This window comes from Clostridium aminobutyricum, assembly GCF_017255415.1.
Classification (GTDB): domain Bacteria; phylum Bacillota; class Clostridia; order Peptostreptococcales; family Anaerovoracaceae; genus Aminipila; species Aminipila aminobutyrica.
Window position 1 is genome coordinate 1 of the sequence record NZ_JAFJZZ010000001.1, and the last position, 57671, is coordinate 57671.

Sequence of the window (57671 nt, forward strand, 5' to 3'; positions counted from 1 at the left end):
AGGCGGAATCATTCGCCGTCACCAGTTCCGTCACAGCATATAAAGAAACCCAGTGTATGTAACTGTTTCCCTGCAACCCAACGCAGTTTAAAGTAAACTACGGTTTAAGAAAATAGTTCCATTGTTATTATTCCCGATTATGGCATGAGTTATTCATTATCTTTTACAGTTTTTGAAAGGAGAACATAAAATGCCGATAACTCTTTGTAAGGGATCAGATGTAAAGACTATTATCCGATCTCTTCCGACAGAACAAATTGAACATATGATTCATGTAGGGGCATTTGTAAGTGTAATGACTCAGAAAATCTGTGATTACAGCATTTATTCAGAAATCTCAGAGGCGAAAGGATGTCAACAATTTGGTAATGCAGCTTTTTACCATGACATCGGTAAAGCGTATATACCGCAGGAAATTCTTTTAAAATCCAATAGGCTTACCCCTGAAGAATTTCGCATGGTTCAGAAACATCCGGTTTTTGCAAAAGAACTCTTCCTGCTAATCAATCGAGGTGAAGTTTCAGGGATGCCTGCACATCTCCTTCCGTTGGCACATGATTCGGCAGTTTATCATCATGAATGGTGGAATGGAAACGGCTATCCGTATGGTATATGCCGTAAGGATATTCCTCTCATTGCACGGATTACGGCCATATGTGACGCGTATGATGCAATCACAAACGACAGAGTATATAGAAGAGCGCATACTCATTGCTACGCTTGCCGTGAATTGGAAATAAACGCAGGAACTCAATTTGACCCTACCCTGATCAAGGTGTTTCTGGATAATGAATCAGCTTTTTTGGCTCTTGCAAAAAATGATGACCGTTTCAATTATTTTCAGTGCCTCGCTTAATCCTAATACAAGATAATTAGCAAATAAAGTTAGCTTATGCTAATTTATCGGTATCCGCCGGCTTTGACTAGCTAAGACGGAGTCCTTTGAGACACTCAATATTTTTTGAGGCATCTTTATGGACAAGGATGTACATTCTATTTAAACGTTGAAAAGAAATTGGCAAATAGATGATCTTGCTCCGGCTTATGGGTCACATAACCGATCGCTACTTTGTTGTGAGTCAATTCGATCATCTTCTGGGCTCTTTCTTCTCCGAATGCTCCGCACAATTCAATTGCACCTACACCTTCTTTTTCCAGGAAAGAAACTTTCGCATAGGCTTCTTCAAAGCTTTTAACGGTAAAAATATAGGTGATTTGATTTGCTGTTTCAAAACAAGCCTGATGTTCCTCCGGATTATAGTGGCTTCCCATTAGTAAAAATGCAAATTTCTTTTTCATAAAATACCTCCTATTATAGAATGAAAAGAGTTCCTCTTTTGATAAGGATAAAAAGTATAGTAGCCTTATCGTACCATAAATAGGTGTAAATGTGAATCGATGGAGTATATGAAGAATGAAAAGCTGGTTTCCTGGCTTAGTGAACCAGCTTTTAAGAGTCCATTTGACGTATAAAATTAGACTACCACTCTGTTTCTACTTTTCTTTTTTGCCTGATACAACTTCTTGTCCAATAATCCAATTACTTGATTTACCGTATGGATGCTGCTGGTGTTGTAAAGGGTTTGGACACCAAAACTGCAGGTGACTTTTATAAAATGGTCATTAATATAAAAACTTTTACTTTCCACAGCGTGACGAATTTTATAGGCGATTTGAACCGAAGACTTCCGATTCATCTCAGGAAGACAAATTAAGAATTCATCACCACCGTATCGGGCCGCCCATCCATTTGTTTTCTGAATGAGGCGCAGAAAAACATTTGCTGTCTCTTTTAAAATACAATCACCGGCTATGTGCCCGTATTCGTCATTTATTTTTTTGAAATAATCGATGTCCGCATAGATAAACGACACGGGATAATTTTCTTCAAAAGCATTTGCCAAATCAATTGGCAGCTGATCATCAATATATCTGCGGTTATATAAATTCGTCAAAGGATCTGTGATAAGAAGTTTCTGCATGTGCTGAAGAGAGTCTTCTTCACTGTGCTGGATAAGCTCCAAGCAGTAAGGATGACCGTCAATGGTTACAGGTATATTGATTTCAAGTACGTTGCCATCTTCTCGAAGAGAAAGCGTTGCTTTACTAAAATTGGTGATAGAAACGGGAGCTTCTCCCGAGATATTGGCATTTTCGCTCTCATAAATGATTCGCTTATGAGTGGCATCCCAAATACGAATCATGTGATAAAATTTGCGAAGTTTCTTTATGGAGGCGACCGTTTGATTTAAACTATTAAAATTCATACCTTTATTTCCTTTTCAGATACTGATGAAAAGTAGCTTCTCAGTTAAATCGAAACTATAACCTAAATGACAACATCAATTAAGCAATCAGCATTTTACTTCTATTCCTTTATCTGGAATGTATAACGCTGTCGTTTTTTAGGTATTCTATAAGAATACATTTTAATATACTTTGGGTTAATTTTCAAGTGTAGTTGTATTCTTTAAGATTACTATAAAGGAGGCTGAGAGTATATCATGCTGAACAGAAAGGAATTTGGCTCTGCGATACGAAATGCCCGATTAGAAAATAAGCTTACACAGGAAAGACTTGCAGAGATGGTTGGAGTTACACCTGTACACGTCAAACAACTGGAGGCAGGAACACGAATGCCCTCGGTGGAGGTTCTTCACGATATTGCTATTGTATTAAATCTCTCTGTGGATAGGGTTTTTTTTCCGACAGAAACAAAAGACTCTGAATTATTGGATAAAATTGAAAGGGTATTACGTCTATGTACACCCCATGATTTACGGGTGGTTTATGCTACAGCCAGCGCGCTTAAGGATAAAGATCCGGAAGACAGATAGGTCTAGTGACCACTCTTAGACAGAAAATACGGGGCTATATTCCTCCATAATGAGGAATATAGCCCCGGTTTCTGTTAGGACTTTATAAATTTGTATCGTCTGTATTTTGAATTTCTAATACTATCTCTTCTTGTTCTGTGATCAGCGGCGCTTTTCGTTCCGAGATAAACAGTCCTCCCAGTGTGAGAAGCGCTCCTCCATATGCGATCGGAGTAAGCTCTTCATGCAGTATGATCGCAGCAGATACAATGGTTATCACAGGCACTGCGTAAATATAAAAGCTTGTTTTAACTACTCCTAAAACGCCTACTGCCCAATTCCAGCTTACGAAGCATAAGGCAGAGGCTCCCAATCCTAAAAATAGGATATTCAGCAAGTTTCCGATATCATGGAATCGGGTAAAATCGAGTTGGAATTTAAAGAAAAATAAAGTTGGTACCATAAAAATCAGTCCGTAAAAGAACGCTCTTCGGGTACAGGCTATGGTATTGTAGTTCAGCACACTTATTTTCCTCATTAAAACACAATACACGGCCCAGATCACTGCGGCGAGAGTTGCCAACAAGTCCCCTAAAGGATTCAGCTTTAAAATGAAGCTGCCGTTAAACCCGATCAGAATAATGCCTGTTATCGCAATGGTAAAACCGATAAAAAAACGAGGCTGGAGCCGTTCACCATGTAATAGAAAATGGGCCAAAACAGCGGTTAAAAGCGGAGCGATAGAAATAATAATTCCGACGTTCGAAGCTAGCGTATAGGTTAATGCAATATTTTCAAACAGAAAGTAAAGTGTAACGCCGCAAAGTCCGGCGCACATAAACAACAATTCCTCTTTGAAATTTTTTGTTTTCAGTTGATGTGGATAGATGAGCAACAAGGCTATGTAACCGATCAGGAAACGGGAAAAAAGAATTTCAATGGGGGTAAAACTCCCTAAAAGCACTTTAGTGGAAACATAGGTCGTACCCCAGATAAAGATGGTACCGATTGCGGCCAAATGGCCTGCGGTTTGGTGTTTGTCAGTAATCAATTTGTCATGTCCTCCGATAGCATTTTCGTATCTTGCGTGAAAATTTTCATATATTGTCTGGGCGTCAGCCCGATTAACGTTGAAGTTAATATCAGTATACCATAAACTTTAGCCCTGTTCTTGTATGATATTACTTTTTACGCAGAACGCTATGCTATTTTTTATGCTGCATTCAGTGGGAATTATTTCAAGATGGATAGAAAAACGGTACGGAAAAAAGTATGATAAGGATACAGAAAAGATATATTTGTGTGTTACTCTAGCAATGGGGGTGGAAAAATGGCGTACCAATTTCTATTAGTAGAAGACGATGCGGAAATAAGAGAAATCATCATAGATTATTTCCATGAAAAAAGCGGAGGGGAATTCAATATAGATGCGGTTGAATCGGGCAGTGAAGGCTGGCAGAAATGTATGGGGAACGAGTATGACCTGGTGCTGTTAGATATTATGCTGCCGGAAGTGGATGGCTTTACCCTATGCCGAGAGCTCAGAAAGAAAAGTGATGTGCCTATTGTTTTCATCACTGCGAGACACGGCGTGGATGATCGGCTGCATGGGTACCGTCTCGGATGTGACGATTATATCTTGAAGCCTTTTTTGCTGGCGGAGCTTTATGCAAAGGCGATAGCTTTGGTCAAACGCGCAAAGGGAATGGTACGAAATGAAATGATGATCGTGGGTAAAATCCGCTTAGATCCGTATCGTTGTACAGCTTATACCGAACAGGTAGAGGTGTCTCTTGCTCCGATAGAATTTGCCCTATTAAAAATATTGATGGAAAACAGCGGAAGGACGGTAAGTCGGGAAAGTCTGTTAATCCGGGTTTGGGGCTATGATTACGAAGGGAATGAACGAGTGGTAGACAACCATATGAAAAAACTTCGAAAAGCTTTGGGGGAGGCGTCAAGCCAGATTAAAACGGTGTTCAAAAGGGGTTATAAATTGGAGGGGTAAATGTTAAAAAATAAAAGCATAAAAAGGGCTATCTATCGGCGTACATTTTTAGTCTTATTTGCCATCTATTTCTTTTTGATGGGGGGATTTAGTATATTCATGCTAAGGCAGGAAAGCAAAATACAAGAACTACAGCTCAGAACCTTCTCCTCTCAAGTGAACACTAGAGTGGGAGAGGTATTGCAGGAGCATATGAATTCGGATAATCGAATTGATATGGCAGGATTAAAAAAAGAATTTGCCAAAGAATCCCCTTTGTTTTCCAGCGAAGACACAGAAGTTGCCGTCTACACAGGCGATCATGACCTCATTTTTAATACAAACGACGATTGGCTGTGCAGTTATTCCTATCAGCTGTCAGCAAACAGAAGCCTCGCTGCATATGGATTTTTGAACCCTGAAGATTGGTTTGATGAAAAGGAAATAAAGGAGCTGGAGCAGTATCTCTATGCTCAGCCAAAGGCCAAAGAGGTAGGGGATCTGACGGATTATTCGATTGACTTAGATGGATTTTGGGTAGATGAGGATATCATCATTCCCGATAAGATCACGGTTACTTCCATGTTTGCCGACACTTTCGACGAATATGGAACGGTAATTAAAAGCACCGGATATCCAGACGATGCCATGGTGTATGCTTCCGGCTATGAAGATAAGAAGGGGCTGTCCTATGTGGAATCCGGCAATATCCGGCCACCTATAAACGGAGATACGGAGGACGAAACAAGGCGTGAGCTGCGCGAACTGGTGACCGATCAAGAAAAGCTGCAAGGATCGGTTCTGCAGGCAGGCATCATTTCGCATGAATGGGTCAATCCGGTCACGTATCGATACTATGTGGTGATGCCGTATAAGAATTATATACAAGTGAAGTCAGATGATCCGTTAATATATTACAGCGAAGCTTGGACAGTTGTTGCCCGTCAGGTGAATTTCTTGCAGCAGCGCGCAGCTCCCTTGACGTTTATGTGGATAAGCTGCTTTATCACCTTTCTTGCAGCGGCTTTCATCCTATCAGTACAGACCTATAAAACTTATAGGCAGCGGGAAGAATTGGAAAGCAGGCGGAAAGAAACCACAAGAGCCTTGGCTCATGATTTAAAAACCCCGTTAACGATCATTTCAGGATATGCGCAAAATCTCATTGAAAATGTTCATACGGAGAAAAGAATGTATTATGCGGAGAATATTAAAACCAATGTCAGTCGCATGGATAAGATATTGCAAGAAATGCTGGAGTTATCTAAATTAGAATCGGAATCTTTTTCGATGAAATGGGAAGAGGTCTCTTTGGGCGATGTATGCCGGGGATTGATCAGCCGATACGGCTTAATTTGTGAAGAGAAATCCATATCGGTCAGCCTAGAAGGGGATGAAAAGATAAAAGCCGACTTCTCTTTGATGGAACGGGTGATTGACAATTTCTTTATCAATGCGCTGGCCTATACCCCGGATGGCGGATTGATAAAGATGATGATTTCCGACGGCACGTTTGAGTTTTATAACAGCGGCAGCCATATTCCGGAAGATAAAATAAAGGAAATATGGAAGCCCTATAGAATGGCGGATGAATCACGCAGCAATACAAACGGATCAGGGCTTGGCCTTGCCATTTCAAGCACCATCCTTGACTTATATCAGTTTTCGTATGGTACGGAAAACAAATCCGGCGGCGTGGTATTCTGGTTTAAGTTTATATAGTCGGTTGACTGCAAACCTCGGCTCAGCTGTATGCTGAACCGGGGTTTTTATGACGTAGGAAATATCGTTTACGATATTGAACCAAAAGATACTTTTCTATTTGAATCTTTGCAAAATTACCGATAAAACAAGTTCTTCGATACAGCTTGACAAAGCCAGTATTTAAGCCTAATATCGTACTAAACATATATAACTACTTTAAATTAAATGTTGTTTTTAAATCTGAGAAAAGTAAACTGTATTTGAAGCAGATTCATAGCAGCTGCCCATAACAGAGAACGATCTCAGGAGTTAGGAGCGAAAAAATGGCTTATCGATTTCAGAAAAATACAGAATCCGTTGACTGGAACATCGTTTCAGAATTGTTATACCATTTTAGGTTAAACAATTTGGATGCGGACACTCAAAAAAAGGTGTTTGAAAACAGCTATGCTGTTATATTTGTCTTTGATGATGATAAATTGATTGGATTCGGAAGAGCGCTCTCCGACGGTATCTGTCAAGCGGCAATCTATAATATTGCGTTGAATGAGGCCTATCATGGTAAGGGACTTGGAAAAGCCATTATCAACGAACTGGTAGAGCAGGTGAAAGGGTGCAACATCATTCTTTATACTCACCCCAATTCGATCGGTCTTTACGAGCATCTGGGGTTTCGACGAATGAAAACGGGGATGGCATTATATCAGCCTAGACACCTTTTGAAGCTAGAGGAAATGGGATTTATATAATTATTATTTCTAAAAGTGCTTGACAGGCAATCGGAATAGCATTATTATAATGAGTATAAAGTCAATGAGTTAGGAGTCAATAAAATGGCAAGAACGCAACGCCAAATACAAAAGGATCAAACCAGAAAACATATCATCGAAGTTGCATTGGAGCAGTTTGCTCAAAATGGTATAACAGCAACCAGAACCGCAGATATTGCCAAAGCTGCAAAGGTATCTCATGGGACTGTTTTCTCCCATTTCTTAACACAGGAAGAGTTGCTCAACACCGTTATCGAAGAATTTGGCATAAAAGTTTCTAAACGGCTTCACGAGCTGGCTGCTTCTCACACAGGACTGAGGCAAGTTCTGGAAGCACACCTCAACGGTTTAACAGAATTTGAAGCCTTTTATACCAGGTTAGTTATCGAAGGCCGATTGCTTCCTCAGAGTGCCAGAAATACGTTAACCATCATTCAATCTTCGATTTCATTTCACATCAGTCAAGCGGCTGAAGAGGCAATGAAAGAAGGATATGTAGACCGGTACCCGATTCATCTGCTTTTTAATACTTGGATTGGATTGATCCATTATTATTTAGCAAACAACGATCTGTTTGCACCTGGAGAATCCGTATTGAAGCGCTATGGACAGGAAATACTGGACCACTATATGCGGTTAATCTCTTCTAAAGCATAGTTTATGCCGTCTGTGAAGAAAATGCATGCCTGTTCTATTGGTGAACACAAAACTCTTGACTCTTAGAATTATACCAACGTTACATTAGGAGGTAATAAGAATGAAAGTATGTATTGCATGTGGAATGCCAATGAAGGAAACAAGTGATTTTGCTATGGGAGATGCAGAGAAGGATTATTGTGTGTATTGTGCACGTCCGGACGGAACGATGCAATCCTATGAAGAAAAACTGGATTCCATGACGAATTTCATTATCAGAACGCAGGGATTGGATGAAAAGGCAGCAAATGCTACGGCTCGCGATATGCTGTCCCGTTTACCTGCATGGAAGGCAATCGATTAAGCAGGAGAACGAGTATCCTATAATCTCATGTCAAAAAGACCACATTCTAAGAGTTCATTTGAATGTGGTCTTTACGAATGGCCATATATATTCTATATTTTTGAATAATAATAATATATAGTAGTAATGTAATATCGTTTATGCCGCAAGTAAAGCGGCGGGGAAGGGGAAAGAAAATGAAAGTATTACTTATGAATGGAAGCCCCAGAGCGAAAGGGTGTACCTATACAGCATTAACTGAAATCGCTCAAGAGCTGGAAAAGGAAAATATCGAAACGGAGATTTTTCAGATTGGGAACAAGCCTATTTCCGGGTGCATTGCCTGTAGCGGATGTATGGAAACGGATGAGGAATGTGTATTAAAAGGGGACAGGGTAAACGAAGCTTTAAAAAAAGCGAAAGAAGTGGATGGATTTATCTTCGGATCACCGGTACATTATGCCGGTGCTTCCGGTGCCATCACCTCTTTTTTAGACCGATTCTTTTACGCAGGAAAAAGTTTTCAGTATAAACCCGGAGCAGCGATTATAAGTTGTCGCCGCGGCGGTTCCACGGCTGCGTTTGATCAGCTTAATAAATATTTTACTATTTCAAATATGCCGATCGTATCGTCTCAATATTGGAATATGGTTCATGGCAATACGCCGGAAGAAGTGAGACAAGATTTAGAAGGAATGCAGACGATGAGAACCTTGGGCAAAAACATGGCTTGGCTCTTAAAATCTATTCAAGCAGGAAAAGAAGCGGAGATTCAACTTCCGAAGCAAGAACCAAGAGAGTTTACTAACTTCATACGCTAGGATATTAAAACAGCCAACCCCGGCAGTAAGTGCTAAAACGAAACATGCAAGGGTTGGCTGTCTTATATAAATTCTTTTGGGCTCTATCAATAACCTAATTCTTCATTCACAATGATGACTTTGATTCTGTCTTTTGAAAACTGTCCGGTGATTAAAACAAAGTCATTACAGATACGCGCTTCATGATTGCAGTCGATGCATCGGTTCAGTGTTACGCAAGGAGTCGCTTTCCCCAGCCGTACAGCATCTAAAGGAGCGGCTATTTGCCTGGTTCGGTGAATTGCTTCTTCCACATTGTCGGTCAGTTTATTGATTCCCACCACGACAATGACTTGATTGGGGCCGTAAAGCATAGGAGCGACACGGCTTCCGTTACCGTCAATATTAAAAAGTTTCCCGTCTAGAGTAACGGCATTTGTTCCGGTTATAAAGGTGTCTACAGTAAAATTCTTCAGGTATATCTGTCGTTTGTCTTCCCGAGTTAATGTGGGTTCGAATTTATCTAAGAAGGTATAATCTCCTTGTCTTAAAAAATTAAAAACGCCCGTTTCTTCTAAGGTGACAGAATCGCCGCAGCCAACCGTAGACCCTTCGGCAATGAGGCTTTTCAGCAACTTGAGAAGCTCGGTTCTGCTGTTCACAAAATACCCTGCCATATGGTTTTTATTTAAATTTTCTATTAGTTTCTCTATCCTTGAATTCATCACTGCACCTGCGCCATTTATTGTTTTATTGCATTAGTATAGCATGGATACTTTGGAAAGTGAATGACAAAAACAGAGGCAGGGCCTCAAATGAGTATATAAAAGTCTTACATGAAATGGCTGAAATTTTTAGATTTGTTTATGAGAAAAAATAAAACCTAATTGACTTTTAAAATTCATAGTTATATCATAATGATATATTATAAAGATATATTATTTTGGGAGGGCACGATGAAGGAGAACACTGGTAAAACCAAGTATGTATTGCTGGGCTTGATGGCGAAGGAACCTCAAACCGGATATACCATAAAAAAATCAATTGAGTATGAATATAGTCATTTTTGGCAGGAAAGTTATGGGCAAATTTATCCAACCCTGAAAGCTCTTGTAAAAGAAGGCCTGGCAGAAAGCGTGGAATCTCAAGAACTGAAAAATGGAAGAGGGCAAATACTATACAAAATCACAGAAGCAGGCAAGAAAGAACTGAAAAATTGGCTGTCGGAAGAACCGACTATTGAAAAACTTCGGTACGAAATTTTACTCAAAGTCTCATTTGGCGCGAGCACTGAACCCGAGATCATTCTTGGACATTTGGATGAATTTATTAAAAGAAATGATAGATCCATTAAAGAAATGGATGGATTCCTTGATTTTTTTAAAGGTATGAGCAATAAATCGGATAGACATCTGGATAGTGAATTGACGGCAATCTGTGGAAAATACTTTTACACGGCCATGAAAGAATGGGCTATGGAGGCTGAGCAAATTATAAAAGATAGGATGGGTGAGAAAGGATGAGACAAAAAATTCGTAAGGGGATACTGACATTGTCTGCACTGCTTTTTCCGCTTTTTTTCTTGTTCTTTTCACCCTTTATCATTGTTGTCGCTGCATCACGGGGAATTGTAAGTGCAAGTGCAATCACGTTTACCGTATTGCTCTTATGTTCCATGGTGGGGAGCCGTCTTTTCTGCGGATGGCTATGTCCGGCAGGCTCCATACAGGATCAGGTTTCAAACTCAAATAGCAAGTTGTGGAACAGCAAAGCAAAAAATATTTCGAAATATGTATTTTGGGCGGTATGGCTTTCCTTTATCCTCTTTTTATGGATGCGGCATTTACCCCTCGAAATAAATCTTCTTTACTTGTGCGGAATCAATTTACATATCTTAACGGTATACTTTATAGTAGCAACCTCCATTTATTTGTTTGCACTGCTTACAGGGAAAAGAGGTATGTGCCACAGTTTGTGCTGGATGGCCCCGTTTATGGTCATTGGTGAGAAAGTAGCCGATTTTCTGCATCTGCCCAGATTTCGGTTAGAAGCGGATAGTGCAGCCTGTATTTCTTGTGGACAGTGTAACAAGAAGTGCCCGATGAGTTTAGACGTTTCTAAGATGATAAAAAATAATTGTGTGGATTCCGCAGAGTGCATTTATTGTCTTGAATGTGCAGACGTATGTCCTAAAAGCGCCATTCAATGCGGAATAAAAGGGAAAAGCAAAAGACACACAAGTATAAGATAAAAAGCCTAAAATAGCAGAAACTGTGTATTATGATTGCAAGTAATACACAGTTTCTCGCTTGGTTGAAAGGTTTATTCTATAATGAATGTATGTAGTAATTCATTGGTTTTACCATGAACTGGTTGTCAGGCAGATTGTTGGTTGTCACATAACCCGGACGGGCATCTATTAACTGAGGGACCCGTTGGATGAGCGTCGCACAAGTGAGTTCCACCGTAGCAGGGTTATTTACAACGACAGTAGTCTCTGGCTCTCCTTCCAAAGTCCACACGTTTGAATCGAATTCTTCAGGAGCATATACTTTGCCGATGCATTCGGTTTCAATCGTAATGCCTTCCTTTGTTTCCGTCGTAACGATAGCACTCATTCCAGTGGCATCACCGGACTTAATGGTCATCCCTAAGGTACTTGAATGCAAATCTTCATGATGGGTACAAGGAACACATTTTTGTACTTGAGAAACCATGGTTAAGCCCAATTTCTCGCATAACCAGCCATTTTGGTTCCACATGTAGGAAGGAATATATTCTCCTTTTTCTACTAATTCTTTGATTTCATCCGAAGACAGGCTGTTATAGTTGCCTATTTCTTTTTCAAACTTTTCAATCGTATAGCCTGCACCGTGTCCAATGGCTAGGGCAATGCCGTAGTCTTCCACATTATAGCTGGAAGATCCTTTGATTGTAGTGATTTTAGCTGAAGAACCTGCTAAATTGGTTACCAGCGTACCCCAGAACAAATCGGGATAGCCGCTGCCGCATAGCGTGCAGTTATGCGCTTTGGCAAGTGCATCTAATTTTTTCGTGATATCCGGAGACGAATTCCAAGGGAATAACGCCTCTTCACACGTGGAAATGGCATTGATACCGTTTTGTGCGCATACTGTAAAAGCAGGCTCCAAGTCTTTCATGGTTGAACGGGTTGCAATAACACAGGCATCCGGTTTTGTCGCTTGAAGAACCGCATCCGCATCTTTTGCATCGGAAATCGATACACCCAGAGGCTCACAGCCTATAATCTCTCCAATGTCTTTTCCTATTGCTGCAGGGTCTATATCAAAGGCAGCAACGATTTCGGCACCTTTTTCGATGGCATAACGCATAAGCCATGAACTCATCTTACCGCATCCATATTGTGCGATTTTTACCTTTCGTTCCATAATAAACCTCCTGTTTGATATGACAGCAAAATTTAAAATTACCTCTTTTGTATCTATAGCATAAAGGTTATCGCTGCTATAATGTCAAGAAGTTATTCTATTGAAATGGGTAGAAAAATTTTCAAAAAAATTTAATGGGAATTTGAAGCCGGAGGTGCATGCCGCGTTCGGTATGATTGATGACCGGAATATCTGCTATACTTTCACAAAGATAGTCCCCGCATATTTGATATCCTTTTCGGTTTATTTCATCCATTAATCGGCCGATATATTCCTTTTCCTTATAAAAGTCATTGCAAAAAATGCACAGATAGTAGTTGGCGGGGACGGTTAGAATGTGTTTTTCAAGGGTAACTTCACTATCAACAAAAACAAAAGCTTCTGTAGAATAAAAGTTGCTTTTCATCAATTCTTTTTGCCTTAAAATCATTCCGGCGTTAAAAAAGTAAATTTGCGGAAGTTCATCGGCCATCAGACTGTAACGAAGGTCGCGCAATATTTTTTCGTAGGTTTCCAGATCGTAATCGTAGACATTGATACCGGAATCAATGTAGTACATATGACGTTTTTCAATGTATTCCAATAGGATGGTTCCGTCCGGCGGTGAGGTGCGGTAACGCTCCAGGCTATCAATGGTACGCTCAATTCCTCTCCTTTGAAATTTCAATGTCTGAATCTCATCTTGTATCTGAGCATGGCGTTGCCACAAGAATTTTTCGATAAGATCAATGTTCTTATGGTCGAGTTGATATTTAATATCTTTCAGCTGCATCCCCATGGCTTTCATATATTGAATGATATCAAGAACGGCGCATTGCTTTACATCATAATACCGATAGTTATTATAATCATCGCGATGACAAGGTGAAAGCAGGCCAATCTTATCATACAATCTGAGCGTTTGTTCAGAAATACAGTTTAGTTTTGCCATTTGTCCCACAGTAAGATATTCCATAAAAAACCTCCATTCCTGCTGTCCGTTTTGCCTAGCCAAACAGGCTCGGGGCAAAACGGCAACGCTGGATTCAATTCATTGCGTTCATTATATCAGGTATAAGGTTTTGGAGCAATGGATTCACACAAGACTCCCTTTTGCGTGAGGATGCCGGCCGTGAAGACCGTAATACAGCAGAATGGACAGCGTAACAATGACCGCTTCGATCAAGAACATAAAAGCGTATCCTTTCCATGTAACAAAAAGACCCATAAGCAGAGGGCCTAATCCCATCCCCGCATCGGAAAATATGAAGTAGGTGGAAGTAGCTGTGCTAATTTTGTGTGAATCCACGGATTTTACTGCAATGGTTTGTCCCATGTTTAAAATATTTCCATAGCCCAGTGCCATTAAAATAGCGGCGAGTAAAAATAAAGTCTTCGTTTGTGCAAAAGTAAGCGTGAATAAACTTGCAGCATAAAACGCAATCGTCGGCAGCATGACGATATTATCCCCCTTTTTATCAAGTAATTTGCCTGCAAGCGGTCTAAATAATAAGATCGCGACTCCATACACAAGGAAAAATATCGATGCCATATACGTCAAATTCAATTCTGCTGCAAAGGAATTAAGGAATGCGGTAACACCGGCATAGCACAGGCTCATGAAAAAGATGACGAATGCAAGGGGGAGTGCGCTTCGTTCAAAGACCGCCTTAAATGTAAATTTCTCTTTCAGATGTGCCGTCTGTTCTTCTGTAAACACAGGCGTTTCTATTTTTACAAAGAGAGCGGACAGTAAACATAAGAACGCTGAAAAGGCGCAGAACGTGAACAGAATGGTATAAGAATAAGCGTGTACGATAAACATACCGATAAACGGCCCGAATGCAGTAGCAACGGTAAAGTTAAGTGAAAAATATCCGATTCCTTCGCCTCGTCTGTTTGGCGGGATAAAGCCAAGCACGACAGTAGATAGTGCATTATGTATGCTTCCGAAGGTAAAACCGTGCAGGAACCGAATGATCAAAAGAGAGACGATTCCAAGCGGAAGCAGATAGGCGACACTAGCAAGGAAAAACAGGAAACAGCCGGATAGAATAAATTTTCTTCTTCCAATGCGTTCCATATATTGACCGCTGAAGAGTCGACCAAACACCCCACCGAGTACAAAGATGCTTGCTATCAATCCCGCAATACTCGCGCTTGCACGAAAGGATACGATAGCATACATCGCTAGTGTGGTCATGGTAATATAAAACACCATCGCTGCGAAAAGCCCCGAAAGTGCCGCCAGAATAAAATTTTTAGTCCATAATTTTTGAGTGTCCATAGTTGTCCTCCCTATAATATGTTGTATTTAATCGCATAAAAAAACAACGTGCGGTGTTTTCAACTGGACTTAAGTGAAAACACCGCACGTTGCATGATTAGTATAGCATTTCTTGATTTTTTTCGTAAGCATTTTTTTCAGATTTCAAAAGTTCATTAAAATCACCGGTTTTCCCAACTCGGAAAGAGTATGCTCTTGATAAAATGAAAATTGTTGGTAAAATAATAGCATCATTGATTCACGAAGCAAGAATCATTGTAAGAATAATAATCAGATTAAAAGCAGACAATAAAATAATTTAATTGGGAGGTTTAACATGAGTACATTTCAGCCAATGAGGGCGGATTCCTTTGATTTCAGCCCGTTTCGTATGATAGGAAAAGAGTGGATGCTGATTACGGCAGAAAAAGACGGAAAAGTGAACAGCATGACGGCATCTTGGGGCGGATTGGGCGTTATATGGGGGAAAAATGTTGCCTATATTGTAGTTCGTAAAAGTCGGTATACCAAGGAGTTGATTGATAGCTCTGATACGTTTTCACTTTCTTTTTTAGAGCACAAGAAATACGGCGAAGCCCTTAATTATATGGGCACCGTATCCGGCAGAGACGAAGATAAAATAAAGGGGGCAGGCGTCACAGTGGATCATCGGGAGGGGGTTCCTTATATTGCGGAAGCTTCAACGGTTATGTTGTGCAAAAAAATGTGCTGCCAGCCGATTACTCCGGATAACTTTATTGCAAATGATATCGATAAACAGTGGTATCCGGATAAAGATTATCACGATCTTTATATAGGAGAAATAGTAGAAATTCTGACGCGTTAATCGGCAAAGGCGTTTTTATTATTTTAAAGGCAGTTCATACTTATGTAGTATTTTACGAGTTGAAAAACAAAGGAGAAAAATAGTATGCCAGTAATAACAATAGAAGGATCAAAACTTAGTAAGGAACAAAAAAGCAAGTTAGCAAAAGAGATGACGATATCTGCAGCAAGTATTATGAATATACCGGAACAGGCATTTATCGTTTTGATTAAGGAAAATGAACTGGACAATATCGGTGTTGGCGGTCAACTTTTATCTGACAGAAAAGCATAGAAATTGCAGTAAACAATAGGCAAACCGACCTTCCGGAATCAGGAATTTTTGCTCACGGAGTTAATGGATGGATTGAAAGAAGATAGGATATTCTTATAAACAGGATGCTTTAGACTACAAAGTTAGTTCTAAGGCATCTTTTTTGTTTAAAGAGAATATTAAAAAAGAAAAATTTTTAATATTGGAAAAAAAGGGTATTTAATAAGCAATCAGTGACGATGAATTCTATATAGAGTTTCCATCGCAAAAAGCAACGACGGTATAACTTCTTCAAACAAAAACACTATATAGAATTAAGCATAAATAATTAAACACTTTTAAATACACATTAAATAAGGGGGAGATAACATGGAAGGACAAGCAAAACGGATGCCGATTTTATTTATAGGACATGGTTCACCTATGAATGCGATTGAGACAAACGAGTTTACAAAAAATTGGACAGAAATTGCAAAAAGAATCCCGAGACCTGAGGCAATCCTAGCTATCTCTGCTCATTGGTTCACCGACGGAACAAGGATTCAGGATGATGAATATCCTAAAGTGATTTACGATATGTATGGCTTTCCGGACGAATTATATAGAATGGAGTATAAGCCGTCAGGGGCACCTGCTTTGGCTCATCTGACAAAAGATTTGATTCATGAGGAAGTACAAATAGACAACAGTTGGGGGATTGACCACGGAGCATGGTCCGTGCTTTGCCATATGTATCCGGAGGCAAATATTCCGTTGTATCAGTTAAGTGTGGATCAAAGTGCAGAGGCGCAGACCCATTTTGAATTAGGCAAGCAAATTCGCTCGCTGCGTGAACAGGGGGTGTTAATAATAGCCAGTGGAAATGTGGTACATAACCTATCGAAAATAAACTGGAACATGCAAGGCGGATACGCTTGGGCAGAGGAGTTCGATGAATACATCAAGCAAAAAATCATCAAACGGCAATATGAAGATGTCATTCATTATAAAATGGCAGGAAAGTGTTCTGAATTGGCATTTTATACGCCGGAGCATTTTTATCCGCTGCTCTATATTTTAGGTGCTTCCGACGAGAAAGACAAGCTTTCCATCTATAACGATGACTGTATAATGGGGTCTTTATCCATGACTTGTTATTTGTTCGAGCAATAGGACATTCCCATATAAAATGTACGAAAGGTGAGTGATTAATATGAAGGATATAAGAGAGGTCAAAAAAGTAATGATAGGTCAAAACGCTGTAGATGGTGCAGGTGTAAGGCTGGTTCGAGTATTTGGTTATCATGATACAAAAGACTTAGATCCGTTTTTAATGCTGGATGCTTTTGACTCGAGCAATGCCGAAGACTATGTGAAGGGATTTCCGTGGCACCCGCATAGAGGGATAGAAACCATTACCTATTTGGTAGAAGGGGACATTGAGCATCAGGACAGCCTAGGACATAAAGGGAGTATCTTAAATGGAGAATGCCAGTGGATGACGGCAGGTTCCGGTATCATTCATCAAGAAATGCCAACACCGAGTGAAAGAATGCTTGGCGTTCAGCTTTGGCTAAATTTGCCGGCTAAGTATAAAATGAATCCTCCTCAATACCGGGCACTTTCAAAATCAGATATTCCTGTGATTGAAGAAGGTGGCAGTAAAGTGCATATTATTTCAGGAACTTATAAAGGCGCGTACGGCAGCGTCGACGGTGATTTCGTGAAGGCTCTTTACTTAGATGTAGAATTAGAACCGGAAGCGGAATGGGAAGCGGAGCTTCCAATCGATGATACTGTATTTGTCTATATCCTTGAAGGGGAAGCTGCTTTTGGCCCAAAGAATAGGATTGTACCGGAAAAGCGTGCCATATTGTTTGAACAGGGAAGTCACTTTCAGGCAAATGCGTTGCATAACGGAGTACGATTCTTGTTGCTCTCCGCCAAACCGTTGAAAGAACCCATTGCTTGGGGCGGCCCAATTGTGATGAACACGCAGAAGGAATTAGAATTGGCTTTCCAAGAGCTTGATGAAGGCACTTTTATAAAGGATGCAGATTTGTAGATTATAAAACGCGATTTAAAAACACCAAGAGCTAAAAACTCTTGGTGTTTTCTAGTGAATAGAATAAAAATAGTTAGAAAATTATATCAGTTTGTTCAAGAAGTTTTAAAACTTATAAGTAAAATTATGGTATAATGAACGCAGTGGATTGAATCCAGCGTTGCCTTTTTGCTCAAGCTTGCTTGGCTAGGCAAGACGTAAATCAGATTTCACTAGAGGATAAAATAAAAAGGTATCCTCTAATTTTAAACGATATAAGAAAATAATTGTTGGAGGTATGACAATGTACTACAGTAACGGAAATTATGAAGCGTTTGCACGGCCTCAAAAACCTGATGATGTGGACAAGAAATCAGCGTATTTGGTCGGTGCCGGTTTGGCTTCATTGGCAGCTGCTTGCTTTTTAGTGCGTGATGGACAAATGAAAGGGGAACGCATTCATATTTTGGAGGATTTAAATCTGCCGGGAGGTGCTTGCGACGGTATCAACGACTTACAAAAAGGATTTGTCGTAAGAGGCGGACGTGAAATGGAAAATCATTTTGAATGCCTGTGGGACTTGTTCCGATCTATTCCTTCCATTGAAACAGAAGGGGTCTCCGTGTTAGATGAGTATTATTGGCTCAATAAGAAAGATCCGAATTATTCGTTGATCAGAGCAACGGTAAACAGAGGAGAGGATGCTCATACCGACGGCAAATTTGGACTGAGTGAGAAAGCCTCCAGAGAGATTATGAAGTTGTTTTTCACGGTGGACGAAAAGTTATACGATAAAAAGGTGACAGACGTCTTTACGGAAGAGTTCTTTTCTTCGAATTTTTGGCTCTATTGGCGAACTATGTTTGCTTTTGAGGATTGGCACAGTGCGTTGGAAATGAAGCTTTATTTGCAGCGTTTTATTCATCATATCGGGGGCCTTCCTGATTTTTCAGCATTGAAATTTACCAAGTACAATCAGTATGAATCGTTGATTCTTCCGATGGTAGAGTATCTCAAATCGCATAACGTCGATTTTCAATACGGAACGACGGTAAGCAATGTTATTTTTGATATTGCAAAGGATAAAAAGATTGCAAAACAGCTTCTCTTTGAGCGTGAAGGCAAAGAAGACGCGATTGAATTGACCGAGGATGATTTGGTGTTCATTACGAATGGAAGCTGTACACAAAACTCTTCTCTTGGCGATCACTACCATGCCGCTGAATTGAACAGTTCCAAAGACGGCTGCTGGAGGCTTTGGGAAAATATTGCGAAGCAAGACCCTGCATTCGGGCATCCGGAAAAATTCTGCTCAGACATAAAAGCGACTAATTGGGAATCAGCTACCATTACAACCCTTGATGATAAAATCCCGCCGTACATTGAAAAAATATGCAAGCGTGATCCATTTAGCGGAAAAGTGGTAACAGGTGGTATCATCACCGTTAAGGATTCCAAATGGCTCATGAGCTATACCTTAAACCGTCAGCCGCATTTTAAAGAACAGCCGAAGGATCAATTAATCGTTTGGGTATACGGCTTATTCAGCGATGTGCCCGGTGACTATGTGAAAAAGCCGATGCGGGATTGTACAGGGGAAGAAATTACACAGGAATGGCTTTATCATATCGGTGTACCTGAGGATCAGATCACAGAGCTTGCCGCAAATTCAGCACGCTGTATTCCTTGCATGATGCCTTATGTTACCGCTTTCTTTATGCCTAGAACAAAGGGGGACAGACCGAAAGTGGTTCCGGAAGGAAGTGCAAACTTTGCGTTCATCGGACAGTTTTCCGATACGGTAAGAGATACGGTATTCACAACCGAATATTCTGTGAGAACCGGCATGGAAGCCGTTTATACCTTGCTTGATGTAGACCGCGGTGTACCGGAGGTATTCAATTCTTGTTATGATATTCGTGTTTTACTGGATTCTTCCGTAAAAATGTTGGACGGCAGAAAACCAATAGATATGAAGCTTCCGTTCATTGCAAATATTGTGAAGAACAAAGTTCTACATAAGATTTCGGGAACCGTTATCGAAGACCTCTTGAAACGTTACAATGTTATATAATAACGAAATTCGGGTAGGCTAACCGGTAGATGGATATAATTGAATGAGGAGGACTGGAATAAGTGGATGAAGTAGAAAAATATATAGCGCAGTATCCGGAAGAACTACAGATGAAACTTCAAGAAATACGTCAGGTAATAAAAGAAGCTGCACCTCAGGCAAGTGAAAAAATAAGTTGGAGGATGCCTACCTTTTATTTAAACGGAAATCTGGTTCATTTTGCGATGCATAAATCTCATATTGGGTTTTATCCCGGCGCAAGCGGTGTAGAAAATTTCAAAGATCAACTGGGAGAATATAAATATGCGAAAGGCTCCATCCAGTTTCCGTTGAGCAAACCTTTACCGGAGAAACTGATCACGGATATTGTGAAATTTAGAGTACAGGAAAACAAATAAAAATAAACATAAAAGGCATTGAGATAAAAATCTCAATGCCTTTTTTACCTTTTAATGAAAGCCTATATTAAAGAAGAGAAACAAGGTACTTTCATTTACTTTTATTATATAATGTTAATGAAACATTTGGAACAAATTTCACATTTACTCGTCAAATAAGATAGGAATGCTTAAAAGGGGGAAGAAAGATGAAAAAACATATTTTGATGTCAGTGATGCTCTTGGTGGCTTCATTGTGTTATGTAGATGCATATGCGGCTGAGAAACCCGTAAATGAGGTTGCAATTGTATTAAATGGCACTTCAATTGGTTCCAATGCGTACATAAATAATGATACTGTTTATTTGCCGATTCGTGCGGCATGTGAGGCCTTGGGATATCAAGTCGGCTGGAAACTGGAGAATGGATCGACCTTGATTCCGGTTACGAAAGCCAACGATGAAATTATATTAAATCTGACAGACGAGAAAATTAATGATAACGGCCATTCCTATTATGCATATCGCAATAATGAAGTGGCTAATTTCTTAGTCTATGAGGGGAAAGCGTATATGGAGTCCGGCCTTTTTTCGGAAGTTTTTGCTGTGAACGTCGATTATAATACTGGAGCAAAACAGGTGATTTTAACTTCGATTGACGAAAATAACATAACCATCAGCACCGTGAAAAAAGACGTAGAAAGGGAGGATGTCAGCATTAATTTGCAGTATCCTCAAATTAGCGGTTTGAGTAATGCTGCTATAGAAGCAAAGATCAATACAGTTTTTAAAGATGCTGCACTGGATGCCGAAAAAGAAGGACTGAGAAACGCGGCTGAACTGAATGCTTCAGGGTATATAGGCGGAGCGAAAGTCGGAACAGACTTTAACTATAGGGTAAAGTACAATCAGAACGAATTGTTAAGTGTGATCACCTATAATTATCAGTATGCCGGCGGTGCGCATGGCATGACTGTTGAAAACTCTTATACCTTTGACTTAGATACCGGAGAAGCATTGAAACTGAGTAATTTATTCAATCAAGATACGAAATATACCGAATTTATAAATGCCTTTATACGAAGTGAAATTGATAAGAGAATTGCAACAGGCGCAGTGGTGGAGTTGGCACCATTTAAAACGGTTGGAGACAATCCGGGATTTTACCTATCCAATGATTCGATCGTATTCTACTTCCAGCAATATGAATACTTCCCATATGCAGCAGGGATACAGGAATTTGCCATTAAATTTTCTGATATGAAAGATAAATTTTCAAAGAAATATGATTTTCTATATGAAAAACCCATTGTATTACATGCCGGTACTGAAAATATTCTGTCGGTTGGAAATATAGGCAGAGTTGTTCTGAAAGGGAATCCTTCAACAGGCTATGAATGGCATTACACAATTGCGGACAGCAGTATCGTGAATTTGAGTTCACAGAACTATATACCGGACTCAACGGCTTCTGGTGTAGTGGGTTCAGGCGGAACCTACTATTGGGATTTTAAGGCTCTCCAATCAGGGCAAACGACGATTACTTTCCAGTATTACAGAGAGTGGGAGAGCAAATCTCCTGCAGGACAGGGCAATACTGCAGTTTATACAGTGCGCGTGAATTAGTGGCATGTAAATAAATATCGGATTTTAATGAAGGGGGTTGTCTCAGATGAAGATGTAATCTTTTTTGAGACAGCCTCATTATTTTAGCCTACAATACAGGTACAAGTCTTAGAAAATTCTATTTACAGATGAAGATACATGTTATAATAAAAAATAAAAACCTAAGGGGATAACTAACCGGTTATCGTTTGGATGGATAGGATACCTTGTATTCGAATACCTATAAAAACTTAGCATGGTTAATTGTAAAATAAGTGAAATAGCGATAGGAGAATTTGTTTATGGATAAGGAAAGAATAGAGAAAGCCGTAAGAGAAATACTTTTAGCGATAGGAGAGGATCCAGACAGAGAAGGTCTGCAAGATACACCAAAGAGATTAGCCAAAATGTATGAAGAAATATTTTCAGGTCTGCATGAAGACCCGGCAAAGGATCTTGAAATCTATTTTCAAGAAGAAAAGTATGAGGAACTTGTTTTAGTAAAGGACATCCCTTTTTATTCCATGTGTGAACATCATTTAGTACCGTTTTTTGGGAAAGCACATGTAGCATATCTTCCCAAAGACGGTAAGCTCACCGGTTTAAGCAAGCTTGCAAGGGTTGTAGAAACGATTGCGAAAAGACCTCAGCTGCAAGAAAGAATTACCGCTACTGTTGCAGATACCATCATGAAGAAGTTAGAACCTTATGGTGTGATTGTTGTTATTGAAGCGGAACACATGTGTATGACCATGAGAGGAGTTAAGAAGCCAGGTTCAAAGACGATAACCTCTGCTGTTCGGGGCGTATTTAAAACCGATTCAAAAGCGAGGGCAGAAGTTATGTCTATGATAAACAAATAGAAGCAGGAGAATTTATGTATAATACAGGTATCCAGTTTATTGCATCTAAAAAGAAAATGAGCTTTCTCAGTCATGAACTTGAATTTGGAGAAAGAACGCTCGTTATGGGAATATTAAACCTTACGCCGGATTCTTTTTCGGATGGCGGAGACTTCGTTTCTGTTGATCGGGCCGTTGAGCATGCTGTGAAAATGTTAAGCGAAGGGGCGGATATGATTGACATCGGCGGTGAATCTTCAAGACCGGGACACGTAAGGATAAATGCAGAGGAAGAACTTAGAAGAGTGATTCCTGTTATTAAAAGGCTTAAGGAAGAAACGGATGCAATCTTATCAATAGATACAATACGAGCTGAAGTGGCAGAAGAAGCAGTAAAAAATGGAGTCCACATCATTAATGATATTTGGGGGTTTCAAGAAGACAAGGGACTTGCGTTAGTAGCAGCAAAATACGGTACCCCAGTAGTTCTAATGCACAATAAACAAGATAGCCAATATGAAGGAGATATGATCGAGGAGATCAAAGAGTTCCTTATGGAATCTGTTAGAATTGCAAAGGAAGCAGGCGTAAAAGAAGAATTGATTATTTTAGATCCTGGTCTGGGATTTGGAAAAACAGCGGAGCAGAACTTAGTGGTTATGAGTCGATTAAAGGAGATAAAAGATCTGGGATATCCGGTGCTACTTGGTGCATCCAGAAAGTCCATGATTGGGAAAATACTTGATGTTCCTCCTAAAGATCGGGATGAGGGAACAATAGCTACCTCTGTTTTAGGAATCGTACAAGGTGTAGATATTGTGAGAGTGCACAATGTATTAGCGAATGCACGTGCAGTGAAGGTGACAGATGCTATTGTGAGGGGGCGTGAATAATGGATAAGATTATGATGGAAAACATGGCTTTCTATGGATATCATGGTGTTTTAGCAGAAGAACAAAAACTTGGCCAAAAATTTTTTATAGATGCAGCCCTTTATTTACCTCTAAAAAAAGCAGGAGAGACGGATGACTTACACTTTTCGGTAAGCTATGCGCAGGTTTATGATACGATAAAAGGTATCGTTGAACATAATAAATTTAACTTATTAGAAGCTTTAGCCGAAACTATATGCACAGAGATATTTTCCTCTTATCCATTGATTGAGAAGGTAAAAATTAAAGTTAAAAAGCCGGAAGCTCCTGTTGCAGGAATCTTTGATTATTTCGGGGTTGAAATAGAGAGAGAGAGGCAGGAATGAGTAAAATTTATTTAGGCCTTGGAACGAACCTTGGAGACAAAGAAGATAACTTAAAGCAGGCGATTGAGCTGCTCTCTGAAAAAGTGGAGAACCTTCATATTTCATCGCTATATGAAACAGAGCCCGTTGGATTTAAGGAACAACCATGGTTTTTAAATCTTGTTTTGGAAGGGGATACCGACTTACCGCCCCAAGAACTGCTTCATTTTACCCAGAGCATTGAAAAGAAAATGAAGAGGATAAAGACCATCCTAAATGGTCCCCGTATCATAGATATTGACATTCTCTTATATGAGCAGGAGCAAATCGAAATAGGCGATCTTATTATACCTCACCCAAGGCTGCTGGAAAGAGCTTTTGTAATGGTTCCGCTTTATGAAATAGCCCCTGACCTTATCATTTTTGGTAAACGTATAAAGGATATCATGCGTGACTTTAATGGAGAGAGAATAATAAAAAAGGATTAAGAGATGAAACGAATTAATGGTATTCTAAATGACCCTGATTTTTTGAATTTTTTACATAAAAATCAAGAGGCGGAAGTGGATCGGATATACTGTCATCATGATTTAGCCCATTTTCTTGATGTTTCAAGAATTGCTTATATCCTTTCTCTTGAAGAGAAGCTCCATATAGATAAAGAGATTATATATGGAATGGGGATACTTCACGATGTTGGAAGATGGGTGGAATATGAAGACGGTACGGACCATGCTATTGTAAGTAAATCGCTTGCTGAAGGAATTCTCAGGAGATATGCCTTTTCTGAATTAGAGATAAAGGAAATACTTTCGGCTATTGGCCAACATAGGGAAAAGGGCGCGGCTACAGTATTGGCGGATATTCTTTATCGGGCCGATAAATTCTCGAGAAATTGCACCTTATGTCATGCCAGAGAAACCTGCAAGAATTTTCAACATGGTGAAGTACCTAATTTGCAGTATTAAGCTACCATTCGTATTGTACAACTTCATATTTGTGATTATCATAAAAATCTTTATTATTAAAATAATTATAACCGGAGTTGCCAAAGGTGGTGTCCACATTAAGCCATTCTTTTTCCTCAGAATCGTAAACTTGATTCCAAGCATGATCACCCCAAGCATAGCCCGTATAGCCTAAGCCTGTTACAAACCGGACTTTTAATCCTACTGAACGGCACATGGAAACATACAGGCATGAATAATCAAAGCAGATTCCTTTTCTTTCCGCATAAGTGACAACGGAGCCGGAGCTTACATGGGTAGGATTCTTAACGATTATTTCAGCTTTGCTATTGTCATATTGGATATTTTTGCTAATCCATTGATAGAGCAAATAAGCCTTCTCTTTATCGCTTTTCCCGGAGCCTGCGATTTGCTTGGCTGCTTGGTCTATATCAGGGGTTGATTTAACCGCCTCATCTAATGTGACTCCATTAAAATATTTTATAATTGGGACTTTCCAGTAATTTGTGTTTTCCCCATCACCATTATTCGAAGGTGTAAAATCGTTCGCAGCTTTATTAAAGGAATCATTGATGAGTACCGGTAGTTTTTTTGCAATATCTGTACTCAGCATAGGATGGAGAACCGTTTTGTTGACCATTTGGTAAGCCGTGGAATGATTGATGTAATCTACTGTAGACGGATTATTGATAAAATTAGCGTAAAAGTTCAGCAACAATGAAAAAATCAATACCATGCACACGGATTTTGGCAGGCTCCATACGGCACTTAGAATTCGTTTCAACCCGTTGTTCATTGTTCCAAACATAGAGGAAAGCCTGTCTGTTAAGGGGATAATCATAAACTTATGAACCGGAATGGTTAAAAGTTCGAAGATCCAAAGAATAACGGATAAGAAAACAAACAGTGCGATAATGTAGGCGACAATATCATGCTGATAACGGGCAATGAATTCTTCCATAGAAGGGGTGAACTGATAAATAGGCGCTAAAAAACCGTCCTGCTTGCCGGAAAAAAGAATTCTAGCCAGCTGGACTGAAAGAATAAGCCCTATAATGAACTTTATACTATTTAACATGGATAACAAGGAATGCTGTACTCTGCTGCTTGAAATAGGGTAAAACAGACCTGTCAGCAAAGGCATCACTAAGACACCTATTATAATTAAAGTGATTATATTGACATTGGTAAATAAATTCATAACCGCTCCGATTTCTAATGCATCTTATAAACTAAATGGAAACATCGAAGAGAGATACCCCCTTCGAAATTCATATCAATTATAGCATAATGGATAAAATATCAACCACCCTGCAGAATATGCCAAAAGCGTAAAGCAGTCAATCCCTTACGCTTAAGGAGTAGGTTTAATTGTATGCGTACGTCATATGCCCGATCTGTACGGAAATCGGTTTAGATAAGATCCAAGTATTGGTAGCTTTATCATCATAATAGAACTGAGCTCCGCTCGTAGGATCGACTCCGCTTAAAGCAGCCTGCGCCGCTTTGATAGATTCGGATTCCGCTGGTTTATTGATCCATCCATTTGCTACCGGAGTGAATTGATAATATCCGTTGATATTCTGGTATATAACATCCTTTATGGTAGCAGCCCATAAACCGCTTTCTACTCTATTCATAACGACGGCACCTACTGCAACTTTTGCGTCATAAGGTTCGCCTTGTGCTTCTGCGGTGATTAACCTTGCAAGCACGTCCAAGTCCTTCTCATATTGAGAGTCCGCTTTTTCAGGAATACTTTGGGTGTTTTGAATTTCCGTATTGGATGAATCTTCTGCTAATGCAGCGGCTTGAGCGACAGGAGTTACCGGCTCTTCTGGAGCGGAAGCAAGCGCTTCAGCTCGAACAATTGATTCTATAGCAGGTTCCATAGATTCCGCCATTTGATTTGCATTATTATATGTACTCTGTCTGCTTGTTCCTCTCGATACGGCATTCTGTTCTTCGCCATATTGTTGATCAAGTGACGCTATTCGCTGCCCTGTAAAAGCATCCGTTATTTGCTCGATAATGGAACTGCTGCTTTCCGACTTATTTTTTACTGCGCTATTTGTTGCTGGTTTAGAAGATTGACTTTTCTTATAGTTGGAATCATCATCGATTATAGTAATAGTTGTTGAAGCGTAAATTAAAAACAGAGAGATAACGAATGTTAAACATATAATGAAAAAAATGGGTCCGATTCTTTTGCGTTTGTTCATCTATTCCTCCTTAGCATACCTTTCGGGTCGGTTTACATGTTATAATTTTATGTAAATTAACGGTTCCCTGAGAGGTGTCCCCCGGTATTCTTATTAAACGATTTGGTTTATATTACTATTTTAATATGATATCGGCTAAGAATCTATTGGAAAACTTATGAAATTAATAGGAAGGAATTACCTATTTATAAAAGATGAACGTAAATGCAACCGAATGAGAGCTAAGAGCTCCTCGAAGAGGACTTTTTTATTTTAAGAACTGGTGTGTTTTACCCATTTTATAGGCAAGTATAATCATGTCTTGTTCCTCTTTGCTTAATTCGCGATCGTACATTTTTTCAAATTGCTGCAGGAGTTTTTCGAAATCAATATTTTTTTTAGGACGTACAGGACGAATGGCAACGTAATGCGGATCGTATCGCTTTGGTTGAATCTCAGGATTTTGTATTTTTTTTAAAATTTCCGCCGTGTAATAGGCATCATGGAGAGCACTATGAAATGGATAGGGCATTGAAATCTGGAGCGCCTCAACTGCAGATTGAAGACCTACCTGTTTGGCTTTTGAAAAACCGAAGTGGGCTGAGACATAAGGCTGAAGGTTAATGAAGCTTTCGGATAAACATTGTTTATCCAGTTTGTGAAATTCCACATTTCTGAATAGTTCTTTTATATCAGCCATTCCCCATACGCATAAAACAGAATCCTCTTTCCCGATAAAATCCACATAGTCATTGAATACTTGAGGAAACGGTTTTTCTGATAAAAGCTGTTCTGTTGTGATGCCGGTCAAATCTGTTATATAGGGCTTCACTACAGAATAAAGGGTAGGCTTTACATAGCGGTTAAAAGTTGTAATAGTATTAAAATATTGATCTAATTTGACCGCACCGATTTGAATGATCTCAAAGGGGCATTGTTTTTTTTCTTTACTGAATGAATGAGAGGAAGAAAAATCTTGATTAAATTCTAAATCAAATACGATGTAATGCATCTTGAAAAAACTCCTTCATGAAAAAGACCGCAGGAAAAGCTACAACGGTCTTAGGTCAGTCATAGACATAAAAGTTGTAATATAGCACAATTTATTATACTATATTTTTAGCATAGTGCTATACTAGTATAAAATATCTCAAAATATAGACATTATGCATTAACAATTTCACCACCGTTTATATGGATGGTTTGGCCTGTAATATAAGAGGCCGCATCGGAAGCCAGGAAAACATAGGCACCGGAGCATTCTACAGGCTGCCCGGCCCGGCCCATCGGCGTGTCAGCGCCGAACTGAGCGACCTTTTCTTCGCTAAAGGAAGAAGGGATCAAAGGTGTCCAAATGGGTCCCGGTGCTACGGCATTGACTCGTATGCCTGATTTCGATTTGGCAAGGGACGTAGCCAGAGATCGTGTGAATGCTACCAGTGCTCCTTTTGTCATGGAATAATCAATCAAGGTTTCATTACCGTGAAATGCTACGACAGAGGTTGTATTGATAATGCTGGCGCCTGACTGAAGATGCGGTAAGGCTGCCTGAGTCATGTAGAAGGTGCCATAAACGTTCGTTTTAAAGGTTTTGTCAAATTGGTTTTCAGAAATAAATTCAAGTTTTTGAGTCTCGTATTGAACCGCTGCGTTATTCACCAATATATCCAATTTATTAAAGTGGTGAATGACTTTAGAAACAACGCTTTCACATTCTGATTTCACCGTTAAATCGGTCGGGATAAGCAAACATTTTTTACCAAGCGATTCGATCATCTCTCGTACAGTGTCTGCATCTTTGTGTTCATTATAATAGGCAATAGCGATATGGGCACCCTGCTTAGCGAAAGCAATCGCTACGGCTCTGCCAATGCCACTGTCACCGCCGGTTATAAGAGCTACTTTATTGTGAAGTAAATTACCCTTTGCAACAAAACGGTCATCGTCATAGACCGGCAATGGAAGCATTGCATACTCAAAACCGGGATGTTGATCTTGATGCTGAGGGGGAAACGAAATTGGGAATGTCATAGTGAACCTCCTTTGATATACGTATTTAAATAGTATTAGTATGTACAAAACAAGAGGTTATACACCTAATCAAGCGAATGTCACAATAGTAAAAGAAAATTAAAACATATGGTTTGACTTTTAGACAATATAGAAAAAATGAAGGAAAAGGAAAGGTGATATGTTGAATAAATACTATTTACCGGTATTTGAAAAGGAAGAGGGAATAACGGCTTTTTTTTCAACAAGGGCGGGATCCAGCCCTCAAAGCCCGTATTACAATAAAAAGGTATTGGAAGAGTTGGCTTTGGAAAATTGCCAATTGATTTGGCCGAAGCAGGTACATGGAGCCCATGTTGAAGTGATAAAAGGGAAAGCAGAGCATAATGAACCGATTCGTATCCCTGAAACGGATGGGCTTGTTACAAATCAACCTAATATTTTACTGACCACTGTTCATGCAGACTGCCTGGCGGTTTTCTTTTATGATAAAAATAAAAAAGCCATCGGGTTAGTTCATGCCGGATGGCGGGGTACAGTGCAAGGAATCGGAGTGAACGCCGTCCGGACAATGGAAGAAGAGTATGGATGTAAACCGGAGGACATCATTGCTTTTGTCAGCCCGGGCATCAGCCAGTGCTGCTTTGAAACAGGTCCGGAGGTCTATGAGCAGTTTTTGGAAAAGTGGGATTGGATCGATGAATTTTCGGAAAAAAGAGGAGAAAAATATTTTCTGGACTTAAAAGGAATCAACAAACGACAGCTTTTAGAGTCCGGTGTGAAAAGCATTCAAGTGAGTGATTACTGCACTTGCTGCAATCTGGAACTTTTCTGTTCTTATCGAGGAGAGCATGGAATCAAGTGCAGACTGGGTGCAGGAATTTGCCTAAAGAAATGAGATAAAGTATAGAACTCATCAACTATTCTCATACTATTATGGACAACTATTAGTATGAAAGGAGATGAAAAAATGGGAAAAAATAAAGAAAAGCGGGAAGCTATAAACGAAATTAACAGTCAGCCGAACGAAAGCCCAAAGAAAGATAAAGACGGAAACAGTCTTGTCCCTGGTGTATACGGAGATTCCGAGCCGATAGGCGGAGGCTGAAAAAAGGTAGCATAAATAAAGTGAATACAAGAGAAAAAGAGACTGCCCGACAGGCAGTCTTTTATGTTATTATGTAGAAAATATCTTGGGGATATATCAATTTTTTGAGATGAATAAGCAGAAGTTATGGGAGAAAGAATTGAACGAAATAAAGAAAAAATATATTAAATATCTGGGCGGACTAAAACCGCTGGAAGAAATCCTGGATGTGAACAGACTGTCCGAACAGGAAATATTAGATGCGGTGGTCAAATTTTATATAAGCAGCAGTAAGCAGATTACGAAAGAACGGACGAAATTTTATCAAGAATTGCTGAAGGCGGAACCAAAGTCCATCAAAATAGATAAAATCAGCAATCGATGGGGCAGCTGCAATACGAAAAAAGAGATTACCTACAATTATCTGATATGCACCTTGCCGATGGAGTTCATTGACTATATTGTCGTTCATGAGCTTTGCCATATCCATCATATGAATCATGACCGATCGTTCTGGCGTAAGGTCGGCAGCATTCTGCCTGATTACAAGACTAGAATGAAGGCACTTGAAGGAGAGATAGAGATGGATTATTGATTTTGGAACAAGGCATACGTCATGTCATCCCGTACATACGAAAGAGTGCCTAGCGTCCAGTCAGAGGTATGAAGAAATCCGTATTCCCCCGTATCAAAGACAACCGCTTGAACGCTATAATTCCCAAATTTAGAATGAAGGACAGTCTCTATCGGAACGAGCTGAGCCTGGAAGGAATCCTTCAATTCTTTATAAGCCGCTTCAATCAGCCGGTTATCGGAAACTGTGTAGATAAACATCTTTGCACTGCTCATAGGGTGCAATTGTATGGTATCTCCATCCCTGCTTACAGAAACTTCACAATAATTATCACCCTGTGTAGCATCACAGCCGAGGACTTTTAAATCCAAACTTCGGATCATTCTCTGTGAATCTAAATCGTAGATATAAAGACCGAAATAGCCGTGAAAAATGATGGTATGATCTGATGCGTAATCCAACGAAGCCATATCTGCACCGACGCTCTGCTCGGCAGACCAGACTGGCTCAGTGAGCAGAGGTACAGTTGAAACTTCTGATAAATTTGTTTGGTTTAAAATGGCGGTAAGCGCTGCAAGTTTGCCGGTACTTTGACCGTATTCCTTCAAATCTAAACCCAGCACGTTTTCTATTTCTGTACGGGTATAGCTATAAATAAACTTACTGGAGGATAGTGCTGCCAGTGCCTGACCTCCCCAATGTCCGATATGAGTTATTGTGTCAGCATTGTCGATGGTTGCGAATAAGAGCGCAGAATTTCTAAAAAAGTTCACTTCATTAGGAATGACAGAATCTTCCGAGGTCGCATAATGAATGGATATACCGTAAGGAGGGGTATCGGTATTTAGGATTATCTCTCCTCGAGAAATTCCGTCAGGCAGAGGCAAGGCATCAATTAATGTGATAACCTTACTTGAATTGCCAACATACGCTGTTCTATTATCATATAGCTGTTTAGTGAGTGCAGTATCTTCAATGGAAGAAGACGTATGATCTATTGGATTGGAAGCTCCTGCAATCAGTACTCCGATACAAACGGCAGCAATGATAATTCCTACCCACAGTTTAGGCTTTCTATAATTTAGTATATTCTTGATCCGTGCCTTTACATTGCTTTCCCCAAATGCAAGTGGAATCATGTTTATTCGAGTCGGTTTCATCGCCAACGATAACAGGGTCGAGCTGTACTCTTTTTTGATATCGGTGCCAAGTTTTTTGACAACGCTTTCATCGCAGGACATTTCCATATCCTTTGTCATCAGTACGAAACTAACCCAAACAAGCGGATTAAACCAGTGGAGGCAAAGGGCTAAAAAGGCAATCAGTTTTATGAGAGGATCCCATCGTTTGATATGGGTTTGCTCATGTTGGATGATATAGTTCTGCTCCGCTTCCGTGGTTCCTGTAGGCAAATAAATTTTAGGACGAAAGTATCCCAGAACAAAAGGTGAAGCAATAGCTGTTGACTCATAAATATTGTCTTGAATTCGTACAGAGGTAAAAACTTTTTTGTTCAGCTTAATAAAAGATACGATGCCGTAAAGAAGCAGAACAGCCACCCCGATCAACCAGGCACAGGTAAGAATAAATTGAATGATTTGCATCGGGTTTGCACTGGCATAAGGGATCGGCGCCGGAAGCGAAGCATTAATAGATGCATCGACAGCCTTGATACCGGTGTCAACCTGCGGTTTTGCCATCAAACCAATAGTAGAAGGGATGTATTCTGTGTTTTCGGATTGTCCGAAAAATTGCATTATATTGAGATTTGAAGAAAAAGAAACCGGACAGATAAGGCGAAACAGTACGACACTCCATAAAGAATACGAATAAATTTTAGGAACTTTTTTCAGAAATAAACGTATCAGAATCACAAAGGGGATGATGTAGCTTGCCGTAATACTCATGTTTAATACATCAAGAAACAAATTCTCCAGTAATCGCTCCATCTTAACCCTCCTTATACTGATCGATCAGTTTTTTCAATTCTTCTGCTTCTTTCGGACTCAAGGTTTTTTCATTCATAAAGGCTGTGATAAAATGAGGCAAGGAGCCCCCGAATGTTCTTTCAATGAATTTCTCACTTTCATATCTTTGTACTTGCTCCTGTTTGATAAGGGAGGTCACTAAAGAGTTGTCATTTTTAAAGAAACCTCGCGCACATAATTTTTTCAGCACCGTGTACGTGGTAGATTTTTTCCATCCGAGGTGTTGCGCGCAAAGTTTGACAAGTTCTCCCGAACCAAGCGGTTCACGCTCCCAAATAATACAGGCAAAACGGTAATCACTTTCACAAAGCTTTAATTCTTCTAGCATCTTATCTTCTCCTTTTGGGTCTATAAGAATAGACTTAATATGATAAGTCTATTCTTATAGACCTGGTTTGTCAAGTTGATTCTAACGACTTAATCCCTATTTAGCACTATTTTTGATCGAAGCAGAACTCATATATTACTTTTATTTCAGTTTTTTATGAAACTTAATACCTGTAAAATAAATAATTCTTATTATTTATATGACATAAGTGGAAAAATTTCGGCAAATTGCTTATAATTTGATTTGGGGTGAAAGAGATAAGAGCGTGTTATTTAAAATAGAAAGGATGTGAGTTCCCTGATTTTTTAAAATCAGGAAATCTAATGGTAGAAATAGCTGCAGAATATGAAGTATTAGATGTAATTTATAGTTCCCAGTACACAACAGTTTATAAAGTATTACTTCCACAAGAAAATCGAACTGTTTTAATTAAATCATTGAACACAGAATTCAATAATCCGATCAACAGTTTTAAGATCAAATCAAAATATGATCTGCTGAAAAAGCTCGAAAACAATTGCTTGGTGAAAGTCTATGAATTTTTTGAGTTTGAAAATAGGTGTTCCGTGATGCTAGAGGATTTTGGGGGAATTCCTCTGTCTCAATATATTAATCGGCATCGGCTTGAATTAAAAGAGTTTCTAGAAATTGCACTCAAAATAACAAAATGCATTCATTATATTCATAGCAATCACGTCATACATAAAAGCATTAATCCGTTTAATATCCTTTACAATTCTGATGAAAAAAAGATAAAGCTGTTTGGCTTTGAAAACTCATCAGAGTTCTCTTTTGAAAGTGTAGAAGCCTTAAATCCGCGTATATTCTATGATAACTTATTTTATATTTCACCGGAGCAAACCGGAAGAATGAATCGACCAATCGATTATCGAACAGATTTTTATTCTTTAGGAATTACATTATATGAATTAGCCTGTTCAAAGCTCCCCTTTGCCTCTCTTGAGGCTGCCGATATGGCTTATTTTCATATGGCAAAGAATCCGCTGCCGGCTCATCAGGTTAATCCAAATATTCCGTTCCCCGTATCTCAAATCATATCGAAGCTTATGGAAAAAATGCCGGAAGATCGATATAAAAGTGCTCTTGGGATCGAATCTGACATCCAAGAGTGCCTGCATCAATTGGAGGAAAAGGGGACAATAGAAAATTTTGAATTGGGGAAGAACGATCAACTGGATAAATTTGAAATTCCTAAAAAGCTATATGGACGAGATCCTGAACTGAGGATATTGATGAATAGCTTTGAGAAGGCAACCAAGGGGAATGCAGAGTTTGTTTTTGTCGGCGGCTATTCTGGGATTGGAAAAACAGCACTGGTCAATGAACTTCATAAACCGATCATGAAAGAACATGGAATTTTTCTTTCCGGTAAATGCGATCAATATAATAAAAATATCCCTTACTATGCCTTATTTACTGCGCTGAACCAATTTTGTACGTACATTCTATCGGATTCAGAGGAGGAGGTAAAAAAGTGGAAGGAGAGTATCCTAGATGCTATTGGGAAAAGCGGTGCATTACTTATTGATGTTATTCCAAAATTAGAATTAATTATAGGAGAGCAGCCGCGGGTAACGGAGGAATTTGCTGCTGAAATGCAAATGAAATTTAATCTGGTTCTCCAAAATCTATTACGGGCCATTTCTTCACAAAAGCGACCGATTGTATTTTTTATAGATGACCTTCAATGGGTAGATGCTGCTTCTTTAGAGCTTTTTGAGAATATCCTTTTTGATAATAGCATAACGGGGTTATTATTCATCTGTACGTATAGAGAGAATGAGGTAGATGTAACGCACCCTCTCATAAAAAGCATAAAAAGGGTAAGAAAAGACAAAGGAAGAGTAGAGCTTTTACACTTAGAGAATTTGAATGTTTGTGCAGTTGCTGAAATGATAGGCAATGTGTTGAAGTGCCAAGGGAAAGAGGTTTATGAGCTAGCAAAGATCATTCATGAAAAGACGCTGGGAAATCCGTTCTATATTATTGAGTTTCTGAAATATTGTAACGAAGAAAACCTGCTGACTTATAATGTATCTGAAAAAAGGTGGATTTGGAAAGAAAGCGACATAAAAAACAGCAAAACTTCGGATAATGTAGTGACCTTCCTAATTGAAAAAATGAAAACACTTCCAAACGCCACAAAAGAGTTAATGCTGATTGCCGCTTGTGTCGGAAACCGATTTGATAGGAGAATCTTATCAGCGATTTCAGGAAAAAGCATAAAAAATATAAATCAAGCTTTAGAACCGGCCATAGCTAATGAGATGATTTATATACTGGAGAAAAATGGCTTGCGTATTCAAAAGGTAGAACTCTTATTTTGCCATGACAAATTTCGACAGGCAGCCTATTTTACGTTAACAGAAGAGCAGAAAAAGAAAATCTATTTAAACATTATCAATTATTATGAAAAAATAGAAGGATTAAGAAACTCTTCGGAAATATTTTTAGTAGCAGAGCTTTATACCAAAGTATTGGATTGCATCAATAAGGAAGATACGGTGAAAGTAATAAACCTCTTTGTCTATGCAGCAAAAATTGCAAGGCTGACTTCTGCTTTTGATGCCGCAAGACAGTATTTGGAACTGGTAATGGACATTGTGCCGGAGGATTTGAAAAGAGAAAAGTCATTCATGCAGTCCATTTATTCGGAATATCATCTAGTTTTGTTCAACTTAGCGGATTTTGAGCGGATGGATAAAGTGTATTCGATAATAGAAAATATAACCGAGGATCCTATTGAGCTGGTAAACGCTTGTTGCATACAATTAATGAGTCTTTCAAAAAGAAATCAGCATAGAGAGGCTTTCTTGCTCGGTATAGATCTTCTCGGAAAGCTTGGAATACATTATCCTCAAAACAGATTAGCAGAGGCCATTGCAAAAGAGGTCGAGAACTACTATTCGCATGTATGCAATGGAGGACTTGAAAGGCTTGAAGAAAATGAAATACTCTGCGATGAAAAAGATATTGCCGTTGCAAAGCTTTTAAATAGAATCACCATAGTCGGTTCATTTTTTGATTCTTCATGCTCCCATTGGGCCTCGCTTACGAATGCGAATCTAATGTTCGAAAAAGGCCTTACCAACTGGTGTTTGGAACTGCTATCCTCTATAACAGCAGTATTGGTTGCATGGAAAAATGATTTTTATTCAGGGTACAAAGCTTCCAAAACGGCAATCGCACTTTTAGAGAAAAAGGGATTTACCAAAGAATTGCATCGAACGTATCATGTGTATAGTATCTTAAGTTGTCAATGGTTCGAACCTTTAGAAACCAGTATTTATTATGCGCATAAAGCCTTTAGAGGCAATTTGGAAAATGGTGAATTTGAATTATCCGGATATAGTTTTTTTACTTCTCAATCAGCAATATTGGAATGCTGCAAATCCATTTTTGAGATGCAGACCGAAATAGAGGAGGCTTCTGCCTTTGTAAAGAAAACGGGTAATTTCTATGCACAGGAGGCGTTTGCCGTATTTTACCAATTAGTGAGAGCTTTGAGGGGAGAAACGCTTACTTATGGCAGCTTTAATGATGAAATATTTCAGGAAGAAAAGTATTTGACTGATATTGAACATAATGGAATGGCCTTAGCTGTCTACTATATTTACCGATCTCTTTCGGCGGTCCTATTTAGTGATTTCAAAAGTGCATATATACTTGTAAAAAAAGCGGACCCTTATCTATCGTATGTCACACCGTATTACATAATGGCACTCCATTCTTTTTTGAGCTCTATCGCTATTTGCAAAAATCTCGAGGAGACAGAAAATGCAGAGGAAAGACAAAGCATGCAAAAAACATTGAAAGAAAATCAAGAATGGCTGTGTCAAAGAGCAAAGGATGCCCCGTTTAATTTTCAACACCTTTATGACTTAGTGCAGGCTGAAATAAAGGCAGCGGAAGGAAAATATGATGAGGCCTTTGTGTTGTATGAAATCGCTATGGCAGGAGCTGAAAAAAATAAGCGGCCTTATCACTATGCGTTCATATGTGAACTGATCGGACAACGCTATTTGAAGCTGGGGATAAAAAGGACCGCAAGTTATTATATCAAAGAGGCCTATGTAAGCTTCCTGGATTGGGGAGCCGCGGGCAAAGCAGCCTATATGAAAGAAATCTATAAGGAGATGCTGTTCCCTAACAAAAACTATCATTACTTGCCAACCGAATACAATACGTTAGATACGATCGATTTGAATGCTATCATACATGTATCACAGACTATTTTCAGTGAGATGGAGACAAAAAAGCTATTGGAAAAATTAATGGAAATCATGATGCAAAATTCAGGCAGTACGAAAGGACATATTTTTTTAAAGGATGAAAACAGATTTCTGTTATTCGTTTCAGGAAGCGTAAATAATAATTTGGAACTTATTATTGATCATCAAGAAATAACCATTGGAGATACAGATTCCAAAAAAACATTGCCTGTTTCTATGATTAATTATGTTGCAAGAACAAAAGACGTGCTGATTATTGATAGCATTGCTAGAAGCCAATTTGCCTATGAACCTTATTTTGAAAAAAATAATATTCAATCTGCCATGTGTTTACCTATTTTACAACAAAATATTTTAAAAGGGATCGTGTATTTAGAAAACAGTATACTATCCGGAGCCTTTACAAAAAATAATATCGATGTATTGAAAGTGATAGCCTCTCAGGCTGCCATTTCCATCGAAAATGCCTTTTTATATGAGGAGCTTGAAAACAAGGTGAAAGAGCGTACGATGCAGTTGGAGGAGACTATATCGAAGCTGAAAGAGACTAATGTGGCGCTGGAACAAGAAATTACGCAACGAATCACTACAGAAAAAGCGTTAAAGGAAAGTGAAAGACAAATGAATCTCTCCAAGGAGTACGATAAAATCAAAACGGAATTTTTTTCGAATATTTCTCATGAACTTCGGACTCCGATCAATGTCATTTTTTCTGCATTGCAGATTCACATGTATAAACAAAAAGACGGCCACTGTCAAAACAATGCAAAAGAGTGCTATAAATATGGGTATATCATGCAGCAAAATTGCTATAGGCTTTTACGTTTAATTAACAATTTAATTGATATCACGAAAATAGATTCGGGCTATTTCAATGTAAATGAAGTGAATGTCAATATGGTAAACTTGATTGAAAATATCACGATATCTGTAGCGGATTACATTGAGGATAAGGGAATCTCTCTGATCTTTGACACCGAAGTAGAAGAAAGAATAATGGCCTGTGATCCGGAAAAAATAGAACGGATTATTTTAAATCTGCTTTCAAATGCTGTGAAATTTACTCCTGCCGGAGGGGTGATTAAAGTGATGATAGAATCCAAAAGAAATAAGCTTTGTATCCGAGTAAAAGATACAGGACGGGGAATTCCGAAAGAGAAGCTGGACGTCATATTTAAGAGGTTTATACAAGTGGATAAATCCTTTACCAGAGATCATGAAGGAAGCGGTATAGGACTTTCCCTCGTGAAAGATTTAGTGGAATTGCACGGGGGCACGATATCTGTAAAAAGCAGGATTAACCGAGGTTCGGAATTTGTTATACTGCTGCCTTGCAGATTGGTTCATCAAGAGCAAGAAACACCGATATACGGGGAAGCACTCTCTAAGGGCTACATTGAAAAAATTAATATCGAGTTTTCGGATATATATAAATAGCAGACTAATTTGGAGAAAAGAGGATAAAAATTTTTTTGTTAAAACGTTTTCCAAAACCCCCTATAAGTTATATAATGAAATACTAAGATATATTTTATGGTTTAACGAAATGGTTGCTTTTGATAGGATCTCTGTAAGCCAGTTAAAAACTTGTCGGCGATAGTTATATAGAGGGAAGACTGATATGCGTATTTCAAAAGAATATATTCGCTACAAATATATGATAGAAAATATAAAAGATATTATTTGGGAAATGAATGCCAACTTTATCTTTACTTTCGTGAGTATGGCGGCAAAAGAAACATCAGGATATGAAGCGAAAGAGCTAATCGGACGATGTATGCTGGATTTTTTGACTCCAGAATCAAAACAGCATGTAATGGAGAGATGGAAACAACGGGTTGGCAATAAGGACAGCTTAAAAAAAGTTATTCTATATGATGTGGAGTTTATTTGTAAGGACGGGAAGATTATTTGGGTTGAAGTTTCTGTAAAACCTATCACGGATAACAGCGAACTGATCGGCTATATTGGTGTAACAAGGGATATCTCGGAAAAAAAAGCGTATGAAAATGAACTTAAAAGATATATTGAAGAGCTTAAAAGTGCCAATCAACGGTTGGATGAATTAGCCACCTTTGATCTGTTAACCGGTGCATATAATCGGAGAAAGTTTGAGCATTTTGTGAATTTGTTCATTGAGGACAACGCAAAGCATGATACCCCTTTTTCTATTATTATGTTTGACATTGACTTTTTTAAGCGTATCAATGATACCTATGGACACAAAACGGGAGATCGCATACTGCGAGAAATTACAGCCGTCGCTAAACGGGCCGTAAGGGAAGGCGATAAAATCTTTAGATGGGGCGGAGAAGAATTTATTATCTTACTGCCGGGAGAATCCATTAAAGGTGCCTACGAAATTGCCGAAAAAGTAAGAATGGCAATAGAGATGAATGACTTTGCAATAGAAAATGATAGGATTACGGTTAGTTTAGGTGTAGGTGAATATGATATGCTGGATAACATAGATCAGTTTGTATCCCGCATCGACAACGCACTTTTAAAAGCAAAATCCAATGGAAAAAATAGGGTAGAAGTGATCGAACTAAGGGCAGACGAAGAGCTGCAGATACAAAATTATTTAGGTTAGATCTACACACAGGAGCTGAGATTTGAAAAAAACAATAGAATTAATTGAAAACGTAAAAACCATCAAGCAGTTTCAATCGGACTTATTAGTTTGGTATGATAAAAAAGCCAGAGTATTGCCATGGAGAAGTGAACCGACTCCTTATCGAGTATGGATTTCCGAAATGATGCTGCAGCAAACCAGAGTAGATACGGTCATTCCATATTTTATGCGGTTTCTTACAGAGCTTCCGACCATACAGGATTTAGCTGAGGTAGAGGAGGATAAGCTGTTAAAACTGTGGCAAGGATTGGGTTACTATAATCGTGCTCTTAATTTGAAAAAAGCGGCCCAAATCATCGTCAGTAAGTTTGCGGCACAGCTTCCCTCAGAAAAAGAAGAATTAGTCTCGTTACCCGGAATAGGCCCTTATTCGGCCGGAGCAATTGCCTCTATTGCTTTTGGGAAAGCAGTTCCTGCTGTGGATGGAAATGTTTTGCGTATTCTGTCCAGGCTCCTAGCCAGTAAAGAGGATATCACTAATACTAAAATAAAAAAAGAATTGGAAGAGATCGTAACACTGCTTGTGCCGGCGGAAAGACCCGGCGATTTTAATCAAGCCTTAATGGATTTAGGTGCAACAATCTGCTTACCAAACGGAGAGCCGCAGTGCACAGAATGTCCGGTGCAAACACACTGTAAGGCATATAAAGAGGAATTAACGTCAGATATTCCGGTTAAATCCGTTAAAAAAGCGCGCGCGATTGATAAAAAGACGGTATTTGTGATCATCGCAGAAGGAAAATTTGCACTTCGCAAACGAGATGAGGGAGGATTGCTGCCTAACCTTTGGGAATTTCCAAATGTAGATGGGTATTTAACGCAAAAGCAGAGTGAACAGTTGTTACAGGAAATGGGGATCACGCTTAAGCAAATTCAGCCGATTAAAATGTCAAAGCATATATTCAGCCACCGGGAATGGCACATGAAAGGCTATTTTGTAGAAGGTGAGGTTCTTTCATCATCGAATTTCACTTGGGCAACGGAAGAAGAAATCCGGCATCAATACTCTATTCCGACTGCATTTAAAGCCTTTATGAAATATTGTCAGAACGAATAAGGAATCTCAATTCAAGTAAAGAGAAAAGAGTGTCTCAAAACAAATTATAAATTTATTTTGGGACACTCTTTTTAAAGAAATGATTTAATTTTTTTATTTTTTCTTCATTTATAATCAAATGATAATTTTGGTAATCTAGCTTAATCTCTTCTTTTAAATTTTTTAATAAATATTCTCATAAATAGTAGATAAAATTTGCGATGTACAGTTGTATGATTTTGTAAAATAAAACGCTGTCATAAATAGTTAAATACTTTCAGCGGTAGAAGGACAAGCCATGATGAGCGATAATGCTTGCTCCATCGTGTACAGTCCTTTTTCTTTAGTCATGATCCATTTTGCCGCATAAATGGCACCTTCTCCAAACGCAGACCTGTTTATTGATTCATGAACTATTCGGATTGTTTGATTAGGAAGGCCGAAAATCACTTCGTGTTTTCCGACAATTCCTCCTACTCGGATAGAATTAATGTGCGTCTCTTTATCTATTCCCAGGTCTTCGGCAATCCTTAAGGCCGTTCCTGAAACTCCTTTTTTCCCTTTAAAATGCTCTTCAATGATTTCTATGTCAGCATTTGGGACAACTTTTTGGAGTAATTTAGATGCTTCAATCAGGAAATTGATTCCTAACGTAATATTCGGTGAATATAGTACAGCCGTATTAAGGCTGAGTTTTTTTAATTGACTAATGTCTTTTGGATCATAATTGGAAATAGCCGATACTACGTGAATGCCTTTATCTGCTGCGCTTTGGTATTCTGCCACTGCACATGAGGTAGAAAAATCAACAATCACATCGACTTTATTGTCATCGTAAAAATTATTAAAGTCAACATTTTTAATTGAAAATATTTTCCCTTCCTCGTGCTCGTGTCCTAGTAATTGACTAGCCATTTCCCCTTCGTTTTTGTCACTTTGTCTTAAAACCCATTTTAATTCACAATCTGGGTCTTTAACAATTTCATTTGCTACAACAGAACCGGTTTTCCCAAATCCAAATAAGCCTATCCGTATCTTCATATAAAACCCCCTTCCTATTCTTCGTTACCTTCTCAAGTGACTTATCTATATAGTCTATAAAAAATAAGAGATCGAACGGCAACCCTTTCAAGATTAAGCTATAATTTTGCTAGCTTTTTTACTTTTCTAGTTAGTCTAACAAAAGCTTGCCCTTATTACAACGTTTTATACGATTATATATTTCAAACCGACATTTGGATGAAAATTATGGTACAATATTAAGTATATATTTGTAATAAATTCGATTAATATAGGGTTTAAGGAAACAGCAAGACAATCATAATCAACCATTTATGAAACAGGCAAGATTCGATGCATATATGAAAACAGGTTGATAAATGAACAGAAACGAATTGATAAAAATAAGGTGGATCATATGCAAATTAATCGATTATTTGAAATCGTGTACATATTGATGGATAAAAAGACAATAACGGCGAAGGCGCTTGCAGAGCGATTCGAAGTTTCTACGAGAACGATTTATCGGGACGTTGAAACCTTATCCTGTGCGGGAATTCCTGTTTATATGAGCAAAGGAAAAGGAGGCGGCATTTCCCTTCTTCCTGACTTTGTATTAAATAAGACGGTTTTGACGGACGAGGAAAAAGAAGAAATCTTAGCTTCTTTAAAAGCAGTAAGTGCCGTTCATCTCAGTGAGACCGATACTGCGCTGAAAAAACTAAGCTGCTTGTTTGGAGAATCTAACACGGACTGGATCGAGGTGGATTTTTCGTCATGGGCGAACATTCAAAATGAAACCGAAACCTTTCATACCGTTAAATCAGCAATTTTAGAGAAGAAGATGATTCGCTTTTCGTATGCCAACGTAAAAGGGGAGTCTTCTAACCGTGAAGTGGAACCTTTAAAACTTTGTTTTAAAGGGGGAGCTTGGTACTTGTTTGGATTTTGCAGATTAAAGCAAGGAGAACGTTTTTTCAAATTAAGACGAATAAGAAAATTAGAGGTCTTAGAAGACTATTTTATTCGTAAGTCACCGTCGCAAATATTTTTGGAGGATACGAGTTTTCATGAGGAATTCGTGACACTCAAATTAAGGTTATCTCAAAAAGTAGCGTTTCGTGTGTATGATGAATTTGATTCCTATGAAGAGCAGAAAGACGGGAGCTTCATTGCAGAAATTCATTACCCGAAAGGCGAGTGGATCTTTTATTATGTCACGTCTTTCGGGGAACATGCAGAAGTGTTAGGACCCATTGATGTCAGAAATGATGTAAAAACAAAATTGCAGAATACACTTAAACAATATTTTTAATATGACATACAGTTGTCTTATTTTATGGCATACAATAGCCTTATCAATGTGAAGGAGGTATGTACTATGAATTATGAAATTGTAAATCTAGATCAAAAAACTATTGTTGGGGTGAGTGCTATAACCGGTAACCAAGACCCTGAAATGGGGACAATCATCAGCGGTCTGTGGGAAAAGTTATATGAAGACGGGGTAAACGCCGCCATAAAAAACAAGGTGAATGAGTATGCAATCGGGCTTTATTCCGATTACTCAGGGGAGCAATACTGCGTTACAGCCGGTAATGAGGTTTCTAAGGCAGAAAATGAAGGACTGGCAGTCAAGGTGATTCCTGCCGGTAAATATGCAAAATTTTCCGTCCATGGAAATATGGCAACGGCAGTAGCGGAAGCATGGGAAAAGATATGGCAGATGGATTTGGACAGGAGTTTTTCCGCAGATTTTGAAGAGTATCTGAACAGTGACTGGGAAAATGCAGATATTGACATCTATGTGGCTTTAAAATAGTCTTTTCAGACGGTATGAGCTTGCCGATGAAATACGTCCTACAGGAACCTGTGAGACGTATTTTTTGATGCACTAGATGGTAAAATTTGCATTGCAAACCCCGTAAAGTTCTGTCAAAATATATTGTATAAGGGGAGGGGAAATGAATGAAAATACGATTCGGCAGGATTTTAATGCTAGGGATTCCTCTGGGGATTCTCTGCGCTATTTTTAAGAATCATTTTAACATTTCAAATGATGCGTTTTGGAAATACTATTATATCTTTGGCATAGCCGCAATATTGCTGGCTGTTCTAATTAACGGCGCGTACCAATTTCGATTTGCAAAGAAATTAAATGCGTTGACCGAAATATTGCTGACCGATAGAGATGAGGAGCGGTTTATTGCGGAGAACGAAGAGCTGCTCCGCAATACAAAAGAAAGACATCATAGGGCTCTTATATACCTCAATCTCTGTGCAGGATATTCCGACAAAGAGGCTTTTGAAACAGCCAAGGAAATGCTGCTGAAGGTGCCGGAACAGGATTTCAGGGGAATCAACAAGCTGGTATATTATATAAACTTGGCTTATATTGACTTTAGGCTCCTTGAAGTACAGGAAGCACTTGCTGTTTTAAGAAGGTTTGACAAACAATTTACTAATCTACAGAATCACAAGCAATTAGGCGGGCATTTAGCAATTCTGAAAATATTTGATTTAATTTATACGGAACAAACAGAAGAGGCACAACCTCTGCTGCTATCCTCAAAAGAAAAATGGACGGACAAGCGGTTGGAAAAAGCGTGGGTATATCAGCAGAGGTTAATTGACGAACGAAAGCAAAGAACAATAGAATAGGAGTGAAAAAATAATGGTTAAATTAACAGCGGTTCTGGGTGACATTACAACGATAAAATGTGATGCAATTGTCAATGCGGCCAACACCTCACTTTTAGGCGGAGGAGGTGTTGACGGAGCCATTCATCGAGCTGCGGGACCAAAACTGCTGGAAGAATGCCGAACCTTGAACGGATGTGAGACGGGAAAGGCGAAAATAACAAAGGGATACAATTTACCGGCGGAATACGTCATTCATACCCCGGGCCCAATCTGGCACGGCGGAAGTCATCATGAGGAAGCCTTGCTCGTAAGCAGTTATAAAAGTTGTATTGAATTAGCAAAGGCACACGGATGCTATCATATTGCTTTTCCATCTATCAGCACCGGTGTATATCGTTTCCCATTGGATAAAGCCTCTGAAATTGCGGTAAAGACAATCTTACAATGTTGCAAGGAAAGCAGTCAACCATTTACGATTGAAATGGTGTGCTTTAACGAAAATGTAAAAAATTATTATGATGCAGCTATTCGAAAATATGTTACGGTGTAACTAAAATAAAAACTCTTTTCATCTTTTTTCATATAATAAATAAAAATATTGTTTTTATATAAAAATTTTGAAATGGAGTAACACGATGGCAATTAAAATATTTATTGACCAAGGGCATAACCCTCAGAATCCAAATGCCGGCGCCGAAGCAAATGGAGTCAGAGAGCAGGATGTCAATTATGAAGTAGGGGTGAGATTGGCGGACTTGCTGAACAATAATCCGAACTTTGAAGCAAGACTATCTCGAAATACGCCCACGGAGCAGTTAGGAACAAGCACGGCGAGCAGCCTTCAAAGCAGGGTCTATATGGCCAACAGCTGGGGGGCCGATTGGTTCATTAGTCTACATTGCAATTCCAACCCTAATCCGGACATCAGCGGCAGTGAAGCTTATGTGCATACGGCAGAGACCCCTGCATATAATATGGCTACTAGACTTTTAGAAGGTTTAAATTATATGACGGGCTTACAAAACAGAGGGGTCTTTATCAGACCGACACTTTATGTACTTAGGGCAACCGCTATGCCTTCTATTTTGGTAGAGATGGGCTATTTGACAAATGAGAACGATGCTTTTTTGCTTTCAACTGACCCACAGAGCTTTGCAGTAGGTATTTATAACGGCATATTGCTCTACTATGGACTGTTGTAAGCTTTGGCTGATTTTTTTTAAAGACATGAGCTCCTTTATGAAAGCTACTTTAAAATGGGGAACTATAGAAAGATAATAAAACCCGCTGCATACTAAAAATAAATTTAGTATGCAGCGGATTTTGCATTTAGCAACTGAAGCGGAAATGGATAAAAACGAATTAATAAGTTTGAAGTGTAAATTTTAGGGAATAAGAGAACTATTGAGAATTTCAATTATTAATGAAAGAGGTTAACCTTCCAAACAAGAAAAATTTAGAGAGATAAAATGCTATTTCTATCGATGAAAAGCTAATTATCAGATGTAGACCATTTGAATTACAGTTTTTATATGATTTCTGGCTAAAAAGTATCATAAATTTATTGTTCAAGGAGGAAAAGATATGTTTTTTAAAACTACGGAGCAACATGAAAATCTGAGAAGTGAAATCAGAAAGTTTGCGGAAGAGGAAGTGAAGCCCATTGCATTTTTGATGGATCAAGAAAACCGATTCCCTTCAGAAGCCATTCGAAAATTGGCTGACATGGGAATGATGGGGATTCCGTATTCGGAAGAATACGGCGGAGCAGGATTGGATGTAATAAGCTATGCCATTGCGGTGGAAGAATTATCAAGAGTGGATGGCGGTACCGGCGTTATTTTGTCTGCTCACACATCACTCGGAACGTATCCTATTTTAGCGTATGGAACAGAAGAACAGAAACAGAAATATTTGATTCCGCTTGCGAAAGGAGAAAAGCTCGGTGCCTTCGGTCTCACCGAAGAAAATGCCGGCAGTGATGCAGGCGGTACGGAAACGACTGCTGTACTAGAAGGCGATTATTATATGTTGAATGGTGGAAAGATTTTTATCACCAACGCAGGAGAAGCGGATACCTATATTATTTTTGCAGTGACGACTCCGGATATAGGTACCCGGGGCATCAGTGCATTTATTGTAGAGAAGGACTGGGAGGGCTTTAGTGTCGGTAAACATTACGATAAGATGGGTATTCGTTCTTCCGCTACAGGGGAATTGATTTTTAACAATGTGAAAGTACCGAAGGGAAATCGATTGGGCAACGAAGGCGATGGCTTTAAAATTGCCATGGCCACTTTGGACGGCGGGCGTATTGGGATTGCGGCTCAGGCCCTCGGCATTGCTCAAGGGGCTTATGAGCATGCCTTGGAGTATTCAAAAGAAAGAGTTCAATTCGGAAAACCGATATGCCACCAACAGGCAATTGCTTTTAAGCTTGCAGACATGGCGACAAAGCTAAGAGCCGCCAGATTGCTTGTTTACAGCGCAGCAGCATTGAAAGAAAATCATGAGAATTATGGCATGGAATCCGCGATGGCGAAACAATATACCTCTGATGTCTGTCTGGAGATTGTCAATGATGCACTTCAAATATTCGGCGGAACCGGATATTTAAAAGGTATGGAAGTTGAGCGAGCTTATCGAGATGCTAAAATATGCACGATATATGAAGGGACGAATGAAATCCAACGTGTTGTTATTGCTGCGCATATCATCGGAAAGATTCCGAAGGCTGATGTGAGGGTGAATCAGCATCAACCTGCTACAGGATACCGCAAGAAAGTCCTATTTAACGAAGGAACTTCCGAAGAAAAGGTAGCGGCTCTTGTGGAAGCGCTTAAGGCAGATGGCTATGATTTCACCGTCGGTATACCGATGGATACCCCTATCACGAAAGCGGAGAGGGTAGTTAGTGCCGGACAGGGAATCGGTGCAAAAGAGAATATGACGCTAATAGAAGAACTGGCCCTTCAAGCAGGCGCTGCCGTAGGTTCTTCCAGGCCGGTTGCTGAAACTCTCAAATATGTCCCGCTAAACCGTTACGTTGGGATGTCCGGTCAGAAATTTAATGGGAATCTTTACGTGGCATGCGGTATTTCAGGGGCAGGACAACATTTAAAGGGCATAAAAGATGCCACTACAATTGTTGCAATAAATAATGATCCAAACGCAAAGATTTTCAAAGTTTCAGACTACGGCATAGTCGGCGACCTCCTAGAGATCTTGCCGTTACTCACAGCTGCATTGGATAATGGAGAGGCGAAGAAGGAAGCACCTCCAATGAAAAAGATGAAAAGAACCGTTCCTAAAAAGAGTGCACCGACTTGGAAACATTATGTTTGCAACGGATGCGGTTACGAATACGATCCGGGTTTAGGGGATCCGGAAGGGGAAATTCTTCCAGGTACGCTTTTTGAAAATATACCGGAAGAATGGACTTGTCCGATATGCGGTGAAGAAAAGGCTGAATTTATAGAAATCTAATTGATTTGATGAGTAGACACTAAAGATGCTTTTTAGTGTAAAGGAGGATTAAATTCATGTATTGTGTTAGAAATATAACGGAAGATCTTTATTGGATCGGAGGAAATGACCGTCGGCTTGCTCTCTTTGAAAACATTCATCCTATTCCTCGAGGGGTTTCTTATAATTCTTATCTTCTTTTAGATAAGAAAACCGTACTCTTTGATACAGTGGACTGGTCCATTTGTCGTTCATTTCTTGAAAATATTAAGCATGTGCTGAACGGCAGGACGCTGGACTATATGGTCATCAATCATATGGAACCGGACCACGCAGCGTGCATTGAAGAGATTATTCTGCGTTACCCGGATGTAAAAGTGATATGTACAGAAAAGGCGGCTATGCTTATGCATCAGTTCGGGTTCGACATTGACGATGGAAGACAAACGCAGGTGAAAGAGGGAGATATGATGTCTTTTGGCAAGCACAAAGTTGTATTTGTAGCTGCCCCGATGGTGCACTGGCCGGAAGCAATGGTAACCTATGATACGACCGATGGGGTATTGTTTGCTGCGGATGCTTTTGGCTCCTTCGGCGCGTTAGACGGAAAGCTGTTCAATGATGAAGTAAACTTTGACCGCGACTGGATTGATGATGCCAGAAGATATTATACCAATATCGTAGGCAAATATGGGCCTCATGTTCAGACCTTGTTAAAGAAGGCCGGTGGACTTGACATAAAGTATATCTGTCCGCTGCATGGACCGGTATGGCGTAACGATTTCGGGTACTTACTTGAAAAATACGACAAGTGGAGCCGATATGAGCCTGAAGAAAAGGGCGTCATGATTGTGTATGCATCTATGTATGGAAATACAGAGGCTGCTGCCAATGATCTGGCAACGAGGCTGGTAAAAAAGGGAATGACGAATGTAGTGATGTATGACGTATCGCAAACCCATGTTTCCTATTTGATCTCAGAGACATTCAAATACAGCCACGTGGTGCTTGCAAGTGTAACCTATAATCTGAACATTTATCCGCCGATGCTTACCTATCTGGCGGACATGAAAGCATTGAATCTCCAAAAACGTACGTTTGCGTTGATTGAAAACGGCTCATGGGCTCCTCAGTCCGGCAAACTAATACATGAATTCCTAGACGGAATGAAAGAAATGACTATCTTAGACAAAGAAGTATCATTGAATTCGGCCATGAAGGAAGACGATCAGAGTGTATTTGATGATTTGGCTGACAGCATCATTGAATCCATGAAGTAATGAGAGATGCTAAATAAAAATAAAGGCACAGGATGATTTTTATCTTGTGCCTTCTTTTTTTATCAATCAGTATTTACTTTTGCAAGAGATAAGCCAAGGTGCCGGAAATGGTTCCACCATATTTTTGCTGTTTACTCTTGATACGGCTACGTGTAAAGCTTCTGTGCGTCCTAGTCCGTTTTCACGGCATAAGGTAGAAAGAGAAGCTAAAATCTCAAAATCCAACGTGTAGATAACAAATTCCATCAAGGGATTGATGGTTAATAGGCGTTTGATTTCCTCTTCAATTCTAGGAGAAGCAACTATAAATGCTATATCCGGAATTGGCAAAGTATCTAAGATCACATCATTCAAAGACTTGACGATTGTTACGTTGTTCAGTCCAAATTTTGCAATATTCTCTTCCATTGTATTACGGTCTTTACTGTCGTACTCTACAGCAATGACATGACCCTCCGAAACGATCATGGCAGACTCTACGGCAATACTTTCCCCGGAGATGATGCATATATTATTCCGGTCGCCTAAATTGAGCTTATTCATGATAACCGCCCGAACTTCTTGGCATACATAATGAACTGAATTGCATGCGAAACGTCGGTTCTCAATACCGATCTGATAATTTGTTGCAGCATTAGGATTCAGGATCAACATAGCTGCAGAAGCATTAATCCCGCGATTGATCATGCTGGAGAGTTTATCATGCTTGATCTCTCCGGACGGATCGGAGCCTTCATTGTACCAGACTTCGCAATCTCCTAATTCAGAATTCCACATATCGTAGAAGATATCCGGATGTCCGGCGTCTATAAAGACCAGCACTGCTCGGTTGCTCATAACGGTTGACATCAAGTTTTTATTTTTTCCAGTCATGTCGAGCATTTTTAACTCTGCCAGGTTCATTTCAACGTTCTGCGAAAAATATCGAAGCCAAGATAAAATGACCTCATTCGTAAATATTGTTTGTTCCACAGCTTGTACCTCCTTATTATTGATTATCATCATACCATATTATTAGAATTTGTGAAGATAAGGAGAAGACACATTTATTTTTTTCTTTATTCTGTTCATTTAACACATTTGAACCAGACCATTGAACCGTCCAGATGGAAATCGACGCTTTGGTACAAATCGTTTAGTTTTCTATGTAAGCTTTCCTTGGTATCAAAAGGAGGGGTAAACCATCCTTTTTTAGATAAAAAAGAATAAACGAAAAGATCCGTTATTTTAGATTGCCCACAGATATAGAAGCATGCTAAAAAGCTGCCGCCTTTTTTTAACACGCGATAGGTCTCGAAAAAAGCCCTTTCCTTATCAGGGAAAGCATGAAAGCCATTCATACTCAGTACCGTATCAAACATTTCATCCTTGAAGGGCATATTCCCTACATCGCCTTGATAAAAGCGTATATTGTCGGCCTGTTCAAGACGTTTTTTCGCCTGATCCAGCATATCTCCGCTGCAATCCAGACAGCTGATAGAAGCAGACGGTAAAGTCTTATACTTTTTCCAAGTAAACGTCGCTGTTCCTACCGGTACATCCAATAAGCTCCCGCAATAGTCATTCGGAATGTATTGAAGAAGACGGTTTGCTATATCCGTATCATCTACGCCGTTCCAAAACAAACGAATATAAAGTTTGCTCCACCATCTGCTCTGAGTTAATACATCATCATAAATATTTTTAGATTTTCGATAGGCTGTAATAATTTTATCATCCATATTTTAAACCTTCATTACTCGAAAAATCGAACAGTTTCATCAATCGGGCTCCTGCTGCTGATAAAGCTGTTGATTTTATTCTCTTTGTCGGCATATCCGATTGCAATGCCAATGGTAAGTTGGAGGTTATCCGGGATTTTTAGTTCACGCCGTAAAACGTCAGGATAAAGCATAAGCGTGATTGCTGGCACCGTGGACAATCCGCGTTCGATTGCCGCGAGCATGATGCTCTGAGCATAAGCGCCGATGTCATACATCGACCATTCGGACAAAACTTTGTCCATACAAATATAAATAACAGCAGGAGCGTTGAACATCGACTGGTTGAGCGCACCAAACTGCTCTACGACATCGCCGCAATCGCGAACCATATCAGGATGAAGCTGCTTCTGGTGTCTTATGGCTGCTTCCGACCAATTGGCGGGACGCGGCGTTTCCGGTGCAGCAACGGCTTTATCCGCATATTTTTGTTTGTAACCTTTTTTAATACTTTCTAATGTATCTCCCATAGCAACAAATACTTCCCACGGCTGGGAGTTGGCCCATGACGGAGCACGGACTGCGGCTTCCAAAACCGCTAATAGTTCTTCTTTTCCGACTGGTTTTGGCAGAAAAGCTCTGGTCGAATGTCTTGAATTGAGTGCTTCGATTACATTCATATAAAATTCCTCCATTCTTCTGATTTAATTATATTCTATAACACCCGGCGGCTATGTCAAGAACTGATCTTTTTAATCCGAACTCTCTTTCAAGTAAAGTTTTTCTCACTTGTGTGGTATAATAAGAACATCAGAGCAGGATCGCCTGGACTGGCTCCGCTCTCTACACATCATTTAAATACAGGAGGGAATAAAATATGGATGCAATTCAAGTGGGGGTAATGGCCCCTGATTTTAACCTGCAAGACGGGTTTGGCAAGGAAATTCGACTGTCCGACTATAGGGGCAAACAGGTGCTGCTGTCCTGGCATCCGTTCGCCTGGACCGGCGTGTGCACTGACCAGATGCGCGCGCTGGAGGTACACTTCGATGACTTCGCTGCGAAGAACACCGTTGCCATTGGTCTAAGCGTTGACGCAGCACCCGGAAAAAAGGCGTGGGCAACGGTTCTATGCATTGAGAACACCCCCCTTGTCAGCGACTTCTGGCCGCAGGGCAAAGTCGCGCTGGACTACGGCGTGTTTATGTCAAATCATGGATGCTCCGGTCGGGTCAACGTCTTAGTCGACGCACAGGGCATCGTTAAATGGGTAAAGGTCTATGCCCTCGGGGAGCTGCCGGACATCGATGAGGTTTTAGCGGCACTGTAAATTGTTCCTATGATACCGTGGTCTTAGCGGAAAACTATGCCCTTTCGGGCTCGAATCCCTTTAATCACAAAATAAAATAAGCCCCAAAGGAGCTTATTTTATTTTGTGGAAAGTTAGGGCAAAAAAGATATATAAAGATATTTTTATCATCATATCCTAAATAGTTATACACACATATAACAACAGAAAACAATAAGAACCAGAAACGAACTTTCTTGTATAATTGCATTATGCTTCCTCCAATTTTGTGTTATCAAATTCAAAAATTTCAGCAATCCGAATAAGAAAGTCCTTCTCGCATTATTCTCAAATCAAGAAGTTACTCTAAAATAAATAATTCTTCTATGGTCGTATCCAATAATCTAGCCATTTTCATAGCTAATTCCAGCGTAGGATTGTATTTGTTGTTTTCTATTGCGATGATTGTTTGCCTTGAGACATTTAATGAGACAGCCATATCTTCTTGTCGTAAACCTTTGCCCTTTCTTAATTGCTTAATATTATTCTTCATTTTTTATATCCCGGAAAACACTATCCAAGCGCCAATCGAAATAATAATCGCAGCGACAATTACACCTATTACGATGATTTTTAAAATTGAAGTAGGATCTTTATACTCATCATCACCTTTTACAACTCTTTTTTGTAACACGAGTTGTGATAAAATTAGTACAAAACTGGTAGTTACTAATAAAAAGCTGGGTACTGAATTGAAAGATATGTGTTGTGTATACACTTTGAAAGATTCGTAGAGAGACCATATTGTTAAAGCCAATAAAACATAAATCAAAGCATTCCTTTGTGCTTTTAGGGCAATACTCATCTCCATTTCATCCATTTTACGAAAGCCTAATTTTGCAAAAAACGATTTCATGATACACCTCCAAATGTAAATAAGTCTTTACATTTATTATGTATATGAAATTCAAAAATGTCAAGAACTTTTTACATTGGTTGTTAAGTATTGCACAAACAAAAAAGACTCAAACTACGAGGGTTCAAGTCCTTTTGCTTCAATTTTGTTTGGTGGAGCGTAGGGGATTCGAACCCCTGACCCCCACACTGCCAGTGTGGTGCGCTCCCAGCTGCGCTAACGCCCCATTCGTAACAGTATCCGACCCTATCAAGCATAGGGACGAATACCATTAAGAGCATTTTAGCACAAATTTTATTTGATGTCTTCTATTTTTTGAGGGGAATTGAAATTTTTCTGATTATTAAATCACAGGTCCGCTGCCTATGAACGGTAGTATATGGAAGACATCTTTTTACCTATTCTATGACTTTACTCCCGTATAAACCAAGATTGCATCTCTTAAGAATATCGCTAAACCAGGTTGGTATTGGTCATAATATGCGGTGAAACGAGGATCATCCACATACATCTGGCCAAGGCCCGCATGCATCTCTTTACTGTAATTATCCCGGTAAAAGGTTAGCCACTGTTTATGAAGATTAACAGCCTCTTGTGCCAGTTCTCCGGCAGGATCACCAGTACGAAATGCCTCCTGTAAAGTTAATAATAACTTTTCATTCAATGCGGTGACTTCATCATATTCCTGCTTCGTCATACCTTTTACCTTCTGATTGCTGCGCTCCACCGCATCATTGCCATACTTTTGGCGAATTTCATCGCCATACTGACGTTCATTATCGTCAATCAGCTTCTGTTTGAAGCCTTCAAATTTTTCCTTATCGGTCATATCCCTTTCTCCTTTCAAATGCGCCAATGTTTTTTCTACATTGTCAATAAGCCTATCTAGCTGGATTCGTTTTTCAAGGAGCTTCACATGGTGAAGATGAAGAACCTGCTGTCCGTTAAATTCCGGCGAATGGAGTGTCTTTTTTATATCCTCAAGACTGAGGCCCAATTCGCGATAAAATAGGATATGTTGCAGCAGGTCCACCTGCACTGTTCCATAGATACGGTATCCTGAAGAGTTGACTCTCGCCGGCTTAAGAAGGCCGATCTCATCATAATATCGCAAAGTCCGAGTGCTGACACCGGACAGATGTGCTAGTTTTTGTATCGTGTATTCCATGGTATCCTCTCCTTATAAATCGATGATACACCTTTACGTAACGTGAAGGTCAATGGGCTTTTAAATATTTTTTGAAAGTTTGTTGCTTGACTATAGACTTCCCTAAATAGGACAGGTTTATTTTAACATGAGCTTCCGATTAAATCCGTTCAACCGCAGAGAATAATATTGGGAGAATGAATTCTCCTAGAAAGGTAAAAATAAACCTTAAGAATTTCTAAACAGTATTTTTATGAGGGCATGCGTATGTTTTATATTTTAAATGAAAGAGAGCCAAAGCTGATAGAACTAGAAGACTTGAGCCCAGAAGACATCAGCGTAGGATATTTGACTATAGAGGAACTTGAAAACAATTATGATAAGCTTGGCCTATATGAAAATATAATTCATGATTGTATGGCAGACCAGACTCATTTTCGTACGAGTGTCGATATATATGATGATTTCAGCTTTGGTATTATCAATATTGTTAATGTGATGAATGTACAAGAAGCGAAGGATAGAGTCGCTTTTATTTTGAAAAAAAACCAGTTCATTTTAGTAAAACTGATGGACGAGGATGAAAGCTGCCGAGATATGTTTGAAAACTCGGTTATGAGGTATAAGCAAAATGCAACGATGGAAAAGATCATTTATGGTATTTTAGAAAGCTTGCTTCAAAATGGCAATAAATCCTTGGAAAGCACGGAGCTAAAAATCATTATCATGGAGCAAGAGCTAGTCAACGGCAGGATTAATCAGTATTTTGACAGAGATATTTTTAATTTAAGAAAAGAACTGTCATTATTAAAAACGTATTATGAGCAATTGTTTGATATAGGGGATAAGCTTCAGGAAAATGAAAATGATTTATTTGACAGAGACGTATTGCGATACTTTAAGCTATTTACCGCCAAAGCGGAAAGGCTGAGCAATGGCACACAAAGCCTTTGTGACAGTTTAGTGCACCTAAGAGAATCGTTGGAAGCATGTACAAATTATAATTTAAATAATATCATGAAAATCTTCACCGTCGTTACGACCATTTTTCTGCCGCTCACCTTAATTGTAGGGTGGTATGGGATGAATTTCACGAATATGCCGGAGCTCACATGGAAATATGGGTATCTTTCAGTCATTTTGCTTTCTCTGCTGGTCGTCATTGGCTGCTTAACTTTATTCAAAAAGAAAAAATTATTTTAATTATAAGAAAATTCTGTTTAAATTCAATAAAAACTCTTGGTATTTTGATAAAAAAGGTGTATAATGGATAAAAATTACAAGTAAGGAATTAAAAAAGAGATAAATGATAAAATGATATAAATGCCTCCCTAACATAATGAAACTCCTAAATAAAACGCCTAAGGTTAGGCGTTTTATTTTTGTGGGAAAATAACTTGCAGTGCAGGGCACTTTTAGAATAAAATTTACATTCTCTTTACTGTAAATTTCTCAAGATTTAACAATTTCTAATTACAATTAAATAAATATGAAAAAAGTGGTAATTGAATTTGTGAAGTAGGAGAAAGAAAAGAATGAATGCAGTAATAAAAGCAATAAAGAAGATTAGGATTCCTAAGCTCTTTCGATTTAAAAAGGTATCGGTCCCGGTCCCTTTAAGAAATTTAAGAGCAACCTTCTGGGGATGGACGGAAAGTTTGGTAGTTAAAATCCCTGTTGTCAATGTGATGGCAGTGACCGCTATCATGCTGGTCGTCGGAATCATAACCAGCTTGTCTACCAATGCGGTAGTGAACAAAATGGTCGAAACGGAGGTTGCTGATGTGGCAATCATCAATGCGCAAAAAATGGAAACCTATTTTGAACGTATGCAAAACACGGCAGACACCTTAGCTTTTGATGCGAAGCGCTTTCGGCAAATGGATCCTGTGATAGCAGAAAAGCTATTAATCGAGGATTTACAGGAAGCCGTTTTGGATGGCGGCGTGTATTCTGCTTATTACGCATTTGAACCTAATGAATATTTTTCGGAAACAGATAAGGGCTTATCCTATCATGTCTTTTCTAATGATGGAAGCCTCACCGTTGATATACGCAATGATTATGAAGACTATCGAACCGGCGTATATTATGCTCCTGCTAAATCTCATAAACAAACGACCATAACCGAGCCATATGCCTTGAAACTGCCTTCCGGCGGTGAAGTATGGCTTATTACGTTGAGTACGCCAATTTTAGATGAAAACGGTGATTTTCTCGGAGTTGCCAATTGCGATATCCAAACCGATAATATTATTTCGATCAATTATCAAAAAGGCTCTTACAAAAATTCATTTGGCTATATTATGACGCAAAACGGCCGTTATATTGCTCATACGCAGGACCCTAGTAAGGTCGGTACGGTTTTATATGCAGGTAAAAAAATAGAGAAGGAAAGCACCAAAGCCATTAAAGAAAAGAAAGTGCAGCTGATAGAAGGTGAAAATCCCGAGACAAAAAAAGATTGCCTGTATATGCATATTCCACTCAGTATGGAAAATGTCAGCATCACCTGGTCCAGTGTATTTGTGGTGGATAAAGCAGAGGCACTCAGCAAGGTCACTCAGATTACGGGAAAGATGTTCGTTATCAGCGGTATCGGGATTATTCTATTGGCCCTATTTAGTTTCGTGTTCCTAAGGAGGAGTCTATCCCCTATTGCCGGCATAGTAGACCGTGCAGAAGCTTTAGGAAAGGGTCGGCTGGAATATGAGGAAAATAATCTTATTTATGCTAAAGATGAGGTGGGGAGGTTATCTGCTATATTTAATGAAACGACGGCAACTTTAGAAGGTTATATTTCGGAAATAAGCTACCTTTTGAACCGTATTTCAATGGGGGACTTAAATATACAAATTGAACGGGAATATTCGGGAGACTTCATTCAAATTAAACAAGCGCTTCACCAAATTATTCAGTCGTTAAATGAAACCATCATGGAGATTATGGAAGCATCCCACCAGGTAAATTTAGGAGCAACACAAATATCTCAAGGCTCTCAAGCGCTTAGTGATGCAGCAGTGACCCAGGTAAATTCTATTGAAAGTATTGTATCCTCCATTCAAAAAGTTTCGGAAGAGATCAAACATACTTCTGAAAATGCAAAAGAGGCTAATGAACTGTCTTTGCAAGCGAACGAACATATGGCTGAGCAGAAAGAACAAATGAATGAGATGCTTGAAGCAA

At 39.3% G+C, this 57671-nt stretch carries 58 protein-coding genes and 1 tRNA gene (1 of these 59 running past the window's edge); 38 read left to right on the forward strand and 21 right to left on the reverse strand.

Annotated elements, in window-relative coordinates; genetic code table 11:
* Window positions 1–190: 190 nt before the first annotated feature.
* A complete protein-coding gene (locus tag JYB65_RS00005) occupies window positions 191–856 on the forward strand; it encodes an HD-GYP domain-containing protein (RefSeq protein WP_206580541.1) in 666 nt (221 codons plus the stop codon).
* Between the two features lie 137 nt (window positions 857–993).
* Here JYB65_RS00005 and JYB65_RS00010 read toward each other — a convergent pair whose 3' ends face one another.
* Together JYB65_RS00010 and JYB65_RS00015 are read right to left on the reverse strand one after the other, a co-directional pair.
* On the reverse strand, window positions 994–1299 hold the full coding sequence (locus JYB65_RS00010; protein ID WP_206580542.1) for a DUF6506 family protein: 306 nt from the start codon (window positions 1297–1299) through the stop codon (window positions 994–996).
* A gap of 176 nt (window positions 1300–1475) precedes the next feature.
* Window positions 1476–2267 (reverse strand): GGDEF domain-containing protein, encoded by a 792-nt coding sequence (locus JYB65_RS00015; RefSeq protein WP_206580543.1) that lies wholly within the window; start codon window positions 2265–2267, stop codon window positions 1476–1478.
* 237 nt (window positions 2268–2504) lie between these two features.
* Here JYB65_RS00015 and JYB65_RS00020 point away from each other — a divergent pair, with 237 nt between their 5' ends.
* Window positions 2505–2837, forward strand: a complete 333-nt coding sequence (locus JYB65_RS00020; RefSeq protein ID WP_206580544.1) for a helix-turn-helix domain-containing protein — start codon at window positions 2505–2507, stop codon at window positions 2835–2837.
* A gap of 82 nt (window positions 2838–2919) precedes the next feature.
* Here the strand turns inward: JYB65_RS00020 and JYB65_RS00025 are convergent, their stop codons facing one another.
* On the reverse strand, window positions 2920–3864 hold the full coding sequence (locus tag JYB65_RS00025) for an EamA family transporter (RefSeq protein WP_206581725.1): 945 nt from the start codon (window positions 3862–3864) through the stop codon (window positions 2920–2922).
* A 282-nt stretch (window positions 3865–4146) separates the two neighbouring features.
* Between JYB65_RS00025 and JYB65_RS00030 the strand changes: the two genes are divergently transcribed.
* The 6 genes from JYB65_RS00030 (at window position 4147) to JYB65_RS00055 (ending at window position 9077) form a co-directional block, all read left to right on the forward strand.
* Window positions 4147–4824 carry a response regulator transcription factor gene (locus tag JYB65_RS00030; RefSeq protein WP_206580545.1) on the forward strand — a complete coding sequence of 226 codons (678 nt, stop codon included), beginning with the start codon at window positions 4147–4149 and terminating at the stop codon, window positions 4822–4824.
* Window positions 4825–6525, forward strand: a complete 1701-nt coding sequence (locus tag JYB65_RS00035; protein ID WP_206580546.1) for a sensor histidine kinase — start codon at window positions 4825–4827, stop codon at window positions 6523–6525. It begins immediately after the preceding gene.
* Between the two features lie 305 nt (window positions 6526–6830).
* Entirely contained in the window at window positions 6831–7256 is a 426-nt protein-coding gene (locus tag JYB65_RS00040) for a GNAT family N-acetyltransferase (protein ID WP_206580547.1), read from the forward strand.
* Window positions 7257–7340: 84 nt separating this feature from the next.
* Window positions 7341–7934, forward strand: a complete 594-nt coding sequence (locus JYB65_RS00045) for a TetR/AcrR family transcriptional regulator (protein ID WP_206580548.1) — start codon at window positions 7341–7343, stop codon at window positions 7932–7934.
* 100 nt (window positions 7935–8034) lie between these two features.
* The gene (locus tag JYB65_RS00050) at window positions 8035–8277 is read left to right on the forward strand and encodes a zinc ribbon domain-containing protein (protein ID WP_206580549.1); all 243 of its coding nucleotides are present in this window, start codon (window positions 8035–8037) and stop codon (window positions 8275–8277) included.
* A gap of 176 nt (window positions 8278–8453) precedes the next feature.
* A complete protein-coding gene (locus tag JYB65_RS00055) occupies window positions 8454–9077 on the forward strand; it encodes a flavodoxin family protein (protein ID WP_206580550.1) in 624 nt (207 codons plus the stop codon).
* Between the two features lie 86 nt (window positions 9078–9163).
* Here the strand turns inward: JYB65_RS00055 and JYB65_RS00060 are convergent, their stop codons facing one another.
* Window positions 9164–9781 carry a lactate utilization protein gene (locus JYB65_RS00060; RefSeq protein WP_206580551.1) on the reverse strand — a complete coding sequence of 206 codons (618 nt, stop codon included), beginning with the start codon at window positions 9779–9781 and terminating at the stop codon, window positions 9164–9166.
* A 231-nt stretch (window positions 9782–10012) separates the two neighbouring features.
* Here JYB65_RS00060 and JYB65_RS00065 point away from each other — a divergent pair, with 231 nt between their 5' ends.
* Window positions 10013–10579: a PadR family transcriptional regulator gene (locus tag JYB65_RS00065; RefSeq protein ID WP_206580552.1), complete on the forward strand. Its 567-nt coding sequence runs from the start codon at window positions 10013–10015 to the stop codon at window positions 10577–10579.
* Window positions 10576–11307, forward strand: coding sequence for a 4Fe-4S binding protein (locus tag JYB65_RS00070; protein WP_206580553.1), 732 nt, complete (start codon window positions 10576–10578; stop codon window positions 11305–11307). Before JYB65_RS00065 ends, JYB65_RS00070 begins: the two co-directional genes overlap by 4 nt.
* A gap of 76 nt (window positions 11308–11383) precedes the next feature.
* Here the strand turns inward: JYB65_RS00070 and JYB65_RS00075 are convergent, their stop codons facing one another.
* From JYB65_RS00075 to JYB65_RS00085, 3 genes are all read right to left on the reverse strand, one after another.
* Window positions 11384–12466: an NAD(P)H-dependent amine dehydrogenase family protein gene (locus JYB65_RS00075; protein WP_206580554.1), complete on the reverse strand. Its 1083-nt coding sequence runs from the start codon at window positions 12464–12466 to the stop codon at window positions 11384–11386.
* A 121-nt stretch (window positions 12467–12587) separates the two neighbouring features.
* Window positions 12588–13421 carry a MerR family transcriptional regulator gene (locus tag JYB65_RS00080; protein ID WP_206580555.1) on the reverse strand — a complete coding sequence of 278 codons (834 nt, stop codon included), beginning with the start codon at window positions 13419–13421 and terminating at the stop codon, window positions 12588–12590.
* A gap of 120 nt (window positions 13422–13541) precedes the next feature.
* Entirely contained in the window at window positions 13542–14732 is a 1191-nt protein-coding gene (locus tag JYB65_RS00085) for an MFS transporter (RefSeq protein WP_206580556.1), read from the reverse strand.
* Between the two features lie 316 nt (window positions 14733–15048).
* Here JYB65_RS00085 and JYB65_RS00090 point away from each other — a divergent pair, with 316 nt between their 5' ends.
* The 12 genes from JYB65_RS00090 to JYB65_RS00145 all read left to right on the forward strand — a co-directional run bounded on the left by JYB65_RS00090 (window position 15049) and on the right by JYB65_RS00145 (window position 24935).
* Window positions 15049–15558: a flavin reductase family protein gene (locus JYB65_RS00090; protein ID WP_206580557.1), complete on the forward strand. Its 510-nt coding sequence runs from the start codon at window positions 15049–15051 to the stop codon at window positions 15556–15558.
* An 84-nt stretch (window positions 15559–15642) separates the two neighbouring features.
* Window positions 15643–15831: a 4-oxalocrotonate tautomerase DmpI gene (gene dmpI, locus JYB65_RS00095; protein WP_206580558.1), complete on the forward strand. Its 189-nt coding sequence runs from the start codon at window positions 15643–15645 to the stop codon at window positions 15829–15831.
* 348 nt (window positions 15832–16179) lie between these two features.
* On the forward strand, window positions 16180–16962 hold the full coding sequence (gene ygiD, locus JYB65_RS00100; protein WP_206580559.1) for a 4,5-DOPA-extradiol-dioxygenase: 783 nt from the start codon (window positions 16180–16182) through the stop codon (window positions 16960–16962).
* A gap of 40 nt (window positions 16963–17002) precedes the next feature.
* A complete protein-coding gene (locus tag JYB65_RS00105; protein ID WP_206580560.1) occupies window positions 17003–17854 on the forward strand; it encodes a pirin family protein in 852 nt (283 codons plus the stop codon).
* 283 nt (window positions 17855–18137) lie between these two features.
* A complete protein-coding gene (locus tag JYB65_RS00110; RefSeq protein WP_206580561.1) occupies window positions 18138–19907 on the forward strand; it encodes an oleate hydratase in 1770 nt (589 codons plus the stop codon).
* Window positions 19908–20017: 110 nt separating this feature from the next.
* Entirely contained in the window at window positions 20018–20305 is a 288-nt protein-coding gene (locus tag JYB65_RS00115; RefSeq protein WP_206581726.1) for an iron chaperone, read from the forward strand.
* Window positions 20306–20493: 188 nt separating this feature from the next.
* The gene (locus JYB65_RS00120; RefSeq protein ID WP_206580562.1) at window positions 20494–21909 is read left to right on the forward strand and encodes a protease inhibitor I42 family protein; all 1416 of its coding nucleotides are present in this window, start codon (window positions 20494–20496) and stop codon (window positions 21907–21909) included.
* A 281-nt stretch (window positions 21910–22190) separates the two neighbouring features.
* Window positions 22191–22751 carry a GTP cyclohydrolase I FolE gene (gene folE, locus JYB65_RS00125; RefSeq protein WP_206580563.1) on the forward strand — a complete coding sequence of 187 codons (561 nt, stop codon included), beginning with the start codon at window positions 22191–22193 and terminating at the stop codon, window positions 22749–22751.
* A 56-nt stretch (window positions 22752–22807) separates the two neighbouring features.
* The gene (gene folP / locus JYB65_RS00130; protein WP_206581727.1) at window positions 22808–23623 is read left to right on the forward strand and encodes a dihydropteroate synthase; all 816 of its coding nucleotides are present in this window, start codon (window positions 22808–22810) and stop codon (window positions 23621–23623) included.
* On the forward strand, window positions 23623–23988 hold the full coding sequence (gene folB / locus JYB65_RS00135) for a dihydroneopterin aldolase (RefSeq protein WP_206580564.1): 366 nt from the start codon (window positions 23623–23625) through the stop codon (window positions 23986–23988). The genes folP and folB overlap by 1 nt, the downstream gene beginning before the upstream one ends.
* Window positions 23985–24455, forward strand: coding sequence for a 2-amino-4-hydroxy-6-hydroxymethyldihydropteridine diphosphokinase (gene folK / locus JYB65_RS00140; RefSeq protein ID WP_206580565.1), 471 nt, complete (start codon window positions 23985–23987; stop codon window positions 24453–24455). Before folB ends, folK begins: the two co-directional genes overlap by 4 nt.
* Before the next feature lie 3 nt (window positions 24456–24458).
* On the forward strand, window positions 24459–24935 hold the full coding sequence (locus JYB65_RS00145; RefSeq protein WP_206580566.1) for an HD domain-containing protein: 477 nt from the start codon (window positions 24459–24461) through the stop codon (window positions 24933–24935).
* A 1-nt stretch (window position 24936) separates the two neighbouring features.
* Here the strand turns inward: JYB65_RS00145 and JYB65_RS00150 are convergent, their stop codons facing one another.
* The 4 genes from JYB65_RS00150 to JYB65_RS00165 all read right to left on the reverse strand — a co-directional run bounded on the left by JYB65_RS00150 (window position 24937) and on the right by JYB65_RS00165 (window position 29167).
* Window positions 24937–26136 (reverse strand): transglutaminase-like domain-containing protein, encoded by a 1200-nt coding sequence (locus JYB65_RS00150; protein WP_206580567.1) that lies wholly within the window; start codon window positions 26134–26136, stop codon window positions 24937–24939.
* A 166-nt stretch (window positions 26137–26302) separates the two neighbouring features.
* Window positions 26303–27157, reverse strand: a complete 855-nt coding sequence (locus tag JYB65_RS14835) for a cell wall hydrolase (RefSeq protein ID WP_245156545.1) — start codon at window positions 27155–27157, stop codon at window positions 26303–26305.
* Window positions 27158–27404: 247 nt separating this feature from the next.
* Entirely contained in the window at window positions 27405–28148 is a 744-nt protein-coding gene (locus JYB65_RS00160; protein ID WP_206580568.1) for a 3'-5' exonuclease, read from the reverse strand.
* 152 nt (window positions 28149–28300) lie between these two features.
* Window positions 28301–29167, reverse strand: a complete 867-nt coding sequence (locus JYB65_RS00165; protein ID WP_206580569.1) for an SDR family oxidoreductase — start codon at window positions 29165–29167, stop codon at window positions 28301–28303.
* A gap of 160 nt (window positions 29168–29327) precedes the next feature.
* On the opposite strand from JYB65_RS00165, the gene pgeF reads away from it, so the two are divergent.
* From pgeF to JYB65_RS00180, 3 genes are all read left to right on the forward strand, one after another.
* Complete coding sequence (pgeF, locus tag JYB65_RS00170) at window positions 29328–30044, forward strand: peptidoglycan editing factor PgeF (protein WP_206580570.1); 717 nt, start codon at window positions 29328–29330, stop codon at window positions 30042–30044.
* A gap of 72 nt (window positions 30045–30116) precedes the next feature.
* On the forward strand, window positions 30117–30254 hold the full coding sequence (locus JYB65_RS00175; RefSeq protein WP_206580571.1) for a hypothetical protein: 138 nt from the start codon (window positions 30117–30119) through the stop codon (window positions 30252–30254).
* 139 nt (window positions 30255–30393) lie between these two features.
* Window positions 30394–30828: a M48 metallopeptidase family protein gene (locus tag JYB65_RS00180; RefSeq protein WP_206580572.1), complete on the forward strand. Its 435-nt coding sequence runs from the start codon at window positions 30394–30396 to the stop codon at window positions 30826–30828.
* Here the strand turns inward: JYB65_RS00180 and JYB65_RS00185 are convergent.
* Both JYB65_RS00185 and JYB65_RS00190 read right to left on the reverse strand, forming a co-directional pair.
* Window positions 30822–32756, reverse strand: coding sequence for a M56 family metallopeptidase (locus JYB65_RS00185; RefSeq protein ID WP_206580573.1), 1935 nt, complete (start codon window positions 32754–32756; stop codon window positions 30822–30824). The genes JYB65_RS00180 and JYB65_RS00185 overlap by 7 nt on opposite strands.
* Before the next feature lies 1 nt (window position 32757).
* The gene (locus tag JYB65_RS00190; protein WP_206580574.1) at window positions 32758–33123 is read right to left on the reverse strand and encodes a BlaI/MecI/CopY family transcriptional regulator; all 366 of its coding nucleotides are present in this window, start codon (window positions 33121–33123) and stop codon (window positions 32758–32760) included.
* Window positions 33124–33446: 323 nt separating this feature from the next.
* Here JYB65_RS00190 and JYB65_RS00195 point away from each other — a divergent pair, with 323 nt between their 5' ends.
* From JYB65_RS00195 to mutY, 3 genes are all read left to right on the forward strand, one after another.
* On the forward strand, window positions 33447–38813 hold the full coding sequence (locus tag JYB65_RS00195) for an AAA family ATPase (protein ID WP_206580575.1): 5367 nt from the start codon (window positions 33447–33449) through the stop codon (window positions 38811–38813).
* Window positions 38814–38997: 184 nt separating this feature from the next.
* Window positions 38998–39969 (forward strand): sensor domain-containing diguanylate cyclase, encoded by a 972-nt coding sequence (locus tag JYB65_RS00200; RefSeq protein ID WP_206580576.1) that lies wholly within the window; start codon window positions 38998–39000, stop codon window positions 39967–39969.
* A gap of 22 nt (window positions 39970–39991) precedes the next feature.
* Complete coding sequence (gene mutY, locus JYB65_RS00205) at window positions 39992–41068, forward strand: A/G-specific adenine glycosylase (RefSeq protein WP_209010464.1); 1077 nt, start codon at window positions 39992–39994, stop codon at window positions 41066–41068.
* A gap of 246 nt (window positions 41069–41314) precedes the next feature.
* Here the strand turns inward: mutY and JYB65_RS00210 are convergent, their stop codons facing one another.
* The gene (locus JYB65_RS00210; RefSeq protein ID WP_206580577.1) at window positions 41315–42088 is read right to left on the reverse strand and encodes a 4-hydroxy-tetrahydrodipicolinate reductase; all 774 of its coding nucleotides are present in this window, start codon (window positions 42086–42088) and stop codon (window positions 41315–41317) included.
* 376 nt (window positions 42089–42464) lie between these two features.
* Between JYB65_RS00210 and JYB65_RS00215 the strand changes: the two genes are divergently transcribed.
* The 7 genes from JYB65_RS00215 (at window position 42465) to JYB65_RS00245 (ending at window position 49434) form a co-directional block, all read left to right on the forward strand.
* Entirely contained in the window at window positions 42465–43361 is an 897-nt protein-coding gene (locus JYB65_RS00215; protein WP_206580578.1) for a helix-turn-helix transcriptional regulator, read from the forward strand.
* A 66-nt stretch (window positions 43362–43427) separates the two neighbouring features.
* The gene (locus JYB65_RS00220) at window positions 43428–43868 is read left to right on the forward strand and encodes a GyrI-like domain-containing protein (RefSeq protein ID WP_206580579.1); all 441 of its coding nucleotides are present in this window, start codon (window positions 43428–43430) and stop codon (window positions 43866–43868) included.
* Between the two features lie 146 nt (window positions 43869–44014).
* Window positions 44015–44707 (forward strand): hypothetical protein, encoded by a 693-nt coding sequence (locus JYB65_RS00225; protein WP_206580580.1) that lies wholly within the window; start codon window positions 44015–44017, stop codon window positions 44705–44707.
* Window positions 44708–44720: 13 nt separating this feature from the next.
* Window positions 44721–45239, forward strand: coding sequence for an O-acetyl-ADP-ribose deacetylase (locus tag JYB65_RS00230; protein ID WP_206580581.1), 519 nt, complete (start codon window positions 44721–44723; stop codon window positions 45237–45239).
* A gap of 85 nt (window positions 45240–45324) precedes the next feature.
* Window positions 45325–45891, forward strand: a complete 567-nt coding sequence (locus JYB65_RS00235; protein WP_206580582.1) for an N-acetylmuramoyl-L-alanine amidase family protein — start codon at window positions 45325–45327, stop codon at window positions 45889–45891.
* A 382-nt stretch (window positions 45892–46273) separates the two neighbouring features.
* Entirely contained in the window at window positions 46274–48175 is a 1902-nt protein-coding gene (locus tag JYB65_RS00240; protein WP_206580583.1) for an acyl-CoA dehydrogenase family protein, read from the forward strand.
* 56 nt (window positions 48176–48231) lie between these two features.
* Window positions 48232–49434, forward strand: a complete 1203-nt coding sequence (locus tag JYB65_RS00245; protein ID WP_206580584.1) for an FprA family A-type flavoprotein — start codon at window positions 48232–48234, stop codon at window positions 49432–49434.
* Window positions 49435–49500: 66 nt separating this feature from the next.
* Here JYB65_RS00245 and JYB65_RS00250 read toward each other — a convergent pair whose 3' ends face one another.
* From JYB65_RS00250 to JYB65_RS00260, 3 genes are all read right to left on the reverse strand, one after another.
* Complete coding sequence (locus JYB65_RS00250) at window positions 49501–50406, reverse strand: precorrin-6B methylase (RefSeq protein WP_206580585.1); 906 nt, start codon at window positions 50404–50406, stop codon at window positions 49501–49503.
* 95 nt (window positions 50407–50501) lie between these two features.
* Window positions 50502–51155: a class I SAM-dependent methyltransferase gene (locus JYB65_RS00255; protein ID WP_206580586.1), complete on the reverse strand. Its 654-nt coding sequence runs from the start codon at window positions 51153–51155 to the stop codon at window positions 50502–50504.
* 14 nt (window positions 51156–51169) lie between these two features.
* Window positions 51170–51814 (reverse strand): nitroreductase, encoded by a 645-nt coding sequence (locus JYB65_RS00260; RefSeq protein ID WP_206580587.1) that lies wholly within the window; start codon window positions 51812–51814, stop codon window positions 51170–51172.
* Between the two features lie 197 nt (window positions 51815–52011).
* On the opposite strand from JYB65_RS00260, the gene JYB65_RS00265 reads away from it, so the two are divergent.
* A complete protein-coding gene (locus JYB65_RS00265; RefSeq protein WP_206580588.1) occupies window positions 52012–52464 on the forward strand; it encodes a redoxin domain-containing protein in 453 nt (150 codons plus the stop codon).
* A 319-nt stretch (window positions 52465–52783) separates the two neighbouring features.
* Here the strand turns inward: JYB65_RS00265 and JYB65_RS00270 are convergent, their stop codons facing one another.
* The 4 genes from JYB65_RS00270 to JYB65_RS00285 all read right to left on the reverse strand — a co-directional run bounded on the left by JYB65_RS00270 (window position 52784) and on the right by JYB65_RS00285 (window position 54506).
* On the reverse strand, window positions 52784–52975 hold the full coding sequence (locus JYB65_RS00270) for a helix-turn-helix transcriptional regulator (RefSeq protein ID WP_206580589.1): 192 nt from the start codon (window positions 52973–52975) through the stop codon (window positions 52784–52786).
* Window positions 52976–52978: 3 nt separating this feature from the next.
* Window positions 52979–53338: a hypothetical protein gene (locus JYB65_RS00275; protein ID WP_206580590.1), complete on the reverse strand. Its 360-nt coding sequence runs from the start codon at window positions 53336–53338 to the stop codon at window positions 52979–52981.
* Window positions 53339–53488: 150 nt separating this feature from the next.
* A tRNA-Ala gene (locus tag JYB65_RS00280) sits at window positions 53489–53564 on the reverse strand.
* Between the two features lie 177 nt (window positions 53565–53741).
* Complete coding sequence (locus JYB65_RS00285; RefSeq protein ID WP_206580591.1) at window positions 53742–54506, reverse strand: MerR family transcriptional regulator; 765 nt, start codon at window positions 54504–54506, stop codon at window positions 53742–53744.
* A 246-nt stretch (window positions 54507–54752) separates the two neighbouring features.
* Here JYB65_RS00285 and JYB65_RS00290 point away from each other — a divergent pair, with 246 nt between their 5' ends.
* Together JYB65_RS00290 and JYB65_RS00295 are read left to right on the forward strand one after the other, a co-directional pair.
* Window positions 54753–55688 carry a magnesium transporter CorA family protein gene (locus tag JYB65_RS00290; RefSeq protein WP_206580592.1) on the forward strand — a complete coding sequence of 312 codons (936 nt, stop codon included), beginning with the start codon at window positions 54753–54755 and terminating at the stop codon, window positions 55686–55688.
* Between the two features lie 332 nt (window positions 55689–56020).
* A protein-coding gene (locus tag JYB65_RS00295) for a methyl-accepting chemotaxis protein (protein WP_206580593.1) crosses the window boundary here: on the forward strand, window positions 56021–57671 show its 5' portion. 545 nt of this gene lie beyond the right edge of the window; 1651 of the gene's 2196 nt are visible here — the first part of the coding sequence; it begins with the start codon at window positions 56021–56023; its stop codon lies off the right edge, out of view.

What these genes read in the sequence shown, in the direction of transcription:
- JYB65_RS00005 (WP_206580541.1), top strand. Translation starts at nt 191, where the DNA reads ATGCCGATAACTCTTTGTAAGGGATCAGATGTAAAGACTATTATCCGA.
- JYB65_RS00010 (WP_206580542.1), bottom strand. Translation starts at nt 1,299, where the DNA reads ATGAAAAAGAAATTTGCATTTTTACTAATGGGAAGCCACTATAATCCG.
- JYB65_RS00015 (WP_206580543.1), bottom strand. Translation starts at nt 2,267, where the DNA reads ATGAATTTTAATAGTTTAAATCAAACGGTCGCCTCCATAAAGAAACTT.
- JYB65_RS00020 (WP_206580544.1), top strand. Translation starts at nt 2,505, where the DNA reads ATGCTGAACAGAAAGGAATTTGGCTCTGCGATACGAAATGCCCGATTA.
- JYB65_RS00030 (WP_206580545.1), top strand. Translation starts at nt 4,147, where the DNA reads ATGGCGTACCAATTTCTATTAGTAGAAGACGATGCGGAAATAAGAGAA.
- JYB65_RS00035 (WP_206580546.1), top strand. Translation starts at nt 4,825, where the DNA reads ATGTTAAAAAATAAAAGCATAAAAAGGGCTATCTATCGGCGTACATTT.
- JYB65_RS00040 (WP_206580547.1), top strand. Translation starts at nt 6,831, where the DNA reads ATGGCTTATCGATTTCAGAAAAATACAGAATCCGTTGACTGGAACATC.
- JYB65_RS00045 (WP_206580548.1), top strand. Translation starts at nt 7,341, where the DNA reads ATGGCAAGAACGCAACGCCAAATACAAAAGGATCAAACCAGAAAACAT.
- JYB65_RS00050 (WP_206580549.1), top strand. Translation starts at nt 8,035, where the DNA reads ATGAAAGTATGTATTGCATGTGGAATGCCAATGAAGGAAACAAGTGAT.
- JYB65_RS00055 (WP_206580550.1), top strand. Translation starts at nt 8,454, where the DNA reads ATGAAAGTATTACTTATGAATGGAAGCCCCAGAGCGAAAGGGTGTACC.
- JYB65_RS00060 (WP_206580551.1), bottom strand. Translation starts at nt 9,781, where the DNA reads ATGAATTCAAGGATAGAGAAACTAATAGAAAATTTAAATAAAAACCAT.
- JYB65_RS00065 (WP_206580552.1), top strand. Translation starts at nt 10,013, where the DNA reads ATGAAGGAGAACACTGGTAAAACCAAGTATGTATTGCTGGGCTTGATG.
- JYB65_RS00070 (WP_206580553.1), top strand. Translation starts at nt 10,576, where the DNA reads ATGAGACAAAAAATTCGTAAGGGGATACTGACATTGTCTGCACTGCTT.
- JYB65_RS00075 (WP_206580554.1), bottom strand. Translation starts at nt 12,466, where the DNA reads ATGGAACGAAAGGTAAAAATCGCACAATATGGATGCGGTAAGATGAGT.
- JYB65_RS00080 (WP_206580555.1), bottom strand. Translation starts at nt 13,421, where the DNA reads ATGGAATATCTTACTGTGGGACAAATGGCAAAACTAAACTGTATTTCT.
- JYB65_RS00085 (WP_206580556.1), bottom strand. Translation starts at nt 14,732, where the DNA reads ATGGACACTCAAAAATTATGGACTAAAAATTTTATTCTGGCGGCACTT.
- JYB65_RS00090 (WP_206580557.1), top strand. Translation starts at nt 15,049, where the DNA reads ATGAGTACATTTCAGCCAATGAGGGCGGATTCCTTTGATTTCAGCCCG.
- dmpI (WP_206580558.1), top strand. Translation starts at nt 15,643, where the DNA reads ATGCCAGTAATAACAATAGAAGGATCAAAACTTAGTAAGGAACAAAAA.
- ygiD (WP_206580559.1), top strand. Translation starts at nt 16,180, where the DNA reads ATGGAAGGACAAGCAAAACGGATGCCGATTTTATTTATAGGACATGGT.
- JYB65_RS00105 (WP_206580560.1), top strand. Translation starts at nt 17,003, where the DNA reads ATGAAGGATATAAGAGAGGTCAAAAAAGTAATGATAGGTCAAAACGCT.
- JYB65_RS00110 (WP_206580561.1), top strand. Translation starts at nt 18,138, where the DNA reads ATGTACTACAGTAACGGAAATTATGAAGCGTTTGCACGGCCTCAAAAA.
- JYB65_RS00115 (WP_206581726.1), top strand. Translation starts at nt 20,018, where the DNA reads ATGAAACTTCAAGAAATACGTCAGGTAATAAAAGAAGCTGCACCTCAG.
- JYB65_RS00120 (WP_206580562.1), top strand. Translation starts at nt 20,494, where the DNA reads ATGAAAAAACATATTTTGATGTCAGTGATGCTCTTGGTGGCTTCATTG.
- folE (WP_206580563.1), top strand. Translation starts at nt 22,191, where the DNA reads ATGGATAAGGAAAGAATAGAGAAAGCCGTAAGAGAAATACTTTTAGCG.
- folP (WP_206581727.1), top strand. Translation starts at nt 22,808, where the DNA reads ATGAGCTTTCTCAGTCATGAACTTGAATTTGGAGAAAGAACGCTCGTT.
- folB (WP_206580564.1), top strand. Translation starts at nt 23,623, where the DNA reads ATGGATAAGATTATGATGGAAAACATGGCTTTCTATGGATATCATGGT.
- folK (WP_206580565.1), top strand. Translation starts at nt 23,985, where the DNA reads ATGAGTAAAATTTATTTAGGCCTTGGAACGAACCTTGGAGACAAAGAA.
- JYB65_RS00145 (WP_206580566.1), top strand. Translation starts at nt 24,459, where the DNA reads ATGAAACGAATTAATGGTATTCTAAATGACCCTGATTTTTTGAATTTT.
- JYB65_RS00150 (WP_206580567.1), bottom strand. Translation starts at nt 26,136, where the DNA reads ATGAATTTATTTACCAATGTCAATATAATCACTTTAATTATAATAGGT.
- JYB65_RS14835 (WP_245156545.1), bottom strand. Translation starts at nt 27,157, where the DNA reads ATGAACAAACGCAAAAGAATCGGACCCATTTTTTTCATTATATGTTTA.
- JYB65_RS00160 (WP_206580568.1), bottom strand. Translation starts at nt 28,148, where the DNA reads ATGCATTACATCGTATTTGATTTAGAATTTAATCAAGATTTTTCTTCC.
- JYB65_RS00165 (WP_206580569.1), bottom strand. Translation starts at nt 29,167, where the DNA reads ATGACATTCCCAATTTCGTTTCCCCCTCAGCATCAAGATCAACATCCC.
- pgeF (WP_206580570.1), top strand. Translation starts at nt 29,328, where the DNA reads ATGTTGAATAAATACTATTTACCGGTATTTGAAAAGGAAGAGGGAATA.
- JYB65_RS00175 (WP_206580571.1), top strand. Translation starts at nt 30,117, where the DNA reads ATGGGAAAAAATAAAGAAAAGCGGGAAGCTATAAACGAAATTAACAGT.
- JYB65_RS00185 (WP_206580573.1), bottom strand. Translation starts at nt 32,756, where the DNA reads ATGGAGCGATTACTGGAGAATTTGTTTCTTGATGTATTAAACATGAGT.
- JYB65_RS00190 (WP_206580574.1), bottom strand. Translation starts at nt 33,123, where the DNA reads ATGCTAGAAGAATTAAAGCTTTGTGAAAGTGATTACCGTTTTGCCTGT.
- JYB65_RS00195 (WP_206580575.1), top strand. Translation starts at nt 33,447, where the DNA reads ATGGTAGAAATAGCTGCAGAATATGAAGTATTAGATGTAATTTATAGT.
- JYB65_RS00200 (WP_206580576.1), top strand. Translation starts at nt 38,998, where the DNA reads ATGCGTATTTCAAAAGAATATATTCGCTACAAATATATGATAGAAAAT.
- JYB65_RS00210 (WP_206580577.1), bottom strand. Translation starts at nt 42,088, where the DNA reads ATGAAGATACGGATAGGCTTATTTGGATTTGGGAAAACCGGTTCTGTT.
- JYB65_RS00215 (WP_206580578.1), top strand. Translation starts at nt 42,465, where the DNA reads ATGCAAATTAATCGATTATTTGAAATCGTGTACATATTGATGGATAAA.
- JYB65_RS00220 (WP_206580579.1), top strand. Translation starts at nt 43,428, where the DNA reads ATGAATTATGAAATTGTAAATCTAGATCAAAAAACTATTGTTGGGGTG.
- JYB65_RS00225 (WP_206580580.1), top strand. Translation starts at nt 44,015, where the DNA reads ATGAAAATACGATTCGGCAGGATTTTAATGCTAGGGATTCCTCTGGGG.
- JYB65_RS00230 (WP_206580581.1), top strand. Translation starts at nt 44,721, where the DNA reads ATGGTTAAATTAACAGCGGTTCTGGGTGACATTACAACGATAAAATGT.
- JYB65_RS00235 (WP_206580582.1), top strand. Translation starts at nt 45,325, where the DNA reads ATGGCAATTAAAATATTTATTGACCAAGGGCATAACCCTCAGAATCCA.
- JYB65_RS00240 (WP_206580583.1), top strand. Translation starts at nt 46,274, where the DNA reads ATGTTTTTTAAAACTACGGAGCAACATGAAAATCTGAGAAGTGAAATC.
- JYB65_RS00245 (WP_206580584.1), top strand. Translation starts at nt 48,232, where the DNA reads ATGTATTGTGTTAGAAATATAACGGAAGATCTTTATTGGATCGGAGGA.
- JYB65_RS00255 (WP_206580586.1), bottom strand. Translation starts at nt 51,155, where the DNA reads ATGGATGATAAAATTATTACAGCCTATCGAAAATCTAAAAATATTTAT.
- JYB65_RS00260 (WP_206580587.1), bottom strand. Translation starts at nt 51,814, where the DNA reads ATGAATGTAATCGAAGCACTCAATTCAAGACATTCGACCAGAGCTTTT.
- JYB65_RS00265 (WP_206580588.1), top strand. Translation starts at nt 52,012, where the DNA reads ATGGATGCAATTCAAGTGGGGGTAATGGCCCCTGATTTTAACCTGCAA.
- JYB65_RS00270 (WP_206580589.1), bottom strand. Translation starts at nt 52,975, where the DNA reads ATGAAGAATAATATTAAGCAATTAAGAAAGGGCAAAGGTTTACGACAA.
- JYB65_RS00275 (WP_206580590.1), bottom strand. Translation starts at nt 53,338, where the DNA reads ATGAAATCGTTTTTTGCAAAATTAGGCTTTCGTAAAATGGATGAAATG.
- JYB65_RS00285 (WP_206580591.1), bottom strand. Translation starts at nt 54,506, where the DNA reads ATGGAATACACGATACAAAAACTAGCACATCTGTCCGGTGTCAGCACT.
- JYB65_RS00290 (WP_206580592.1), top strand. Translation starts at nt 54,753, where the DNA reads ATGTTTTATATTTTAAATGAAAGAGAGCCAAAGCTGATAGAACTAGAA.